The 57,154-nt window shown below is 69.6% G+C and carries 51 protein-coding genes and 3 pseudogenes (2 of these 54 running past the window's edge); 11 read left to right on the forward strand and 43 right to left on the reverse strand.

All coding sequences use genetic code 11. The annotated features are described in order from the left end of the window. From tuf to NJE57_RS14785, 13 genes are all read right to left on the reverse strand, one after another. Positions 1-908: the 5' portion of an elongation factor Tu gene (gene tuf, locus NJE57_RS14725; RefSeq protein ID WP_319029267.1), read on the reverse strand. 283 nt of this gene lie to the left of the window's left edge; 908 of the gene's 1,191 nt are visible here — the first part of the coding sequence; it begins with the start codon at positions 906-908; its stop codon lies off the left edge, out of view. Positions 909-1,085: 177 nt separating this feature from the next. Continuing rightward, complete coding sequence (fusA, locus tag NJE57_RS14730; protein ID WP_319029268.1) at positions 1,086-3,197, reverse strand: elongation factor G; 2,112 nt, start codon at positions 3,195-3,197, stop codon at positions 1,086-1,088. Positions 3,198-3,396: 199 nt separating this feature from the next. Then, entirely contained in the window at positions 3,397-3,867 is a 471-nt protein-coding gene (rpsG, locus tag NJE57_RS14735) for a 30S ribosomal protein S7 (RefSeq protein ID WP_179525929.1), read from the reverse strand. Further along, positions 3,867-4,238 (reverse strand): 30S ribosomal protein S12, encoded by a 372-nt coding sequence (gene rpsL / locus NJE57_RS14740; protein ID WP_319029269.1) that lies wholly within the window; start codon positions 4,236-4,238, stop codon positions 3,867-3,869. Before rpsL ends, rpsG begins: the two co-directional genes overlap by 1 nt. 199 nt (positions 4,239-4,437) lie before the next feature. Beyond that, on the reverse strand, positions 4,438-5,088 hold the full coding sequence (locus NJE57_RS14745; protein ID WP_319029270.1) for a TetR/AcrR family transcriptional regulator: 651 nt from the start codon (positions 5,086-5,088) through the stop codon (positions 4,438-4,440). A gap of 11 nt (positions 5,089-5,099) precedes the next feature. Continuing rightward, on the reverse strand, positions 5,100-6,233 hold the full coding sequence (locus NJE57_RS14750) for an NDMA-dependent alcohol dehydrogenase (protein ID WP_319029271.1): 1,134 nt from the start codon (positions 6,231-6,233) through the stop codon (positions 5,100-5,102). Positions 6,234-6,299: 66 nt separating this feature from the next. Next, positions 6,300-7,112: an enoyl-CoA hydratase family protein gene (locus tag NJE57_RS14755; protein ID WP_319029272.1), complete on the reverse strand. Its 813-nt coding sequence runs from the start codon at positions 7,110-7,112 to the stop codon at positions 6,300-6,302. Between the two features lie 25 nt (positions 7,113-7,137). Then, the gene (locus tag NJE57_RS14760) at positions 7,138-8,319 is read right to left on the reverse strand and encodes an acyl-CoA dehydrogenase family protein (protein WP_319029273.1); all 1,182 of its coding nucleotides are present in this window, start codon (positions 8,317-8,319) and stop codon (positions 7,138-7,140) included. Positions 8,320-8,324: 5 nt separating this feature from the next. Continuing rightward, the gene (locus tag NJE57_RS14765) at positions 8,325-10,406 is read right to left on the reverse strand and encodes a biotin carboxylase N-terminal domain-containing protein (RefSeq protein WP_319029274.1); all 2,082 of its coding nucleotides are present in this window, start codon (positions 10,404-10,406) and stop codon (positions 8,325-8,327) included. Between the two features lie 11 nt (positions 10,407-10,417). Then, on the reverse strand, positions 10,418-12,016 hold the full coding sequence (locus NJE57_RS14770; protein ID WP_319029275.1) for an acyl-CoA carboxylase subunit beta: 1,599 nt from the start codon (positions 12,014-12,016) through the stop codon (positions 10,418-10,420). Further along, complete coding sequence (locus NJE57_RS14775; RefSeq protein ID WP_319029276.1) at positions 12,013-13,239, reverse strand: acyl-CoA dehydrogenase family protein; 1,227 nt, start codon at positions 13,237-13,239, stop codon at positions 12,013-12,015. The genes NJE57_RS14770 and NJE57_RS14775 overlap by 4 nt, the downstream gene beginning before the upstream one ends. Beyond that, entirely contained in the window at positions 13,236-15,002 is a 1,767-nt protein-coding gene (locus NJE57_RS14780) for an acyclic terpene utilization AtuA family protein (protein ID WP_319029354.1), read from the reverse strand. The genes NJE57_RS14775 and NJE57_RS14780 overlap by 4 nt, the downstream gene beginning before the upstream one ends. A 101-nt stretch (positions 15,003-15,103) precedes the next feature. Continuing rightward, the gene (locus NJE57_RS14785; RefSeq protein ID WP_319029277.1) at positions 15,104-15,925 is read right to left on the reverse strand and encodes a TIGR03084 family metal-binding protein; all 822 of its coding nucleotides are present in this window, start codon (positions 15,923-15,925) and stop codon (positions 15,104-15,106) included. A gap of 140 nt (positions 15,926-16,065) precedes the next feature. On the opposite strand from NJE57_RS14785, the gene NJE57_RS14790 reads away from it, so the two are divergent. Further along, positions 16,066-17,673 (forward strand): class I adenylate-forming enzyme family protein, encoded by a 1,608-nt coding sequence (locus tag NJE57_RS14790; RefSeq protein WP_319029278.1) that lies wholly within the window; start codon positions 16,066-16,068, stop codon positions 17,671-17,673. 27 nt (positions 17,674-17,700) lie between these two features. On the opposite strand, the gene NJE57_RS14795 is transcribed toward NJE57_RS14790, so the two are convergent. Further along, the gene (locus NJE57_RS14795) at positions 17,701-19,101 is read right to left on the reverse strand and encodes an acyclic terpene utilization AtuA family protein (protein ID WP_319029279.1); all 1,401 of its coding nucleotides are present in this window, start codon (positions 19,099-19,101) and stop codon (positions 17,701-17,703) included. Continuing rightward, a complete protein-coding gene (locus NJE57_RS14800; RefSeq protein ID WP_319029280.1) occupies positions 19,098-19,292 on the reverse strand; it encodes a hypothetical protein in 195 nt (64 codons plus the stop codon). Before NJE57_RS14800 ends, NJE57_RS14795 begins: the two co-directional genes overlap by 4 nt. Positions 19,293-19,379: 87 nt before the next feature. Here NJE57_RS14800 and NJE57_RS14805 point away from each other — a divergent pair, with 87 nt between their 5' ends. Continuing rightward, positions 19,380-19,886 carry a MarR family transcriptional regulator gene (locus NJE57_RS14805; RefSeq protein ID WP_319029281.1) on the forward strand — a complete coding sequence of 169 codons (507 nt, stop codon included), beginning with the start codon at positions 19,380-19,382 and terminating at the stop codon, positions 19,884-19,886. 162 nt (positions 19,887-20,048) lie between these two features. Here NJE57_RS14805 and NJE57_RS14810 read toward each other — a convergent pair whose 3' ends face one another. Next, complete coding sequence (locus tag NJE57_RS14810; protein ID WP_319029282.1) at positions 20,049-21,518, reverse strand: MFS transporter; 1,470 nt, start codon at positions 21,516-21,518, stop codon at positions 20,049-20,051. A gap of 256 nt (positions 21,519-21,774) precedes the next feature. Here NJE57_RS14810 and NJE57_RS14815 point away from each other — a divergent pair, with 256 nt between their 5' ends. Beyond that, the gene (locus tag NJE57_RS14815) at positions 21,775-22,305 is read left to right on the forward strand and encodes a hypothetical protein (RefSeq protein WP_319029283.1); all 531 of its coding nucleotides are present in this window, start codon (positions 21,775-21,777) and stop codon (positions 22,303-22,305) included. On the opposite strand, the gene NJE57_RS14820 is transcribed toward NJE57_RS14815, so the two are convergent. The 4 genes from NJE57_RS14820 to NJE57_RS14835 are packed head-to-tail and all read right to left on the reverse strand — an operon-like array spanning position 22,238 to position 26,742. Continuing rightward, complete coding sequence (locus tag NJE57_RS14820; RefSeq protein WP_319029284.1) at positions 22,238-23,101, reverse strand: LuxR C-terminal-related transcriptional regulator; 864 nt, start codon at positions 23,099-23,101, stop codon at positions 22,238-22,240. The two genes, NJE57_RS14815 and NJE57_RS14820, sit on opposite strands and share 68 nt — an antisense overlap. Before the next feature lie 24 nt (positions 23,102-23,125). Further along, the gene (mmsB, locus tag NJE57_RS14825) at positions 23,126-24,010 is read right to left on the reverse strand and encodes a 3-hydroxyisobutyrate dehydrogenase (RefSeq protein WP_319029285.1); all 885 of its coding nucleotides are present in this window, start codon (positions 24,008-24,010) and stop codon (positions 23,126-23,128) included. Positions 24,011-24,012: 2 nt separating this feature from the next. Further along, a complete protein-coding gene (locus NJE57_RS14830) occupies positions 24,013-25,188 on the reverse strand; it encodes an acyl-CoA dehydrogenase family protein (RefSeq protein ID WP_319029286.1) in 1,176 nt (391 codons plus the stop codon). Between the two features lie 27 nt (positions 25,189-25,215). After that, entirely contained in the window at positions 25,216-26,742 is a 1,527-nt protein-coding gene (locus NJE57_RS14835) for a CoA-acylating methylmalonate-semialdehyde dehydrogenase (protein WP_319029287.1), read from the reverse strand. A 209-nt stretch (positions 26,743-26,951) separates the two neighbouring features. On the opposite strand from NJE57_RS14835, the gene NJE57_RS14840 reads away from it, so the two are divergent. Continuing rightward, positions 26,952-28,700, forward strand: coding sequence for an AMP-binding protein (locus tag NJE57_RS14840; RefSeq protein ID WP_319029288.1), 1,749 nt, complete (start codon positions 26,952-26,954; stop codon positions 28,698-28,700). Between the two features lie 162 nt (positions 28,701-28,862). On the opposite strand, the gene NJE57_RS14845 is transcribed toward NJE57_RS14840, so the two are convergent. From NJE57_RS14845 to NJE57_RS14885, 9 genes and pseudogenes are all read right to left on the reverse strand, one after another. Then, positions 28,863-29,738 (reverse strand): SDR family oxidoreductase, encoded by an 876-nt coding sequence (locus tag NJE57_RS14845; RefSeq protein WP_319029289.1) that lies wholly within the window; start codon positions 29,736-29,738, stop codon positions 28,863-28,865. Further along, positions 29,735-31,408 carry an AMP-binding protein gene (locus NJE57_RS14850; protein WP_319029290.1) on the reverse strand — a complete coding sequence of 558 codons (1,674 nt, stop codon included), beginning with the start codon at positions 31,406-31,408 and terminating at the stop codon, positions 29,735-29,737. The genes NJE57_RS14845 and NJE57_RS14850 overlap by 4 nt, the downstream gene beginning before the upstream one ends. Positions 31,409-31,456: 48 nt before the next feature. Continuing rightward, positions 31,457-32,748 (reverse strand): annotated as a pseudogene (locus tag NJE57_RS14855) (hypothetical protein). Further along, entirely contained in the window at positions 32,745-33,320 is a 576-nt protein-coding gene (locus tag NJE57_RS14860) for a nuclear transport factor 2 family protein (protein ID WP_319029291.1), read from the reverse strand. Before NJE57_RS14860 ends, NJE57_RS14855 begins: the two are co-directional and overlap by 4 nt. 21 nt (positions 33,321-33,341) lie before the next feature. Beyond that, positions 33,342-33,542 (reverse strand): ferredoxin, encoded by a 201-nt coding sequence (locus tag NJE57_RS14865; RefSeq protein ID WP_319029355.1) that lies wholly within the window; start codon positions 33,540-33,542, stop codon positions 33,342-33,344. Positions 33,543-33,559: 17 nt separating this feature from the next. Continuing rightward, positions 33,560-34,858, reverse strand: a complete 1,299-nt coding sequence (locus tag NJE57_RS14870) for a cytochrome P450 (protein WP_319029356.1) — start codon at positions 34,856-34,858, stop codon at positions 33,560-33,562. 104 nt (positions 34,859-34,962) lie between these two features. After that, entirely contained in the window at positions 34,963-35,757 is a 795-nt protein-coding gene (locus NJE57_RS14875) for an SDR family oxidoreductase (protein WP_319029292.1), read from the reverse strand. Continuing rightward, a complete protein-coding gene (locus NJE57_RS14880; protein WP_319029293.1) occupies positions 35,757-36,854 on the reverse strand; it encodes a cytochrome P450 in 1,098 nt (365 codons plus the stop codon). The genes NJE57_RS14875 and NJE57_RS14880 overlap by 1 nt, the downstream gene beginning before the upstream one ends. Then, positions 36,838-37,089 (reverse strand): annotated as a pseudogene (locus tag NJE57_RS14885) (IS30 family transposase); the annotation flags it as partial. The pseudogene NJE57_RS14885 and the gene NJE57_RS14880, both read right to left, overlap by 17 nt. Before the next feature lie 162 nt (positions 37,090-37,251). Between NJE57_RS14885 and NJE57_RS14890 the strand changes: the two are divergent. Beyond that, positions 37,252-38,448: an IS256 family transposase gene (locus NJE57_RS14890; protein ID WP_413464423.1), complete on the forward strand. Its 1,197-nt coding sequence runs from the start codon at positions 37,252-37,254 to the stop codon at positions 38,446-38,448. A 48-nt stretch (positions 38,449-38,496) separates the two neighbouring features. Here NJE57_RS14890 and NJE57_RS14895 read toward each other — a convergent pair. Next, a pseudogene (locus NJE57_RS14895) lies at positions 38,497-39,360 on the reverse strand (IS30 family transposase); the annotation flags it as partial. A gap of 15 nt (positions 39,361-39,375) precedes the next feature. Next, positions 39,376-39,576 carry a hypothetical protein gene (locus tag NJE57_RS14900; protein ID WP_319029295.1) on the reverse strand — a complete coding sequence of 67 codons (201 nt, stop codon included), beginning with the start codon at positions 39,574-39,576 and terminating at the stop codon, positions 39,376-39,378. A 54-nt stretch (positions 39,577-39,630) separates the two neighbouring features. On the opposite strand from NJE57_RS14900, the gene NJE57_RS14905 reads away from it, so the two are divergent. Next, on the forward strand, positions 39,631-40,476 hold the full coding sequence (locus tag NJE57_RS14905) for an IS5 family transposase (RefSeq protein WP_319029296.1): 846 nt from the start codon (positions 39,631-39,633) through the stop codon (positions 40,474-40,476). Positions 40,477-40,549: 73 nt separating this feature from the next. Here the strand turns inward: NJE57_RS14905 and NJE57_RS14910 are convergent, their stop codons facing one another. Then, positions 40,550-41,122, reverse strand: coding sequence for a helix-turn-helix domain-containing protein (locus NJE57_RS14910; RefSeq protein ID WP_319029297.1), 573 nt, complete (start codon positions 41,120-41,122; stop codon positions 40,550-40,552). A 59-nt stretch (positions 41,123-41,181) separates the two neighbouring features. On the opposite strand from NJE57_RS14910, the gene NJE57_RS14915 reads away from it, so the two are divergent. The 5 genes from NJE57_RS14915 to NJE57_RS14935 all read left to right on the forward strand — a co-directional run bounded on the left by NJE57_RS14915 (position 41,182) and on the right by NJE57_RS14935 (position 45,624). Next, the gene (locus NJE57_RS14915; protein WP_319029298.1) at positions 41,182-42,687 is read left to right on the forward strand and encodes an aldehyde dehydrogenase; all 1,506 of its coding nucleotides are present in this window, start codon (positions 41,182-41,184) and stop codon (positions 42,685-42,687) included. 81 nt (positions 42,688-42,768) lie between these two features. Continuing rightward, on the forward strand, positions 42,769-43,521 hold the full coding sequence (locus NJE57_RS14920) for an SDR family oxidoreductase (protein ID WP_319029299.1): 753 nt from the start codon (positions 42,769-42,771) through the stop codon (positions 43,519-43,521). An 83-nt stretch (positions 43,522-43,604) separates the two neighbouring features. Next, positions 43,605-44,549, forward strand: a complete 945-nt coding sequence (locus tag NJE57_RS14925) for an NAD(P)-dependent oxidoreductase (protein WP_319029357.1) — start codon at positions 43,605-43,607, stop codon at positions 44,547-44,549. Further along, positions 44,546-44,908, forward strand: a complete 363-nt coding sequence (locus tag NJE57_RS14930) for a carboxymuconolactone decarboxylase family protein (protein WP_413464419.1) — start codon at positions 44,546-44,548, stop codon at positions 44,906-44,908. Before NJE57_RS14925 ends, NJE57_RS14930 begins: the two co-directional genes overlap by 4 nt. A 56-nt stretch (positions 44,909-44,964) precedes the next feature. Beyond that, a complete protein-coding gene (locus NJE57_RS14935; protein ID WP_319029300.1) occupies positions 44,965-45,624 on the forward strand; it encodes a class I SAM-dependent methyltransferase in 660 nt (219 codons plus the stop codon). 48 nt (positions 45,625-45,672) lie between these two features. On the opposite strand, the gene NJE57_RS14940 is transcribed toward NJE57_RS14935, so the two are convergent. The 11 genes from NJE57_RS14940 to NJE57_RS14990 all read right to left on the reverse strand — a co-directional run. Next, complete coding sequence (locus NJE57_RS14940; RefSeq protein ID WP_319029301.1) at positions 45,673-47,694, reverse strand: VWA domain-containing protein; 2,022 nt, start codon at positions 47,692-47,694, stop codon at positions 45,673-45,675. 29 nt (positions 47,695-47,723) lie between these two features. Next, on the reverse strand, positions 47,724-49,130 hold the full coding sequence (locus tag NJE57_RS14945) for a sigma 54-interacting transcriptional regulator (protein ID WP_413464420.1): 1,407 nt from the start codon (positions 49,128-49,130) through the stop codon (positions 47,724-47,726). A gap of 44 nt (positions 49,131-49,174) precedes the next feature. Continuing rightward, positions 49,175-49,630 (reverse strand): carboxymuconolactone decarboxylase family protein, encoded by a 456-nt coding sequence (locus tag NJE57_RS14950; protein ID WP_319029303.1) that lies wholly within the window; start codon positions 49,628-49,630, stop codon positions 49,175-49,177. 1 nt (position 49,631) lies between these two features. Then, positions 49,632-49,988, reverse strand: coding sequence for a GNAT family N-acetyltransferase (locus NJE57_RS14955; protein WP_319029304.1), 357 nt, complete (start codon positions 49,986-49,988; stop codon positions 49,632-49,634). 77 nt (positions 49,989-50,065) lie between these two features. Then, positions 50,066-51,091: a pirin family protein gene (locus NJE57_RS14960; RefSeq protein ID WP_413464421.1), complete on the reverse strand. Its 1,026-nt coding sequence runs from the start codon at positions 51,089-51,091 to the stop codon at positions 50,066-50,068. After that, positions 51,088-52,002, reverse strand: a complete 915-nt coding sequence (locus NJE57_RS14965; protein WP_319029305.1) for an SDR family NAD(P)-dependent oxidoreductase — start codon at positions 52,000-52,002, stop codon at positions 51,088-51,090. Before NJE57_RS14965 ends, NJE57_RS14960 begins: the two co-directional genes overlap by 4 nt. Positions 52,003-52,049: 47 nt before the next feature. Beyond that, entirely contained in the window at positions 52,050-52,907 is an 858-nt protein-coding gene (locus NJE57_RS14970) for an LLM class F420-dependent oxidoreductase (RefSeq protein WP_319029306.1), read from the reverse strand. A 74-nt stretch (positions 52,908-52,981) separates the two neighbouring features. Continuing rightward, positions 52,982-54,112, reverse strand: coding sequence for a prenyltransferase (locus tag NJE57_RS14975; RefSeq protein ID WP_319029307.1), 1,131 nt, complete (start codon positions 54,110-54,112; stop codon positions 52,982-52,984). Positions 54,113-54,118: 6 nt separating this feature from the next. Beyond that, positions 54,119-54,838, reverse strand: coding sequence for a class I SAM-dependent methyltransferase (locus NJE57_RS14980; protein WP_319029308.1), 720 nt, complete (start codon positions 54,836-54,838; stop codon positions 54,119-54,121). Further along, positions 54,832-56,205 carry a glycosyltransferase family 4 protein gene (locus tag NJE57_RS14985; protein WP_319029309.1) on the reverse strand — a complete coding sequence of 458 codons (1,374 nt, stop codon included), beginning with the start codon at positions 56,203-56,205 and terminating at the stop codon, positions 54,832-54,834. The genes NJE57_RS14980 and NJE57_RS14985 overlap by 7 nt, the downstream gene beginning before the upstream one ends. Positions 56,206-56,405: 200 nt before the next feature. After that, positions 56,406-57,154, reverse strand: partial view of a DNA-directed RNA polymerase subunit beta' gene (locus NJE57_RS14990; RefSeq protein WP_319029310.1) — the end only. It continues 3,211 nt past the right edge of the window; 749 of the gene's 3,960 nt are visible here — the last part of the coding sequence; its start codon lies off the right edge, out of view; its stop codon occupies positions 56,406-56,408.

Below are 57,154 nucleotides of genomic sequence, written 5' to 3' on the forward strand. Positions count from 1 at the left end.
GGGGTGTAGGCGCCCGGCTTGATGACGACCTGACCACGCTCCACCTCCTCGCGCTTGAGACCGCGCACGAGCAGACCCACGTTGTCGCCGGCCTCGCCGTAGTCGAGGAGCTTACGGAACATCTCGATGCCCGTGATGGTGGTCTTGGTCGCCTTCTCCTTGATGCCGATGAGCTCGACATCCTCGTTGACGTTGACCTTGCCACGCTCGATACGGCCGGTGACGACGGTGCCACGACCGGTGATCGTGAAGACGTCCTCGACGGGCATGAGGAACGGCTTCTCCGTCTCACGCTCGGGGTCGGGGATGGAGTCGTCGCACGCCTTCATGAGGTCGACGATGGCCTGGACCCACTTCTCGTCACCCTCAAGCGCCTTGAGAGCAGAGATCTGGACGATGGGGGCGTCCTCGTCGAACTCCTGCGAGGCGAGGAGCTCACGCACCTCCATCTCGACGAGCTCGAGGATCTCCTCGTCGTCGACCATGTCGCACTTGTTGAGCGCGACGAGGATGTAGGGCACGCCGACCTGACGCGCGAGCAGCACATGCTCGCGGGTCTGCGGCATCGGACCGTCGGTGGCCGCCACGACCAGGATCGCGCCGTCCATCTGCGCGGCACCGGTGATCATGTTCTTGATGTAGTCGGCGTGACCGGGGGCGTCGACGTGCGCGTAGTGGCGCTTCTCGGTCTGGTACTCGACGTGGGAGATGTTGATCGTGATACCACGAGCCTTCTCCTCCGGCGCCTTGTCGATCTGGTCGAACGCGAACGCCTCGTTGAGATCGGGGAAAGTCTCCGCCAGAACCTTGGTGATGGCCGCGGTGGTGGTGGTCTTGCCGTGGTCGACGTGACCGATGGTGCCGATGTTTACGTGCGGTTTCGTCCGCTCGAACTTCGCCTTCGCCACTTGTTGTCCTCCTGGACTGGTCTGTCCGCACTGGATAGTGGGACCTGCGTTGTGTGGGATCTGATCTTACTCATCGTGCCGTGGTGGGCACGAACCGGCGGCCACCCGGAGGTTCGACCGTGCGCCGCCGATAATCGGTCCCACCCCCTCTCGTCGACGGGGCGGGACCGCTACCGGTTACTCGCCGGTCGCCTTGGCGATGATCTCCTTGGACACACTCGCCGGGACCTCGGCGTAGTGGGAGAAGACCATCGAGTAGTTGGCCCGGCCCTGCGTCTTCGACCGGAGGTCGCCGACGTAGCCGAACATCTCGGACAGCGGCACGTTGGCCTTGACGACGCGGGCGCCGGAGCGCTCCTCCATCGCCTGGATCATGCCGCGACGGGAGTTGATGTCGCCGATGACGTCACCCATGTAGTCCTCCGGCGTGACGACCTCGACGGCCATCAGCGGCTCGAGGATCACGGGCTGACACCGGCGGGAGGCCTCCTTGAAGGCCATCGAGCCCGCGACCTTGAACGCCATCTCCGAGGAGTCGACCTCGTGGTAGGCGCCGTCGATCAGCGTGGCCTTCACGTTGACCATCGGGTAGCCGGCGAGGACGCCGTACTGCATGGCGTCCTTGATGCCGTGGTCCACCGAGGGGATGTACTCCTTGGGGATACGGCCACCGGTGACCTTGTCGGAGAACTCGTACGTCTCCCCGGCCTCGATCTGCTCCTGCGGGAGGGGCTCGAGACGGATCTGCACCTTCGCGAACTGACCGGAACCACCGGTCTGCTTCTTGTGGGTGTAGTCGTACTTCTCGACCGTGCCCTTGATGGTCTCCCGGTAGGCGACCTGCGGCTTGCCGACGTTGGCCTCGACCTTGAACTCGCGCTTCATGCGGTCGACGAGGACGTCCAGGTGGAGCTCACCCATGCCGCCGATGACGGTCTGTCCGGTCTCGTCGTCCAGCCGGACGGAGAACGTCGGGTCCTCACGGGCCAGCTTCTGGATCGCCGTACCGAGCTTCTCCTGGTCCGCCTTGGTCTTGGGCTCGATCGAGACGTCGATGACCGGCGCCGGGAACGTCATCGACTCGAGGATGACCTGGTTCTGCAGGTCGCACAGGGTGTCGCCCGTGGTGGTGTCCTTGAGGCCGATGAACGCGTAGATGTGGCCGGCGACGGCCTCCTCGACGGGCATCTCCTTGTTGGCGTGCATCTGGAAGAGCTTGCCGACGCGCTCCTTCTTGCCCTTGGTCGCGTTCTGTACCTGCGTGCTCGGGTCGATACGTCCCGAGTACACGCGGACGAAGGTCAGCTCACCGAAGAACGGGTGCACGGCGATCTTGAACGCCAGCGCCGCGAACGGCTCGTCCTTGGACGGCTGACGACGGATCTCCTTCTCCTCGTCGCCCACGGCGTGGCCGTGGATCGAGCCGACGTCCAGCGGGTTCGGGAGGAAGTCGATGACGGCGTCGAGCAGGGGCTGCACGCCCTTGTTCTTGTACGCCGATCCGCACAGCACCGGGTAGATCTCGGCGTTCACGGTCATCTTGCGGATCGCGGCCTTGATGTCCCCGGTCGACAGCTCCTCGCCACCGAAGTACTTCTCCATGAGGGCCTCGTCGCTCTCGGCGACGGCCTCGAGGAGCTTCTCCCGGTACTCGTCGGCCTTCTCCTGCAGATCGGCCGGGATGTCCTGGACCTGCGCATCGGCGCCGATCTCGGTCTTACCGGGCCAGACGAGGGCCTTCATCTCGACGAGGTCGACGACACCGTCGAACTGGTCCTCGGCGCCGATCGGCAGCTGGAGGACCAGCGGCTTGGCGCCAAGCCGGTCGATGATGGTCTGGACCGTGTAGTAGAAGTCCGCGCCCATCTTGTCCATCTTGTTGACGAAGCAGATGCGCGGGACGTCGTACTTCTCGGCCTGGCGCCAGACCTGCTCGGACTGGGGCTCGACGCCCTCCTTGCCGTCGAACACCGCGACCGCGCCGTCGAGGACGCGGAGAGACCGCTCGACCTCGACGGTGAAGTCGACGTGACCCGGGGTATCGATGATGTTGATCTGGTTGTCGGACCAGAAACAGGTGACGGCGGCCGAGGTGATCGTGATGCCGCGCTCCTTCTCCTGTTCCATCCAGTCGGTGGTCGAGGCGCCGTCGTGCGTCTCGCCCGCCTTGCGGTTGACACCCGTGTAGAACAGGATGCGCTCGGTGACGGTTGTCTTACCGGCGTCGATGTGCGCCATGATGCCGATGTTGCGGACCTTGTTCAGGTCGGTCAGCACGTCCTGTGCCACGGATGGTCCCCGATCGTGAGTCTTAGGTGGCCCGGGCGGTCGTCATCGACCGTCCGAACCGGGTCTGTGGTGCCGGGCCGCGCCCCGCTTCGCCTCGCGCGGGGCCGACCCTCGTTCAATGATGCCACCCTCAGGGCGGCGGGGGGACCCCGGAGAGGTGACGCCCGGTGGGCGTCCCCCGCTCCGGGGCCCGGCTGGATCACCAGCGGTAGTGTGCGAACGCCCGGTTGGCCTCGGCCATCTTGTGGGTGTCCTCGCGGCGCTTGACCGCGGCACCCAGGCCGTTCGAGGCGTCGAGGATCTCGTTGGCGAGACGCTCGACCATGCTGTTCTCGCGACGCTGCCGGGAGAAGGTCACCAGCCAGCGCATGGCGAGGGTCGTGGAACGGCCGGGCCGGACCTCGACGGGCACCTGGTAGGTGGCGCCACCGACGCGGCGGGAGCGGACCTCGAGGGCCGGCTTGACGTTGTCGAGGGCCTTCTTGAGGGTGAGAACCGGGTCGGTACCGGTCTTCTCACGGCAGATCTCCAGCGCCGAGTAGACGATGCGCTCGGCGGTCGTCTTCTTGCCGTCGAGGAGGATCTTGTTGACGAGCTGCGTGACCAGCGGCGACCCGTAGACCGGGTCGTTGATGAGCTGGCGCTTCGGGGCGGGACCCTTACGAGGCATTACTTCTCCTTCTTGGCGCCGTAGCGGGAGCGGGCCTGCTTGCGGTCCTTGACACCCTGGGTGTCGAGCGAGCCGCGGATGATCTTGTACCGGACACCCGGGAGGTCCTTCACTCGACCGCCACGAACGAGCACCATCGAGTGCTCCTGCAGGTTGTGACCCTCACCGGGGATGTAGGCGGAGACCTCGATGCCGCTGGTCAGACGCACACGCGCCACCTTCCGCAGCGCGGAGTTCGGCTTCTTGGGGGTGGTGGTGTACACGCGGGTGCACACGCCGCGGCGCTGCGGCGAGCCCTTGAGGGCGGCCGTCGCCGACGACGTCTTCTTGTCCTGGCGGCCCTTGCGGACCAGCTGGTTGATGGTTGGCATGAACCGACTTTCTCTAGCTGGCGGCCTCCTCGGGGGCGACCACCGGTCACTGGGACGTTGCTCGTATCCGGACTCTCGCGCTCCCCGACGGGCGCACGGGCGACCACGTCAGCCGCTCTCGCTGGCCTACTGGGCACGATCCTCCAGCTCGCATACTGCGAGCACGATGGTCAAGCCTAACCGCCGCCTGGATGATCGGTCAAAACGGGGCCGGGGCGACACCGTCGCTCCGGGTCTCGCCGGTGTCGGCGAGCACCAGATCGAGCGTCTCGGCCCAGAAGCGGATCACCTTCTCACGCCTCGCCGAGTCGTCGGAGAGCACGTCCGCGAGACCGAGCCCGCGGGCGAGGTCGAGGGTGGCCTGGAGGGACCGGCGCACCCGGGCGTCGCCGGGGTCGCGGCCGAGGGCGGCCGCGGCGATCGCCAGGACCTCACGGGACATGTGGCTCTCGAGCGGCAGCACCCGATCGCTGAGCGCCGGATCGCTCGCCGCCGCGGTCCACACGTGTAGCGCGGCCTTGAACAGGTCCGAGGTGTAGTGCTGGACGATGAGACGCACGACGGCCACCGTCCGCTCCGGCCCGGGATCGGGGAGGTCCAGCCCCACACTGCGCACGTCCTCGATCCGCTGTTCGATCATGTGGCCGAGCGCGGCGGTGATGAGGTCCTCCCGGGTCGGGAAGTGGTGCTGCGCGGCACCCCGTGAGACGCCGGCGGCGGCGGCCACCGCACCCACGGTGGTCGCCGCCCAGCCCTGCGTCGCCAGGAGATCGATGGAGGCACCGAGCAGTCGTTCCCGCGTGAGGCGGCTACGGTCCTGCTTGGGGGTCCGTTGCTCGGTCTCCGTCATTCTTCCTCCTGTTACCAGTCCCGCTCGTCGTAGATGATCACACCGCGGATGTTCTTGCCGTCGCGCATGTCCTGGTACCCCTGGTTGATCTCGTCGAGCCGATAGGTCTTGGTGACCAACTCGTCGAGTTTGAGGTTGCCGGCCCGGTACTGGTGCAGCAGGTGCGGGATCTGCTTGCGCGGACCGGTACCCCCGAAGATGGCACCCTGCAGGGTCTTCTGCTGCATCGCGAGGTCGAGGATGGACACCTGGGCGTCGACGGCCATCATGTCGCCGAGCCCCACCACCACACACCTGCGACCCTTGCCCGTGAGCGTCAGCCCGGGCAGGAGGTCCTTGCCCTCGACGACGCCCATGGTGAGCAGGACCAGGTCGGCCATACGTCCCCAGCTGAGCTCCCCCACCAGCGCCATGGCGTCGTCCATGGAGGCGCACGTGTGGGTGGCCCCGAACTCCATGGCCTTCTCGCGCTTGAACTCGACCGGGTCGACGGCCACGATCACGCGCGCCCCGGCCGCCGCGGCGCCCTGGACCGAGTTGATCCCGATCCCCCCGACGCCCACCACGACGACGACGTCGCCCTCCTTGGCCTGTCCGATCTCGGTGGCCGAACCCCAGCCGGTGCACACGCCGCAGCCGAGCAGCGCTGCCTTGTCGAGGGGGATGTCCTTCTCGATCTTCACGACCGAGGACTGGTGGACGGTGACGTGGGGCGCGAAGGTCCCCAGGACGCACATGGTCGCCACGGGCTCGCCGTCGGCGGTGTGCACCCGGTAGCCGTCGTCGCTGATCGCCCGTCCGCTGAGCAGACCGGCGCCGTTGTCACAGAGGTTCTGCAGTCCCTCGGAGCAGGGCGGGCAGGTGCCGCAGGCGGGGATGAACGCCAGGACGACGTGGTCCCCCTCCTCTAGGCCGATCACACCCTCGCCGACCTTGGTGACGACCCCGGCGCCCTCGTGACCGCCCATGATCGGGTAGGACTCGAACTGCAGGTCGCCGGTGAGCAGGTGCTCGTCCGAATGGCAGAGCCCCGACGCGGCGAGCTTGATCTGGACCTCTCCCGCCGTGGGATCGTCGATGTCGACGTCGACGATCTCCCAACCGTCCTGCTTGGGCTCACGGATGATGGCGGCCTTGGTGCGCATACTCTTACTCCTCGAACGAGAGCTGATGATGTAGCACTGGTCATGTGACCAGGGCCACATCACACGCTACTCTGCGGTGCTCGCCCAGGAGGGCTGTCGGCGTTCCAGGAACGCGGTCATTCCCTCGGCAACCTCGGGCGTGGTGAACAACCGCGCGGTGACCCCGGCGAGGTCGTCTCCACGGGCGTCGAGCTCGGCCAGGATCGGCCCCGCCAGCAGCGCCTTGTTCTCCGCGAGGCCCTGCGGTGAGCAGGGCCGGAAGGAGTCGACGAGCTCGTCGACGGCGGCGTCGAGGTTATCGACCGCGTCCGACAGCAGGCCGATCCGCCGGGCGTGTGCGGAGTCGAACTTCTCCCCCGTCAGGAGTGCACGTGCGAGGTCCCGTGAGTTCACACGCGCTGCCAGCGGCACCGAGATCATGGCCGCCGCCAGACCCAGGCGGACCTCGGTGAGCGCGAACGTCGACGCCGGTCCGGCGAGCGCGAGGTCGCAGGCGGCGAGCAGGCCCATCCCGCCCGCGCGGACGTGGCCGTCGACGGCCGCGATCACCGGCTTGGGGTGCGAGATGATCGCCCGGAGCAGTCCCAGGAAGATCCGGGTCCGCTCGGCGGCCTGATCCTCCGGGCTGCTCCCGTCGGCTCCGGCCGCGGAGGCTTCGCTGAGGTCGGCACCGGCGCAGAAGGTCCCGCCGACGTGACCGAGGACCACCACGCGGGCGCCGTCGTCCGCGGCCGCCCGGTCGAGCGCCGCGTGCAGCTGCTCGACCAGCGCGGTCGAGATGGCGTTGCGGTTGTGCTGCGAGTCCAGAATCACGCGGGCGGCACCGCCGGTGACCTCGTACCGCACCACGGTCTGATCACCCGCCGTCTGTTCACTCACCGTCTGATCGTCCACCGCGGCCACCTCAGTAGCTCCTCGGCAACCCGAGCGAGTGCTGGGCCACGTAGTTGAGGATCATCTCCCGGCTCACCGGGGCGATGCGGGGCAGGCGCGACGCGGCGAGCATGCCGGCGAGGCCGTACTCCACCGACAACCCGTTGCCGCCGAGGGTCTGGATGGCCTGGTCGACGGTGCGGGCGGAGACCTCTCCGGAGGCGTACTTGGCCATGTTGGCGGCCTCGCCGGCGAGGTCGTCCAGGCCGGCGTCGACGAGCGCGGCGGCCTTGCGCATCATGAGCCGGGCCAGTTCGAGCTCGATCTTGCACTGGGCGAGGGGGTGGGCGATCCCCTGGTGGGCGCCGATCGGGGTCTTCCACACGGTGCGCTCGTTGGCGTACTTGGTGGCCTTGTCCATCGCGTAGCGCGCGGAACCGATCGCCATTCCGGAAGCCATGATGCGTTCGGGGTTGAGGCCCGCGAAGAGCATGAGCAGCGCGGTGTCGCCGTCTCCGATGAGCGCGTCGGCGGGCAGCCGCACGTCGTCGAAGTACAGCTGGAACTGCCGCTCGGGCGTGCGCACCTCGGTGGGGATGTGGGTGCGCTCGAGCCCCGGGGCGTCGGTGGGCACCATGAACAGTGCCGGCTGGAGCTTCCCGCTCGCGGCGCCCTCGAGTCGGGCCACCACGAGGATGGCGTCGGCCTGGTCGACGCCGGAGATGTAGGTCTTCTGCCCGGTGAGCAGGAAGTCCGAGCCGTCCCGGCGCGCGGTGGTGGTGATGGCGTGGGAGTTGGACCCGGCGTCCGGCTCGGTGATCGCGAAGGAGGTGATGATTTCGCCCGAGGCCAGGCCCGGAAGCCAGCGCTTCTTCTGCTCCTCGGTCCCGAAGCGGGAGATGATGGTGCCGTTGATGGCGGGCGAGACCACCATCATGAGCAGCCCGGCACCCGCGGCGGAGAGCTCCTCCTCGACCATCGCGAGCTCGGTCATGCCGGCCCCGCCGCCGCCGTACTCCTCGGGAAGGTTCACGCCCAGCAGTCCGAGCCTGCCCGCCTCGGTCCACAACTCGTCGGTGGTCTCACCGGCGTCGGACTTCTCGCGCATGTACTCCATGCCGTATCGCGAGCCCAGGTCGAAGGCGACCTTGCGGAGTTGCTTCTGCTCCTCGGTGTCGACGACGGGGTTGGGGATCTGTGAGATGTCGGTCATCGTGGTCACTCCTGGGGGGTGGTGGTGTCGGAGGTGTCGGTGCTGTCGGTGTCGGTGCCGGGTTCGGTGACGACGGCGAGGATGGTGCCGGACTCGACCTGGCTGCCCACCTCGACCGGGAGCTCGCTGACGATGCCGTCGACGGCGGCGGAGATGGTGTGTTCCATCTTCATGGCCTCCATCCACAGCAGCGGCTGGCCGGCGGTGACGGTGTCACCGACTGAGACCGCCACGCGGATGACCGCGCCCGGCATGGGCGCGAGCAGTGAACCGGCGGCGACCTCGGCGGCCGGGTCGGTGTAGCGGGGCGGTTCGACGAGCGAGACGGGGCCGAGCGGGGAGTCCACCTCGACGACGGTGTCCGCCCCGGCAACCTCGTAGCGGGCCACGGCGAAGGTGCGGCGCACTCCCCTGACCTCGAAGTCGACGGCGTCCGCGCGGACCTGGCCGACGCTGACGACCTCGGCGAGATCGCCGTCCGCGCGGGCGCCGGAGCGGTCGCGGATGTATGCCACCTCGAGCTCGTCCTCGCCGTGGCGGAAGGTCCGCTTCTGCAGCGTGCGACCGACGTTGCGGAATCCCGCCTGGGCCAGGGCGACGGGCCCGGCGGCGTGGTCGGCGGTCCCGGACACGACCGCGGCGGCCAGCGCCGAGATCTGCACGGCCTCGTCATCGGCCAGCGGGGCGACGAGCGCCTGCGCACCGTTGTGATCGACACCGTGGTCGTCGAGGAACGCGGTGGACAGGTTGCCGGCGATGAACTCCGGGTGACGCAGCACGCGGACGAGCTGGGCCCGGTTGGTGATCAGGCCGTGGACCTTCGCGCGGGCCAGGGCGCCGGCGAGGGAGGCGCAGGCCTCGGAGCGGGTACGGCCGTAGGAGATGACCTTGGCCAGCATCGGGTCGTAGTGCACGCCGATCAGCGCGCCGTCCGCCCCGGGTTCGACCCCACTGTCCAGGCGGATTCCGGGCCGGTGCGGTCCCTCGAAGGTCGTGGACACCCCGGGCACGTCGAGCGCCCACAGCGTCCCGGATCCCGGCGTGTAGTCGCCTGCCGGGTCCTCGGCGTAGAGGCGGGCCTCGAACGACCACCCGTGGGGGGCCGGGGGTTCGGCGGACGGCAGAGGCAGGCCCGCTGCCACGTCGAACTGGAGGGCGACCAGGTCCAGACCGGTGGTGGCCTCGGTGACCGGGTGCTCCACCTGGAGGCGGGTGTTCATCTCGAGGAAGAAGAACTCGCCGTCGTCGGTCGCCAGGAACTCGACCGTGCCCGCACCGGTGTACCCGATCGCGGCGGCGGCGTCGCGGGCCGCTGAGTGCAGCTTCTCCCGCATCCCCGGGGTCCGCTCGACGAGCGGACTCGGGGCCTCCTCGATGACCTTCTGGTGGCGGCGTTGGATCGAGCACTCGCGCTCGCCCACCGCCCAGACGGTGCCGTGGGCGTCAGCCATGATCTGGACCTCGATGTGGCGTCCACGCTCGAGGTACCGCTCGCAGAACACGGCGTCGTCGCCGAACGCGGACTTGGCCTCACGCTGGGCGCCCGCGATCTCGTCGTGCAGCGACTTCAGGGTGCGGACCACGCGCATGCCGCGGCCGCCGCCACCAGCGGAAGCTTTGACCAGCACCGGGAGGAGGTTCTCGGTGACGTCTGAGGGCTCGAGGTCGGTGAGCATGGGGACGCCCGCCTCGGCCATCGTCTTCTTGGCCTCGATCTTGGAGCCCATGGATTCGATGGACTCGGGCGGAGGGCCGACCCAGGTGAGACCGGCGTCGATCACGGCGCGGGCGAACCCGGCGTTCTCGGACAGGAAGCCGTACCCGGGGTGGATGGCATCGGCCCCGGCGGCTTTCGCGGCCTCGATGACGAGGTCGCCGCGCAGGTAGGTCTCCCCGGGGGTGTTGCCCGGGAGCCGGACGGCCGCGTCGGCCTCGCGGGTGTGCGGCGCGTCGGCGTCGGCGTCCGAGAATACGGCCACCGTGGTCATGCCGAGTGCGCGGGCGGTGCGGTGGACTCGCCGGGCGATCTCGCCTCGGTTGGCCACCAGCACCGAGGTGATCGGAGCTGGGGTGGGTGAATTCTGCATGGTTTCGTTCCTCACATCCGGAAGACGCCGAAGCGGTCGGTTCCGGCGACTTCTCCGGAGTGGATCGCGGACAGGCTGAGGCCCAGCACCGTCCGGGTGTCGCGGGGGTCGATGACGCCGTCGTCGTAGAGCATCCCGGACAGGAACGCCGGCAACGACTCCTTCTCGATCTGGTCGGAGATCATCGTCTTGAGACCGTCGATGGTCTCGGTGTCCATCTCCTCACCACGGGCGGCGGAGGCCGCCGCGGCCACGGAGGTCACGACGTCGGCGAGCTGCTGGGCCCCCATGACGGCGGACTTGGAGCTGGGCCAGGTGTAGAGGAACCGCGGGTCGAAGGCGCGGCCGCACATGCCGTAGTGGCCGGCACCGTAGGAGGCGGCGGTGATCAACGACAGGTGGGGGACCTCGGAGTTGGAGACAGCGTTGATCATCATCGCACCGTGCTTGATGATGCCGCCGCGCTCGTACTCGGACCCCACCATGTAACCGGTGGTGTTGTGCATGAACACCAGCGGGGTGTCGTAGCGGTTGGCCAACTCGATGAACTGGGTGGCCTTCTGCGCCTCCTCGCTGAACAGCACGCCGCGGGCGTTGGCGATGATGCCCACCGGGTAGCCGTGGATCTCGGCCCACCCGGTCACCAGACTCGCGCCGTAGAGCGGCTTGAACTCGTCGAAGTCGGAGCCGTCCACGACGCGGGCGATGATCTCGCGGGGGTCGAAGGGGATCTTGAGGTCCTCGGGGACGATGCCGAGCAGGTCCTCGTTGCCGTACAGGGGCTCGATGACCTCGGCTCGCGGGGTGCGTCCGGACTTCGACCAGTTCAGCCGGCGGACGATGCCGCGTGTGATGCGCGCGGCGTCGGCCTCGTCGCGGGCGAAGTGGTCCGCGAGGCCGGAGACCCGCGCGTGCATCTCGGCACCGCCGAGAGTCTCCTCGTCGGCGATCTCGCCGGTGGCGGCCTTGACCAGCGGCGGACCGGCGAGGAACACCTTCGAGCGCTCCTCGATCATCACGACGTGGTCACTCATGCCCGGCACGTACGCGCCGCCGGCGGTGGAGTTGCCGTAGACCACGGCGATGGTGGGGATGCCGGCCTTCGACAGGCGCGTGAGATCGCGGAAGAGCGCACCTCCGGGGATGAACACCTCCTTCTGCGTGGGCAGGTCGGCGCCACCGGATTCGACGAGGCTGATCACCGGGAGCCGGTTCTTCATGGCCACGTCGTTGAGGCGGAGGATCTTGCGCAGCGTCCACGGGTTGGACGTCCCGCCCTTGACCGTGGGGTCGTTGGCGATGACCAGGCACTCCACGCCCTCGACCACCCCGATCCCGGCGACCACGGAGGCGCCGGTCTGGAAGTCGGAGCCCCACGCGGCGAGCGCGCACAGCTCCAGGAACGGGGACTCCCGGTCGAGGATCATGTCGATCCGCTCCCGGGCGGTGAACTTGCCGCGGTCGCGGTGACGCGCGACCTTGCGCTCACCACCGCCGGCGAGGGCGGGTTCGAGGTCGGCGGTGAGCTGCTCGAGCTTGCTCTCCATCACCTCTCTGGCGGCGCCGAACTCGGCGCTGGTGGTGTCGAGCGTGGAACGCAGGATGGTCATGCGGTGTACCCCAAACGTCGTCCGGCGAGGGTGGTCAGGATCTCGGTGGTGCCTCCGCCGATTCCGAGGAGACGGACGTCGCGGAACTGGCGGCTCACCTCGGACTCGGCCATGTAGCCGAGCCCGCCGAAGAGTTGGACCGCCTGGTTGGCGACCCATTCGGCGCACTCCACGGCGGTGTTCTTGGCAAAGCAGACCTCGGCGATCGCGTCGTGTCCGGACACGGCCAGGTCCACGCAGTGGTGCGTGTAGGTGCGGGCGAGGTCGATGCGGCGGGCCATCTCGGTGACCGTGTTCTGCACGGCCTGCCGGGACAGCAGTGGCCGGCCGAAGGTCTCGCGCTCCCGGACCCATCCCAACGTCAGGTCCAGGCAGCGCTGGGCCTGGGAGTATCCCTGGCAGGCCAGCGCGGCACGCTCGCCGACGAATCCGATCGCGATCTGTGCGAAGCCGTCGTTCTCCGCACCGACGAGGTTCTCCGCCGGCACCCGGCAGTCGGTGAAGGTGAGCTCGGCGGTGTCGGAGGCACGCCACCCCAGCTTGTCGAGTGGCGCCGAGATGTGGAAGCCCGGGGTGTCCGTCGGGATCACCAGGAGGCTGACGCCGGCCGCTCCCTTGAGCTCCGCGCCGCCGGTGCGGACCGCGGTGACGACGTAGTCCGCGCGGGTCGCGGAGGTGATGTAGGTCTTGGCGCCGTTGACGACATAGTGGTCGCCGTCGCGCCGTGCGCTGGTGGTCAGGTGCCCGACGTCCGAACCGCCACCGGGTTCGGTGATGGCCAGGGAGCCGATCATCTCGCCGGCGAGTGTGGGCTTGACCCAGCGCTCGATCTGGTCCGGTCGCCCGGACTGGGCCAGGTGCGGGGTGGCGATGCCACAGGTGAACAGCGAGGCGAACACACCGCCGGACACACCGGCCTCGTGCAGTGCCTCGCACACGACCAGGGAGTCGCGCATGTCGCCGCCCCCGCCGCCGACCTCCTCGGGGAACGAGACCCCGAGCAGGCCCAGTTCGCCCGCCTTGCGGTGCAGTTCGCGGGGAATCGACCCCGCCGCCTCCCATTCGTGCAGGTGGGGCAGTATCTCGCGCTCGGCGAACCGGGTCGTGGTCTCGCGCAGGGCGAGACTCTCGTCGGAGTACCAGGGATCCCCCGGTACATGGGGCGGGACGGCGGGGGCCGTACTGCGTGGGACGGCGGGGGCCGTACTGCGTGCGTTGGTCACGCGTTCTCCTCGGCATGGGTCCCGGCGGCGCTGGCCGGGGCGGGTACGGGTGCGGTGATGTGGTCGGGGACGTCGACGACGCGGGAGCGCAGCCACTCGGCCAGGCCCTTGGCCTGGGGATCCCAGCGGTAGCCGTGGGCGACGCCCTTGCCGAGCAGCCCGTCGACGACGAAGTTCACCGCGTGCAGGCGGGGCAGCTCGTAGCGCTCGATCGGCAGGTCGGCGGTCTCCGGCAGCAGTCGACGGAGTTCGTCGACGGTCAGGGTGTCGAGCATCCAGCGATAGGCCTCGTCGTCACCGGCCCACAGTCCGATGTTCGCGGTGCCGCCCTTGTCGCCGGAGCGCGCGCCGAGGACGTCGCCCAGGGGGCGAGGGGTGGAGGAGCCGGTGGCGGGGGTGGACGCCGGCAGCGGGGCGCCGTCCGCGTCGAGTCCGTCGGAAGCGTGGCCGTCGCCCATCTCCGCCCTGGACTCCGGGGGCGCGATGTCCACCCGGTTCCCGTCGGGGAGCACCGCGACGTGCGGCACCTTTTCCTGCTCGAGGTACGCGGGGATGTACACGCCATACGGGCCGCCGCGACCGGGGGGCGCGCTGGGGGTTGCACCTGGGTAGCTGGCCAGGATCATGGCCACCGCGGCGTCGGAGAACGCCCGGCCCACCACGTCGGAGTCCGGATCCCAGGCGACGACGGTCAGCAGGGCGGTCGCCGCGGCCTGGGTGTCGGCGTCCGCGTGGTCCGTGCGGCTCAGGCGGAAGTCGATCTCCGCCGGGCGGGTGGCGAGGCCGGCCAGGAACTGGCGCTCGACCAGTGCGGCCTTGTCCTCGATGTCCAGCCCGGTGAGCAGGAACGTGACCTCGTTGCGGAAGCCACCGAGGCACGTCACCGACACCTTGGTGGTGGTGGGGGCGGTCTCGCCCCGCACACCGGAGATGCGGACGCGGTCGGGGCCCTCCTGCTCGAGGCGGGCGGTGTCGAGACGGGTGACGACGTCGGGCCCGCCGTAGCGCGCGCCGGTGACCTCGTAGAGGAGCTGCGAGGTGACCGTGCCGACCGTGACCGCTCCCCCGGTCCCGGCGTGCTTGGTGATGACCGAACTGCCGTCGGCGGAGATCTCGGCGATCGGGAATCCGGGAGTGACGGGATCGGCGATCTCTCCGCGGTTGAAGAACGAGTAGTTGCCGCCGGTGGCCTGCGTGCCGCACTCGATGACGTGCCCGGCGGCGGTGGCGCCGGCCAACGCGTCGAGGTCGGAGCGGGTCCAGCCGAAGTGGCTGATCGCGGGTCCGACTATCACAGAGGCGTCGGTGACCCGGCCGGTGACCACGACGTCGGCCCCGGCGTCGAGGCAGCGGGCGATCCCGAACGCACCCAGGTAGGCGTTGGCGGTGACCGGGAAGCCTGCGTCGTCCGGGACGTCGAGCTCGCCGATCCGGGCGATGAGGTCGTCGCCCTCGACATGCGCGACCCTCGGCGACAGGCCGAGACGCGAGCCCAGGTCACGCACCGCGTCGGCCAGGCTCGCGGGGTTGACCCCGCCCGCGTTGGCCACGATCGTGACGTTCTTCTCCAGCGCGAGTCCGAGGCAGTCCTCGAGCTGACGCAGGAAGGTCTTGGCGTACCCGAGATCGGCGCTCTTCATCCGGTCGCGGCCGAGGATGAGCATGGTCAGCTCGGCCAGGTAGTCACCGGTGAGGACGTCGAGCTCGCCACCCTCGAGCATCTCGCGCATCGCGGAGATGCGGTCGCCGTAGAAACCGGACATGTTGCCGACGCGGAGCGGAGGCACCGTCGACTCCGAGCCGACGGACTCAGCGCCGACTCGCAGCGGCGCGGGGTCGGTGGACGACGCGGGGGTGGACGCGGTCATGCCCGTGCTCCCTTCTCACGGCCGCCGCCGGGGAGTCCGGCGAAGGCCTGGGCGATGCGCAGCCAGCCCAGCGCGTCCTCGCCGACCGCCTCGAGGGCGGTGTCATCGAGGTGGACGCGCTGCGTGACCAGCAGACAGAAGTCGAGGATCGGGCCCGTGACACGCTGCTCGGCGTCGGCGGGGCCGAACTCGAGGATCGTGCCGTCGGCCAGGGTGAGAGCGACGTGGACCTCGGAGGCGGGGGCCTCGAGCCCGTTCATCAGGTAGGCGAAGCCGCGGGTCTTGACGCCCAGGCGGGCCACGTGCGGCAGCGCCGAGACGAAGGCCGGATCGACGTCCACGGAGGTACCGACGGCGTCGGCGACGTCGATGCCGTGTGCCCAGGTCTCCATGATCCGCGCGGTGGTCATGGACTTGGACCGCATCGGCGGGCCGAACCACGGGATCTGGTCGCCCGGATCCGCGGCCTTGAGAGCGTCCGCGAGTGCTCCCCTGGCCAGGCGCCAGCGGGCCAGGACCTCGTCGCGGCCGGTGGCGGCGATCTCGGCGGCTCCGGCGTCGACGAATCCGGTCGGGTCCGCCATGGCCTTCTCGACGACCGCCTGGAAGGCGTCCGGGTCCGTGACGGCGGTGACGGAGACCTCGTCGGTCCAGGCCAGATGGGCGATCTGCATACCGACATCCCAGCCCGCGGCCGGGGTGTCCAGGTTCCAGGCGTCGGGACCGGCGGTCTCGACGAGGTCGTCTACTCGGGCACTGAGCGCGGCCAGGACCGCGTGCGGGTCCTCCGTCGCCGAGGGCTGGTTGCTCGTCTGCATGGCACCAGACTCCCACCCGGCCATAAATAAAGCAAGCATGCTTGCTTGCTTGCTTTATCTCGACCGATTTGCGAGTGTGATCGAGCGGTGATCCCGGTCACATCAGGACGCGGGACGCCCCGACCCCTCTTGGAGACATCGTGCGCCTGGACCTCACCGGAATGGACCCCGTCGACCACGCCCTGGCCCGCCGCTGCTCGGTGGGCGACGTGCCCACCCGAGCGGCGGCCACCTTCTCGCGCCGGACGGCGGTCACGGACGACGCGGGCTCGTGGACGTACGCAGAACTCGAGTCCGTCGCCAACCGGATGGCGCACGGGCTCGTGGAGCTGGGGATCGAGGAGGAGGAACCGGTGTCGATCCTGTCGACCAACTGTCGCGAGTTCGTGGCGGCGTACTTCGGCACCGCCAAGGCCGGGATGGTCTCGCTGCCCATCAACCTCCTGTCCGGGCTGGACAACATCGCGCACGCCCTGACCGACTCCGGTACGCGCGTCCTGCTGGTCCACCGCTCACTCGCGGAATTGGTGATGGGGGCGGTCGCGGCCATCCCTGCGATCCGCACCGTCGTCGTCATCGGGGGTGTCCCGGACGGACTGGAGGCCGGGAACGACGGTCCCGCACTGATCGGGTGGGACGATCTGCTCTCGGCGGACGACTCCGACCCGGACACCGTGATCGCCGACCGCCAGGTGGTGCAGTGCCTCTACTCCTCCGGCACCACCTCGCGCCCGAAGGGTGTGCTGACCTCCCATCTCGCGGTGACCATGGCGGGGTTGGGCAACGCCGCGGTCTTCGGTCTGGCCTGGGGCGCGCAGGGTTCGGTGACCGTCTGCCCACTCCCCCTGTTCCACACCGCCGCCCTCAACGGTGTCCTGGTCCCCTCCATCACCATGGGCGCGACGGTCCACCTCCTTCCCGGGTTCGACCCCGCGCAGTACGCCGACACCGTCGCCAGGGTCCGGGCCACCCACCTCGTCGGCCTCCCACTCATGCTGGAGGCGCTCGCCGACGGCACGGACCGCGGTCTCGACTACTCGTCGATCGAGGTCCTGCTGTACGCCATGGCACCGATGTCCGACGCGATGCGCAGACGGCTCGAGGCCGCGTTGCCGCACGCCAGGATCGTCCTGGGCTCCGGCATGAGTGAGTGCACACCGGCCACCGTGATGCAGTGGCCCGAGCTCAACCCCGACAAATCGGACTCGTGGGGATACCCCACGCCGATCGCCCAGAACCGGATCTGCGAGCCGGGCGGCGACCAACTCCTGGACGCCGACACCGACGGCGAGATCGCCTACCGCGGCCCCACGGTGATGGAGGGGTACTGGAACAACCCGGAGGCCAACGCCGAGGCGTTCGTGGGCGGCCACCTGCACTCCGGCGACCTGGGGCGGATCGATTCCGAGGGCGTGGTGTGGTTCACCGACCGGGTCAAGGACATCGTCAAGTCCGGCGGGGAGAACGTGAGCTCGCTCCACGTCGAGCGGGTCCTCCTCGACCACCCGCACGTCGCCGAGGTCGCGTGCGTGGGCCGGCCGGACCCGACGTGGGGCGAACTCGTGACCGCCGTGGTGGTTCCCGCCGGGGGTGCACCTTCCGACGCCGAGCTGATCGACTCCGTCAAGGAGTTCGGCGCCGACCGGCTCCCCTCCTCGCACCGCCCGCGCTACGTCGTGATCACCGACTCCATCCCGCGCACCGCCACGGGCAAGATCCGGAAGGTGGAGCTGCGCGGGAGGACGTGACCGGAGCTCAGCGGTCGAGTCGAACGCTCAGGGACCGACCTCGAGCAACTCACCCGGGATCCCCAGGCGGGCCGAGGCGAGGTCCGACCCCAGTCCGGCGACGACCTCGGAGCCGCGCGGGGGGCGGGCCACGAGGTTGACGGCCCGGAGGTTGGGCAGCAGATAGAGGTGGGTCTCCATGCCCTCGAGGTCCGGCAGGAGTTCGCGGAAGCGGTCCACGGTGAGCTCGCCGGCCAGCCAGGCGAACGCGGAATCGTCCCAGGTCCACACCGCGATATTGACCCCGCGACCGACGACTCCCCGATGCACGCTGGCGACCGAGCCCAGCACGGACGTGACCGGGACCCCGCCGGGAACCGCGCCCGGCGTCCACGGGGTGGGGAGCTCACCGGGGCCGACGTCGGCGGTCTCCACCGGGACCGGCACGGTGACCCGCTCGCCGCCGGGGAGGACCACGGCGTGCCCGGCCTCCTCCTGCGCCAGGGCGCGGGCGATACGCCGGGGACGCCCGGGGCCCCTGGCCATGCCCACCACCGCCACGACCGGTGGCGCCGGTTCGCCCCGGGCACCGCTCATGCGGACCCGGTCGGTGCCCTCCTGGGCCAGCCGGACGGAGTCGAGACGCAGGACCACGTCGGGAGCCGCGTACCGGGCTCCCGCGACCCCGTCGAGGAGCTGGTCGGTGACGGTCCCCACGGTGACGGACCCGAACGCCGAGGGATGGCGCGTGACGACCGCCGAGCCGTCTGCCGCGATCTCGGCGATCGGATAGCCACCGGTCACCGGGTCGGTCGTGCGGGTGACGTCGGTGGAGGAGTCGACCACGCCCGTCGCACCCGGGCCGCCGGAGAGCACGTGACCCACCGCCACGGAACCGGCGAGTGCGTCCAGGGCCGAGGCGGTCCACCCGTGATGAGCCGCCGCGGCGCCCGTGACCAGCGCCTCGCGGCTGACGCGACCGGTGACGACGACGTTCGCGCCCGCAGCGAGCGTACGTGCGATCCCGAACGCCCCGTGACGAACGGTCGCGACGTCGACCTCACCGAGGCCGAGCGCGGCGGCACGATCGGTGACGACACCCGAGTCGACCGATGCCACCGACAGCTCGACACCGGCCTCGGCGGCCATGGAGCGCAGGGACGCGGCCAATCCGCCCGGATCGAGGGCGCCGGCGTTGGTGACGATCCGCACGCCCGCATCGCCGATCAGATCGAGGCATTCCCCCAACTGGACGAGCAACGCGCGTTCGTGGCCCGGCCCTCCCGCCGAACTCTGTTCGGCGAGCTCGAGCACGGCCTCGTCCGAGAGCATGTCCACCGCGAGGACGTCCAAGGACGCGGCCGCGAGGAACTCCGCGGTCGCGGTGGCACGGTCGGTCCGCGAGGCGGAGACGTTGCCGATACGCAGCGGGCTCTGGGTGCTCGTCATCGATCCTGCGGCTCCTTCTCGATCGGGGCGTCCACCGTCCCCAGCATGCTCCCCGTGTCGACCGGGCGGGCGTGGAACGCGAACGCTTCCCCGAGCATATGCGCAGTGTCGCCCGCGGCCGATCGGCCCTCGACGCGGTGGAGGATCCGGGGGCCACCCTCGTGGGCGGGGTCGATCCCTCTCACCGACATCGGTCTCGCTCGTCGTCCCGGACACGCGGGGTCGGTACCGATAGACTCACCTGACCCATCGCCCGCCGTGTCCTCCAGGAGTGAGCCGTGCCCCCCAGGACCGCCCCGATCCCCGACCGCATCGACCAGGCCCGCGCCAACTGGGAGCGCGAGGGATGGACCGACGCGGCACAGGGGATGACCGTCGTGACCTCGGTGATGCGTGCGCACCAGATCCTGTTGGCGCGGGTGGAGGAGACACTGCGGCCGTGGAACCTGTCGTTCCCCCGCTACGAGCTCCTCCGGTTGCTGGCCTTCTCGCGGTCCGGCGCACTTCCCATCACCAAGGCCTCCGAGCGGCTGCAGGTGCACGTCACCAGCGTCACCAGCGCCATGAAGCGTCTCCTGGACGCCGGACTCGTGGAGCGTCGTCCCCACCCCACCGACGGCCGTACGACCCTGGTGGAGATCACCGCCGAGGGCAGGCGGGTGGTCTCCGAGGCCACCGCCGCGCTCAACGCCGGCGTGTTCTCCGATCCGGGGATGGACCAGTCCGACCAGCTGGCGTTGATCGAGGCCATCTCCTCACTACGCCAGACCGCCGGCGACTTCTGACGACCGCGCTCCACCGGCCGGGCGCCGCCCACCGTTCCCGGGTCGCTCCGGGCCCCTACGGACACAGCACCGCGCCCGGCCCCCTCTCGGGTGGGGCCGGGCGCGGCTGTTCGTGGGATGGAACCGTGTGACGGTGGGTGACGCGAGAGCGTCAGGACCGGGTCACGGCACCTCGGAGGCGAAGGCGTCGGACTTCGCGACGTCCTCGGTATCGGCATGCATCACGTTCTTGCTCGATTCCTTCATGAGCAGGATGCAGATGAACGACATCACGGACAGCGCACAGAGCATGATCCCGACACCGAGCGTGTTCCCGTCGCCGATCATCTTGGCGGCGGCCAGCGGCGGCAGTGCGCCACCGAGGATGCCGGCGAGGTTGTAGCCGAGTCCGGCACCGGTGTAGCGGTAGCGGGACTGGAACAACTCGGGCAGCAGCGCGCCGGCCGGACCGTAGGCGATACCGAAGATGATCAGCGTGACGAACAGGACCAACCCGAACGCGAAGGTCGAACCGGTGTCCAGGATCGGGAAGATGAACATCGTCCACAGAACCGCCAGCCCGACCGAGGTGCCGATGACCTTCCGGCGACCGATGCGATCCGAGAACAGCGCCGACAGCGCGATGGCGGCACCGAAGACGAGTGCGGCGATCATGCCCATGCCGAGGACGAACGGGCGCGAGTGTCCGAGGGTCCCGGTGGCGTAGCTCGTCAGGAACGAGGTGCCCATGTAGAAGAGGGAGAACAGCGAGGTGAGCGCGCCACCGGCGATGAGGATCTCCTTCCACTGATAACGGAGAGCGTCCGCGAACGGGAGCGTCTTGGGGGCCGGGGCCCTGTTCGCGGCCTTGTCCGCGGCCAGCGTCGCGGCGGCCTCCCTGGCGTCGCGCTCCTGGTTCTGGCGGAAGACCGGGGTCTCCTCGACAGTGAGACGGATCCACAGGCCGACCAGGACGAGGACGGCGGAGAGCAGGAACGGGATGCGCCAGCCGTACTGAATGAACGGGCTGTTGACGTCCGCACCGGAACCCGCGATGAGGGAGAACAGCAGGAACGTGCCCGAGGACAGGAAGAACGCGAAGGCTACGCCCAGCTGTGGCCACATGCCCATCATCCCGCGCTTGCCCTGCGGCGCGTACTCGGCCGTGAGGAGGGTCGCACCAGCCCACTCCCCACCGACGGCAAAGCCCTGGAAGAAGCGGCACATGACGAGCAGGATCGGCGCCCAGATCCCGATACCGCCCTCGAAGACACCGAACGCCCCGGTCTCATAACCGGGTAGCAGGCCGATGAACACGGTCGCCACGCCCATGATGATGAGCGTCCACACGAGCGTGTTCTTGCGGCCGATCCGGTCACCGAAGTGACCGAAGATCGCCGCGCCGACGGGACGAGCGAAGAAGGCGACGGCGAACGTCGCGAACGAGGACAGCGTCGCTGCCGCGGGTTCCTGGCCCGGGAAGAACAGGGTCGGGAAGACCAGTGCGGCAGCGGTGCCGTAGATGAAGAAGTCGTACCACTCGATCGTGGTGCCGATCGAGGACGCCGCGGCGACCTTCTTCAGCGAGGTCTTGGGCTTGACCGGTGCAACTGTTGAGGACCGCGGTGCCGCGTCCCCCGGTGGGGTGTTCATGGACTGCGTCAAGACAAACTCCAGTCTTGTCAGGTTCGCCGGGTATCGGACCTCCGGCGAGGCGGGTGATCGCCGACGCATCAACGTCGATTGGAGCAAACAGTATGTGATGGCCACCACACTCGGTACACCCGAAAGTAGAGGGGTCGTGATCCGGGCCACACCCGCGGAGGCCGCGGAGGACCGGATGCCCGGAACCCCCGTCACTCCTAGGGTGTCGGTCGAGAACGCACCCCCGAGCCAGTGGGAGACACAGATGACGTCCAGCAACGGCCAGATGCTCCGCGACCAGTCCCTCGAGTTCCTGCGATCCGGTTACCTGTTCGCCTCCCGCATCCGGCAGCGCGCCGGGGTTCCCTCCGTCTCGCAGGTCCCCGTCCGACTGCGGCTCATGGGCCGGCCCGCGCTGCTCATCCGCGGCACCGAGGCGGTGCGCGATTTCTACGACTCCGAGAAGTTCTCTCGTGAGGGGGCGATGCCGGCGTTCATCCGACTGCCCCTGTTCGGCGGCGGCGCAGTCCACGGACTCGACGGACACGCGCACGCCGTGCGCAAGAACGCACTCGCCGACATGGCATACGACGACGACCGGGTCGCGGGGTTCGCGGAGATCGTCGCGGAGGAACTCGAGACCATGTCGGCCGGCTGGGAGCGCCGCGGGACGGGGACCGAACTGCACCGAACCCGCCTGCGGGGCACCAGGGCCCCGGTCGGATCGATCAGAGCAGGACGCCGAGCAGGCGGGCGCGCGCCACGGACTCCATCCGCGACCGCGTGCCCAGCTTGATACCGATGTTCCGCAGGTACGCCTTGATCGTCTCGGGGGACAGGGACAGGCGGGCACCCACCTCGGCGTTGGAACAGCCGAGGGCCACCTGGGCGAGGACATCGATCTCCCGCGGGGACAGGACCGACTGCGCCGGGACCGCGTCCCCTCCCGCCTCGGGAGTCCGGCCCACCCCCGCCAGCGCCGAGCCGGCGGCCAGGAGCCTGTCACGCAGGGCGGGGTCACCGAGTTCTGCGGCGATGGCCCGCAGCTCCCCGTGGAGGGCGCGCAGCTGTTCGCGGTCCGTCGTCTCGAGGCCCACGCTGTGCTCGGCCGCGGCGAGGTCCGACATCCGCAGCCGACGGTCCACCTCGTCACGGACCTCGAACTCCGCGGCCAGATCGGTCGCGGCGGAGACGAACGACTTGGACACCTGGTCCCCGAGTTGGGTGGCCATTCGCACCGAGCCGTACAGGATCGTCCGTGCCACCCCCGAGACCATGACCGGCACCGAGATGATCGCCCTCAGACCCTCGCGCTCGACCGCGTGGGCGTAGTCGCGGGTGATGTTGGAGCAGTCCTCGTAGTCGCGGACCATCGCCGGACGACCCGAGGCCATGACGTGACCGCCGAGCCCCCGACCCTTGGCCACGGCGAGCCCCTGCATCGAGTCGGTGCGGGCACCGATGAAGCGGGTCAACCTGGCCGTCTCGCCGTCGGCCTCACCGGCGAAGGCGATCGGGATTCCGGTCTCGCTCCGAACCTTGCGAAGCGCACTGAGGACTGCGTCTGAATCCTTGGGTCGAAGGGTGGACATGGCGATCTCCCGAGAGTGGAGGGGTCAGCCCCGCGAGGAGTCGCGGATACTGGTGATGATAGCGCTGAAGTCCTGGCCACCGTGGTCCTGGGCGAACTCGTCGTACAGGGCAGCGGCGGCCGCGCCGAGCGGTGCGACCGTACCCGTGCTCTCCAGCGCCGCGACCGCGAGCCCCAGGTCCTTGTTCATCAGGGCCGTGGCGAATCCGGGCGTGAAGTCGTTGTTGGCGGGCGAGGTGGGGACCGGTCCGGGGACGGGGCAGTTGGTGTGCAGCGCCCAACTGTTACCGGTGGCGCCGGTGACCACGTCGAACAGGGCCTGGTGCTCCAGCCCCAGCCGCTCCGCGAGCACGAACGCCTCGCCGATCGCGATCTGGTGCACCGCGAGCACCATGTTGTTGCAGACCTTGGCGGCCTGGCCGGCACCCGTGCCACCACAGTGGATGACCTTGCCCGCCATCGGCTCGAGCACGGGCTCCGCGGCGGCGAACGCCTCGTCCTCCCCGCCGACCATGAACGCCAGCGTGCCGGCGGTCGCACCCTTGACCCCGCCGGACACGGGGGCGTCGACCTGCAGCATCCCCGCGTCGACGGCACTCGCGTGGACCGCTCGGGCGTCGTCGACCGAGATGGTGGACGAGTCGATGAAGAGCGTGCCCTTCTCCGCCTCGCCCAGCACCTCGGCGTAGGTCGACGTCACGAGCGCGCCGTTGGGCAGCATGGTGATGACCACCGACGAGCCGCGGACCGCCTCGGCCGGCGAGTCGCACACGGTCACCCCAGCGGTGCGCGCGGCCTCCTGAGCGGCCCCGACAGGGTCGAATCCGCGGACCTCGTGCCCGGCACCCACCAGGTTCGCGGCCATGGGCCCGCCCATGTTGCCGAGCCCCAGAAAAGCAATGGTGGTCATTACTACGCTCCCAGTCCGCGCGCGGCGACGGCCCGGCCGACGACGACACGCATGATCTCGTTGGTCCCCTCCAGGATGCGGTGCACCCGGAGATCTCGCACGATCTTCTCGATTCCGTACTCGGCCAGGTACCCGTACCCGCCGAACAGTTGCAACGCCCGGTCCGCGATGTCGAAGCAGTGGTCGGTGACGAAGAGCTTCGCCATGGCGCACTGCTCGACGTGGTCCGGCTCCTTGGCGTCGAGCGATGCGGCGGCCCGCCACAGCATGAGCCGACTCGCCTCCAACTCGGTGGCCATCTCGGCGAGCGTGAAGCGGATCGTCGGCTCGTCGATCAACGCGCCGCCGAAGGCTTCCCGGTCGCGCACATGGGCGACGGCCCGCGAGTACGCGTCCTGCGCGCCGCCCAGCGAGCAGGCGGCGATGTTGATGCGCCCGCCGTTGAGCCCCCGCATGGCGATGGTGAACCCGAGTCCCTCCCCGCCGGAGTCGGCGCCACCGATGAGGTTGGCGGCCGGGACGCGCACGCCCTCCATGATCACCTGCGCGGTGGGCTGGGCGTTCCAGCCCATCTTCTGCTCGTCGGGTCCGAAGCTCAGTCCGTCGGAGTCCGCCGGGACGAGGAACGCCGAGATGCCCTTGGCCCCGGCCTCGCCGGTGCGCGCCATCACCACGTAGACGTCGGACTGTCCGCCACCGGAGATGAACTGCTTGGTGCCGGTGAGGACGTACTCGGCGCTCTCGCCCTCGCCCTCCTTCACGGCCCTGGTCCGCAGCGCGGCCGCGTCCGAACCGGCGCCCGGTTCGGTGAGGCAGTAGCTCGCGAACAGCTCCAGGGACGCCATGCGCGGGATCCACTCGTGGCGCTGTTCCTCGGTGCCGAACTCGTCGACCATCCACACACACATGTTGTGGATGGACAGGTACGCGGCCACTGACGGGCATCCCCGGGCGAGCTGCTCGAAGATCCGGACACCGTCCAGGCGACGCATCCCGCTGCCCCCGACGTCCTCCGAGATATAGATGGCGCCCATCCCCATCTCGGCCGCCTCGCGGAGGACGTCCTTGGGGAAGTGGTGGGTCGCGTCCCACTCCTGCGCCTTGGGCGCGATCCGCTTGACCGAGAAGTCGTAGGCGGTGTCGACGATGACCTTGTCGTCGTCATCAAGGGTGAACATGGGTGTTCCTCTCGTGGCGATGCCCGATCAGTCCATCGTGGGGATGACGAACTCGGCGCCGTCCTTGATGCCGGAGGGCCAGCGCTGGGTGACCGTCTTGACCTTGGAGTAGAACTTGATCGACTCCGGGCCGTGCTGGTTGAGGTCGCCGAAGCCGGACTTCTTCCAGCCACCGAAGGTGTGGTACGCGATCGGCACCGGGATCGGCACGTTGACTCCGACCATGCCCACCTGGACGTTGGACACGAACTCGCGGGCCGCGTCGCCGTCGCGGGTGAAGATGGCCACGCCGTTGCCGTACTCGTGCTCGTTGGGCAGGCGCAGGGCCTCGTCGTAGTCCTTGGCGCGGACCACCACGAGGACGGGGCCGAAGATCTCGTCGGTGTAGACACTCATGTCCGGGGTGACCTTGTCCATGAGCGTGGGGCCGACGTAGTAGCCGCCGGAGATGTCCTCGCCGTTGAACTCATTCGTGTAGCCCCCGACGCCCCGGCCGTCGACGAGGAGCTCCGCGCCGGCCTTCTCGCCCTGGTCGATGTAGTCCAGCACGCGGGCCTTGGACTCGGGGGTCACCAGCGGGCCGTAGTCGGACTGCGGGTCGTGGCTGTGGCCCACCTTGAGCGCCTTGACCTTGGGCAGCAGCTTCTCCAGCAGCGCCTCGGCCGTGCCCTCCCCCACCGGGACGGCGACCGAGATGGCCATGCAGCGCTCGCCGGCCGAGCCGAAACCGGCTCCGACCAGGGCGTCGGCCACCTGCTCCATGTCCGCGTCCGGCATGATGACCGCGTGGTTCTTGGCGCCACCGAAGCACTGCGCCCGCTTACCGGTGCGGGCCGCGTTCTCGTAGATGTACTGCGCGATGGGCGTGGATCCGACGAACCCTACGGCCTGGATCGTGTCGCTGTTCAGGATCGCGTCCACGGCCTCCTTGTCGCCGTGGACGACCTGGAAGATGCCGTCGGGCAGGCCCGCCTCGGTGAAGAGCTCGGCCAGCCGGACCGGGACGGAGGGATCGCGCTCGGAGGGCTTGAGGACGAACGCGTTGCCGCAGGCGATCGCCGGGCCGGCCTTCCACAGCGGGATCATGGCCGGGAAGTTGAACGGCGTGATGCCGGCGACCACACCGAGAGGCTGACGCATGGAGTACACGTCCACTCCCGTGCCGGCGTTCTCGGTGAACTCACCCTTGAGCAGGTGCGGGATACCGATCGCGAACTCGACGACCTCGAGGCCGCGCTGGATGTCGCCCTTCGCGTCCGGGGTGGTCTTTCCGTGCTCGATCGCCAGCAGTTCGGCCAGCTCGTCCATGTTCTCGTTGACGAGGGCGACGAAACGCATGAGCACGCGGGCGCGCTTCTGCGGGTTCTGTGCGGCCCACGCCTTCTGCGCCTCGGCGGCCTTGGCGATCACGTCGTCGACCTCGGCGGTCGATGCCAACGGCACCACGGCCTGCGCCTTGCCGGTGCTCGGGTTGAGCACCTCGTGGCTCCGCCCGCCCGTCGCGGTGACCCTCTCGCCGTTGATGTAGTGCTCGATCTGCCTGAGATCCGACATGGACATCCCTTCGTCGTGGGGCCGCGGTGCCCGAATGCCCGCGCGCCACTTCTCCCGTGATGCCCATCACCCTATACTTGCATCTCCTAGTAATCCAGGGGCGGCGCCCTGCGGTGCCCCCACCCCTCCCCTTTCGGGTGTACCGCCACCTCCCCGCGCGCCCATACTGTGAGCTGACTCACTCCCCATGTCCGCTATCAGGAGATTTCATGGCCCCGATCGCCACCGACGCCACCACCAGATTCCGCACCGCCCGCGACTTCCTGCAGGCCAACGCGAACGACTACGACGCGGCGCGGGCCGGCTTCAGCTGGCCCGAGCTCGACGAGTGGAACTGGGCGCTCAACTGGTTCGACGTCCAGGCCGAGGGCAACACCGACCCCGCGCTGTGGATCGTCGAGGAACACGACGGTGGCGGGGCCCCCAGCGAGGCGAAGTACTCCTTCGACGAGATGCGGATCCGCTCGGACCGCACCGCCAACTGGCTGCGGGCCCGCGGCGTGGAGCCCGGCGACCGGATCCTGCTGATGCTGGCCAACCAGGTCGAACTGTGGGACGTCATGCTGGCCGTCATCAAGCTCGGCGCCGTGGTCATCCCCGCCACCACGCTGCTCGCCGAGGGCGACCTGCGCGACCGGATCGCCCGCGGCGGGATCAAGCACGTGATCGCCCGCTCTGAGCTCGCCGACCGCTTCGCCGACATCTCCGGCGACTACCAGCGGTTCTCGGTCGGCCGCGCCGACGCCGGCGACGCCACCGGGAGCGCTCCCGACGGCTGGACCGACCTCGCCGCGGCGATGGACGCCTCCCCGGACTTCGAGCCCAGCCACATCACCCGCGCCGACGACACCCTGCTGCTCTACTTCACGTCGGGGACCACCAGCAAGCCCAAGCTCGTCGAGCACACCCACGCCTCGTACCCGGCCGGCCACCTGTCCACCATGTACTGGATCGGCCTCCAGCCCGGGGACGTCCACCTCAACGTGTCCTCGCCCGGCTGGGCCAAGCACGCCTGGTCCAACGTGTTCACCCCGTGGATCGCCGGGTCGTGCGTGTTCATCTACAACTACTCACGCTTCGACGCCACGGCGATGATGCGCGAGATGGACCGGTGCGGGGTGACCAGTCTGTGCTGCCCGCCCACGGTGTGGCGCCTGCTCATCCAGGCGGACCTCAGCCAGCTCATGACGCCGCCGCGACTGGCCGTGGGCGCCGGGGAGCCGCTGAACCCCGAGGTGATCGGCCGGGTCCGCGACGCGTGGGGGGTGACGATCCGCGACGGCTTCGGCCAGACCGAGACCACCGTGCAGATCGCCAACACCCCGGGCCAGCCCATCAAGGACGGGTCCATGGGCCGCCCGTGCCCCGGCTTCGACGTGGCGTTGGTGGACCCGGCCACGGGACAGGAGGTCACGGGCACCGGGGCGGAGGGCGAGATCTGCCTGCGCCTGGACCCCCGACCGCTCGGCCTGATGGTCGGATACCACGGTGATGCCGAGCGCACCGACGCCGCGTACGCGGACGGTTTCTACCACACCGGCGACGTCGGTTCACGGGACTCCGAGGGCTACATCACCTACGTCGGCCGCACCGACGACGTGTTCAAGTCCTCCGACTACCGGATCTCCCCGTTCGAACTGGAGTCGGTCCTGCTGGAGCATCCGGCCGTCGCCGAGGCGGCGGTCGTGCCCTCCCCGGATCCGGTGCGGCTGAGTGTGCCCAAGGCGTTCGTCGTCCTGGCCGGCGGCTGGGAGCCGACCGAGGACACCGCGCGCCAGATCTTCGAGTACTCGCGCACGCACCTCGCCGGCTACAAGCGGGTCCGCCGCCTCCAGTTCACCGACCTGCCCAAGACCATCTCCGGCAAGATCCGACGGGTCGAGCTGCGCAGGGGCGAGAGCGAGAACGGCCCGTCGGTGGACTTCCCCGGGGAGTTCCGGGAGGACGCGCTGCGCTGACGACTCGCCGGGTCCCGGCCGTCTCCGCGAGTGGTCACATATGCACCTCACCTGCCCCCGGTGTCCTGAGACGACGCGAACGGGATCGACCACTAGACGGGGCGAGCCGGTGTCGGCCACGCAGTCCGTCCCGAACGCGTCTCGAGCAGCTCCCGATAGCGCTCAGGCCCGGACGAACCCGTCGATCTCCTCGGGGGTCCACGGCGGGCTGTCGTGGAAGTCGCGGTAGGCCAGGATCCGGGCCTCGGGGGTCGGGAACCGTCCGATGAACCCGCCCGCACCGGCGAACACCCCGCCCGTCACGCCGGCGGACAGCTCCGACACCAGATAGGTGTAGAGCTGCGCCACGTACTCGGGGCCGCCCGGGTCGAGCGCTCCGGCCACGCTGAGCTCGTCGAGCATGCCCCTGCGACCCAGTTCGCGGATCTGCTCCTCGTAGGCCTCGCCGGTCGACAGGCGGGTCCGGGCGCCCGGGCACACCACGTTCGCACGCACCCCGTACTCGGCGAGCTCGGCCGCGATCGCCATGGTCAGTGAGGTGACAGCGCCTTTGCCGGCCGGGTATCCGGTGCCGCCGTAGTCGCCCTTCCACGCGAACGACGAGGTGGTGACGATCGCACCCGATCCGGCCGAGGCGAAGTGTGGCGCGAATACACGGCACGGGGCGAACACCGTCCCGAGGTGTGCGTCCATGAGACCGCCGAACTCCTCGTGCGAGACGGTGAGGATCGACGACCCCGCCGGTTCCGGCGCGCCCGCGCACGTGATGAGCCCGGACACGACCGAGCCCTCGTCCGCAGCCGCCGCGAGTAGCGCATCCGCCACCGCGGGCTCATGAGCAGAACCCGCGACCCCGACTATCCGCCCATCGGACCGCGCGGCGAGTTCGGCGACCCTTTGCGTCAGCGCCGCCTCGTCGCGCCCGTTGAGCACCACGTCGGCGCCGCGGGCGGCGAGGTCGTCCGCCACCGCCGCACCGATCCCGCGGGAGGACCCGGTGACGGCGAAGGCCCGCCCGTCGAGCCTCAGTCCGGTCACGCCGTTCCGGCGGGTTCCGTCCGCCGGTCGTGGTCGGGGGCGCGCTCCGCAACCAGGCGGCGCGCCCATCCGTAGTCGGTCTTGCTGCTGGGATGCCGCTCGACCTGCTCGACGGCCCAATACGCCACAGGGATTTTGAAGCCCGCAAGGTGCTCGCGCAGAGCGAGGCCGACGGCTGTGAAGTCACCCGCGTTCCCGTCAGCGGAGTCCCCGTCCGCCCACTGGACGACCGCACCGACACGGTGTCCGAAACGCTCGTCCGGTACGCCGAAGACCACGGCGTCCTCGATTCCTGCCACCGCCTTAAGCGCGGCCTCGACCTCCTCGGCGAAGATCTTCTCGCCGCCCGAGTTGATCACCTGGCTGGCCCGGCCGAGCATGATGATTGTCTCCGGGCCGTCATAGCGTCCGCGGTCTCCGGTGAATACCCGCCTGCTGCCGGCCACCTCCCGGAAGGTCTCGGCGGACTTGGCCTCGTCCTTGTAGTAGCCGCTCGGCTGGTACCCGGACTTGACGATCCATCCGATTTCCACGGAGTCGTCGGGCAGGGGTTCGTCGAGGTCGTCCACGAGTTGCAGCGTCGTACCGCGCGGGATCCGCGGGCCGTGGTCTGTGAACAACGACCCGTCGTCGAGATTCGCCTTGGTGACCACGCCCAGGCCGCCGAAGCCGCTCTCCGATGAGCCGAAGGCGTCCATGATCATCAGGTCGGGCCGGAGTCCCAACAGCTCCGCCTTGACCGAGGGGGAGAACTGGGCCGCGCCGGAGGAGATCATGAACATGCTCGAGGTGTCGGCGCCGGTCTCCCGCAGCTGTTCCACGATCGGCCGGACCATCGCGTCGCCGGCGACCACCGCCACCTGGATCTTCTCGCTCTCGACCTCCTCCAGGACATCTGTCGCCCGGAAGTGCGGGAGGTAGTGCATGGTTCCGCCGGCGAAGAGTCCGGTGAAACTGGGCATGATGCCCGAGGTGTGTATGAGCGGGAGCAGGATGAGGTAGCGCATGGGGTCACCGCCCAGGCCCGCCCTGGACTGGTGGTACTCGTCCGGGACGGGCTCACCGGTGTGGTAATCGGCCCCGCCACCGAGGCTGCGCCACAGATCCTCCCGGCGCCACATCACGCCCTTGGGTTTCCCGGTGGTGCCGCCGGTGAACACCAGGTAGAGGTCGTCGCCGCTCCGCTCCAGCCGGGGACGCTCCGGCGAGGCCGCGTCGAGGATCTCGCGGGAGGGCAGAGCACCGTCCGGGAGGGTCTCGACGCCCGATCCGTCCTCCACCATGATCGTGTGACGGACGGCGTCGAGCCCGCTGACCGCCTCGGCCACAGCGGCACCGAACTCCCGGTGGAACACCAACACGCTGGTGTCCGAGTAGTCGTAGAGGTAGCGCAGTTCCGGACCCGAGTAGCGGTAGTTGATGCTGATGGTCACCGCGCGCAGTTTGAGGACGCCGAGGATCAGTGCCAGGCAGTCCACCCCGTTGCGCAGGTGCACCCCGACGTGGTCACCGGCCCCCACCCCGAGCGAGGACAGCGCCGAGGCCCACCGGTTGGCCTCGGCCTCGAGGCCCGAGTAGGTCAGCCGGCGGTCGTCCTCCACCACCGCCAGGCGATCGTCGCCGTAGGCGTCCACGGCGTGTTCGAAGAGGTCTGCCAGGTTGTGTGCCATGCGGTGTCCTCGGTGCTCTCGGGTGTGTCCGGCGGGGAAAGGGTGAACTCAGACAGGGGTGATGGGCAGCGGTGTGCGGGCGGGCCCGAAGTCGAACGCGGCTCCGGTGCTGATCCTGGTGACGGCCACCTCGTCGGACTCCTTCGCGGGCTCGTCGCCGAGACGCAGGACCGCCTCCACCCGGGATCCGTCGGAGGGGATGCGCTCGACCGTCCAGTACGGGTTCACGGCCTGGGCGGCCGCGGCGAGCGGGCGGAGACCGTCCCGGGCGAGCAGTGGCTCCAGGTGTCGTCGACGAACGCCTCCGCCGAGGTGTCCCAGGCGACGGTGACGCTCGCGCCGTCCTCGGAAACCGACGAGGAGTACCCCGTGTAGGCGGTCGGGCCGGCCAGCGGGTGCAGGTCCAGCACAGCGATCAGCCCGTGCGCGTCCCCGTCGACACCGAGGACGTCGCGGATGCGGCCCGCCGCCACGCCCGCGATCCCGGTCGCCTGGTAGGCGAGCAACCGGTCGGCGGTCTCGGAGTCCGACCGCCGGCGCACCGACTGGTGGAACCCCACCGCCAGAAGGTGCATCTGGAGGTACACCTCGCGGATGACGCGGATGAGTGCGGCAGAGGTGAATTCGGTGAAGATCAGATCAGACAGCAGCGGCCCGGCGTAGTCGTCACGCTCTCCCTGGCCGGCGGTGTCCCGGGGTGAGGGCGGGTCGAAACGGAACTCGATGAGCCGGCTCGAGGCCGTCTCGATCGCGGGCGCCGGGACCGGGAAGGGGTCGCCCTCGGGGTCGATCCGCACCGTCCAGTGGCAGTGCGGGGTCCGGCCCTCGGGGCTGCGGGGAGGCCGGTGGATGGGCTCGACGACCGCACGCGGGTTGGTGGCCAGCGCGGTGGCGGGGAACGTCGGGTCCTCGATCTCGTGGCACATGGTGCGGGTCAGCCGATCCCCCATGGGCTCGACGTCCATCAGGGCGCCGCAGTGATCCAGCCAGAACTCGCCGTTGTCGTGGTCGGTGACCCCGTACCGGAAATCCATGAACTGCGGTGGCGCCCCCACGTCCAGCTGGAAGCCCTTGAAGATCTCGGCGACACCGTCGCCGGTGATCCCCAGTGCCTTCTTCATCCGGCGGGTGTAGTGCGGGCTCGCGGCCTGCCACTCCTCTATCGCCACGTCCCTCATGCCCTCCACGCCGAACTCACCGAGCAGCGCCGGCATACCGGCCCTGTCGATGAGTTGGCCGATCAGCAGGAGGTCGGGGAGCAGCCGTGCGAGCCGCGCGTGTTCCAGGGACTCCAGGGGATCGCGGGGTGCGGTCCGGTCGGCCGGGCCCACCGGACTCAGACCTCGTCCGGGGTGGACACGGGCCACATCGGGGCCGGACTGTCCTCGATGCGGTACCAGCCGGCCGGCTTCCCGCCGGCCGCCTCGAACCGCTCCTTCATGGAGGGGGTGAGCGCATCGGCCTCGTACATCCGCATGAACAGGTCCGCCACATTGCCGAAGTCGAAGAAGTCCCGTTGCCACGCCCACTGCTGGTTGCCGTTGTAGAGGAACCACGAACCGCCGAGCCCGTGGACCTCGTAGGGTTTGCCGGTCTTCGGGTCCACGGTGTCGCGCGCGATCTGCTTCCACAGGCACAGGACGTCACCCGTCTCGGGGTCGATGATCGTCCGGATGTACGGGTACTCCCAGCCGTCGAGCCCGGCCATCTCCTGGCCTAGCGCGACGTCGCGGATCTCGTCGCGGCCGACTGCCATGAAGTCGTCCTTGGTGCCGTAGTTCCAGCCGTAGGTGGCGTCCTCGGCGTAGAAATCCGCCAGTGGAGTCCAGTCCTTGTCCTGCTCGCACTTCGCGTTGGCGTCGATCCAGCGCTGCACGAACTCGGCGATCTCGGCTCGGTCGTATCGGGTCACGTCATTCACTCCTGGGCTCTGCTAGTTGCCGACGAGGCGGAGTGCCTGCGTCGGGCAGTACTTGACGGCGGCCTTGACGGCCTCGAGTTGGTCATCGGGGACCGTGCCCCGCTTGGCACGCACCTTGGCCTCGGAGCCCTTGCCCACCGTGAACCAGTCGGGGGCCTCGGCCTGGCATTCCGCGTGCCCCTGGCACAGGTCGAAGTCAACCTCCACGTGCATCGGCTCCGCCTCGCTCATCAGCTCTTCCTCCTCCGGTAGCGGACCGTGCACGGCTGGGCCAGCTGGACCACCATCTTGGAGTGGTCGTTGTGGTAGCTCTCCGGCGGCTGCGCGAGCTCGAACTCGAACTCCCGCAGCAGGATCGAGAAGATGGCCTTGATCTGGAGCTGGGCGAACGCGGCGCCCACGCAGCGGTGCGGACCGGCGCCGAAGGGGATCCAGGTCCACCGGTTGACGATGTCCTCCTGGCGCGGCTCGGCGTAGCGGTCCGGATCGAACGCCTCGGCGTCGGGGAAGTCCTCCGGAAGTCGGTTGGACACCGCCGGGGACGCGGCGACGGTCTGCCCGGCCCGCACCACGTAGTCGCCGATCTGCACGTCCTCCTGCGCCACCCGCATGAGGATGATGAGCGGCGGGTGCATGCGCAGCGTCTCCTTGAGGGCGTTCTCCACCTTCGGCATCTGCCGCAGCGCGCCGAAGCTGTACTCCTCCCCGCCCGCGTATACCTCGTCCAGTTCTGCGACGACCTGCGCGAGGTAGTCCGGATGCTTGAGCAGCTCGATGAGCATCCACGCGCTGGTGCCGGAGGTGGTGTGGTGCCCGGCGAACATCATCGAGATGAAGATGCCGGTGACCTCGTCCGCGGTGAACCGGTACGTGCCGTCCTCGTTCTTGACCGAGACGAGCACGTCGAGGAGGTCGCGGTCCTCCTTGTCCGCCGGCGGCTCGGCGATCCGCTTGTCCATGATCCCCGAGACCAGCTCGACCAGACCCGCACGCGCGGCATCACGCTTGCGGAAGGCCGGGATGTCGGCGTAGGCGTCGATGTACGCGTGGGGGTCGGTGCCCTGCTCGAGGTCGTGGTACAGGTGGGCGAACCGGGCGTCCAGCTGCTCGCGGAACTTCGGCCCGATCAGGCAGGCCGAGGAGGTGTAGATGGTCAGCTCGGAGAACCACTCGAGCAGGTCGATCTCGCCCTCGTCGCCCCACTCGGCCACCATGCGCTGGACCTCATGGGGGATGGTGACGGCGTGCTGACGCATGTGCTCGCCCCGCAGCGCGGTGTTGTGCAGCATCTCCGAGCGCCGCTCCGGGCTGGCGTCGAACACGACGCCCTCGCCGAAGACGGGTGTCATGAACGGATAGGCGGCGGCCTGGTCCAGGGACTCGTCCGGGGCACGGAAGAAGGCCTCGTTGGCGGCCGCTCCGGAGGCCAGGCAGATGTCGCGGTCTGCGATCCGGAACACGCCCAGGTCGCCGCACTCCTGACGGACCCGCCAGAATAGGCTGATCGGGTCGGTGCTGAGTTCGTCCATGTGACCGAGTTCGCCCTCGCCTCCGGAGACCCGCTGGGGTTCGGCGAGTGTGGAGAAGTCGGTGGGCTTGTCGGTGGAGTTGTCGGTGTGGCTGTCGGTACTGGTCACGAGTAGTCCTCCTCGATGGGGGCCTCCGGCTGGATCTCCAGCTCGGTGATCTGGGCGCCTCGGGGCATCGACACCATGGCGGCGACCCCCCGGGCGAGGTCGGCCGGTTTGCACATTCGCGGATGACGACCGAAGCCGTGTCTGACCCAGTCGTTGATGACGGACTCGGCTGTCTCCGGGTCGAACTCGGTGCCCATCTCGGTCATCACGGGGCCGGGGCGGACGACGCCGAGCCGGATCCCCGTGCCCTCGAGTTCTTTGCGCGCCTGGTGGGCCATGGTCTCCAGGCCGGCCTTGGCCGCCACGTACGCACCGGAACGGGGTCGCGCGGTGTACGCGACGTCGGAGCCGATCAGCACCACGTCACCCCGGCGGCGGGAGACCATCCCGGGCACCACGGCGTGGAGCAACCGCTGTACGGAGATCAGATGGATGTCCATCTGCGAGGCGAAGTCGTCCGGGTCCATCTCCCACACGCGGGCCATCTTCAACGTGCCCGCACTGGAGACCAGGATCTCGGGCGGGCCGTAGGCCTCACCGGCTGCCGCGACGTACTCCGCGACCGACTCCGCACTGGTGACGTCCACGGGTCGCGCGGTGGCCCGTCCCCCGGCCTCACGGATGCGCCCCACGAGGTCGTCGAGGCGGTCGGCCCGACGGGCGCCCACGACGACGGGGTGGCCGAGTGCGGCCAGCGCCTCCGCGGAGGCGCGGCCGATACCGGAGGAGGCGCCCGTGACGAGGGCCGGACGTTCGGTCACGTCCAGCTGCGGCGGGAATCTCAGACTCATCAGCGTCTGACCTCGACCCGCATGGGCAGATGGGCGAAGCCACGGACGTTGGAGGAGTGCACGCGCTGGGCGCCGGGCAGTATCTCGTAGCCCGTGATGGACCGCGAGATCTGATCGAGGGCGATGCGACCCTCGAGTCGCGCGAGGTGCGCGCCGAGGCAGAAGTGCGGCCCCTGACCGAAGCTCAGGCTCGCGGAGGTGTCGCGACCCAGGCGGAAGGTGCCGGCGTCCTCGAACACCTCCTCGTCGCGGTTGGCCGCGCCGATGAGCAGGAGGACCTTCTGGTCGGCCGGTATGGTGACGTCGCGGACCGTGACCTCCTGCATCGTCGTGCGCAGGACCAACTGGCTGGAGGTGTCGTAGCGCAGGGTCTCCTCGACCCAGTCGGGCACGCGCTCCGGGTCGGCGATGACCAGCTGCGACTGGTCGGGGTACTCGTTGCCCCAGAACATCGCGTTGGCGAGCAGCTTGGTGGTGGTCTCGTTGCCCGCCACCACCATGAGGAAGAGGAAGGACAGGATCTCGTCCTCGTCCAGTTTCTCCCCGTCGATCTCGGCGTCGATGAGCGCCGAGGTGAGGTCCTCGGTCCGCTTCCGGCGCCGCTCGGCGACCATGCCCTGGTAGTAGGCGATGAGGTCGAAGGCGGCGACCATCGAGTCCTCGGGCACGTCCTGACCGCCCTCCTCGCGGTGCATGACGAGGTCCGCGAGCCGGCGGAGCTCGTCGCGATCCGACTCCGGCACCCCCATGAGGTCGGAGATGACATCCATCGGCAGCTTGCCTGCGTAGTCCTGGACGAAGTCGAACTCGCCGCCGTCACGAGACCTGTCGAGGCACTCGTCCCAGTACTGCCGGGAGATCCGCTCGATACCCTCGGAGAGCGCGTCGACGCGCCGGGAGGTGAACCCCTTGCTCACGAGCTTGCGCAGGCGGGCGTGCCGCGGGTCGTCCATCGCGAGGAAGGACATCGTCTTGTAGGCGTGGGGACCGTAGGCGGCCGGGTCCAGGGAGACGCCCATCGAGTTGGAGAACACGTCGGGAGCGCGGAAGGCCTCACGGACGTCGGCGTGCTTCTTGAAGTCAAGTGGTTGTTGCAACCAGGAAGTCGTTGAGGGTTTGTGCTGGGGTTCTCCAGTCGAGGGTTTGCCGTGGTCGTCCGTTGAGCTCGGCGGCCACGGCGTCCAGGTCGGCTTGGGTGTAGGTGCGGAAGTCGGTTGAGGACCGTGGGAAGTACTGCCGGAGCAGCCCGTTGGTGTTCTCGTTGGAGCCGCGCTGCCAGGGCGAGTGAGGGTCGCAGAAGTACACCTGGCAGTTGGTGCTCAGCGTGAATTTGGCGGTTGCGCCGAGGGTGTTTCATTGAGTGTGTAAGGGTCCGGTCTCGAACCGAGGTGTGACCTACGGGTTTCGCCTCTTGGAAGGACCGACCGAATGACCGAAATTGCTGGTGCGCAGAACCCCGTGGCTGGGGTGCTGAACGCCGATCAGATCGACGCCATGGTGACCGCCGCCCAGGAGCTCGGTGAGGGCCGCCACGGGGTCGAAGAGCTGCTGACGCAGATGACCAAGGCGGTGCTGGAGCGGGCCATGGAAGCCGAGCTCAGTGACCACCTGGGCTACGAGGCCGGAGACCCCGCCGGCCATGGGACCGGCAACTCCCGCAATGGCAAGACCACCAAGAATGTCCAGACCCTGCAGGGCCCCGTGGAGCTCACCGTGCCGCGGGACCGCAATAGCTCCTTCGAGCCGGTAATCGTTCCCAAGCGGGCCCGTCGGCTGGGCAAGGTCGAAGACATGATCCTGTCCCTCTACGCCCGTGGAATGACGACACGGGATATCGGCTCACACCTCGAGGAGATCTACGGCTCCAAGGTCTCCGCCGCGACCATTTCCAGGGTCACCGACGTGGTGACCGACGAGATCGCCCTCTGGCAGTCCCGGCCGCTGGAGACGGTGTATCCGATCGTCTACATCGACGCGATCTGGCTGAAGATCCGCGACGGCGGGGTCGTGGCCAATAAAGCCTGCCACGTGGCCGTAGGCGTCGATCTGGAGGGCCGCAAGCAGGTCCTGGGCCTGTGGCTAGGCGCCACCGAGGGAGCCAAGTTCTGGGCCAACGTGCTGACGGAAATCCGCAATCGCGGAGCCAAGGACATCTTGATCCTGTGCTGCGACGGGCTGACCGGACTACCGGCCGCGGTCAACAGCGTCTACCCCGAGACCGTGGTGCAGACCTGCGTGGTGCACCTACTGCGATCGGCCATGAAGTACGCCTCCTACACCGACCGCAAGACCATGGCCAAGGACATGAAGCCGATCTACACCGCGGCCACCGTGCAGGCCGCCGAACTGGCGATGGAGACCTTCGCCGAAACCTGGAAGACCAAGGCCCCAGGGGCGGTACTGGCGTGGCGCAATGCGTGGGAGGACTTCACTCCGTTCCTGGCGTTCACCCCCGAGATCCGCAAGGTCATCTACACCACGAATCAGATCGAATCGATCAACTACCAGCTACGCAAGATCACCAAGACCCGGGGCTCATTCCCCTCAGCCGAGGCGGCGATCAAGCTGGTCTATCTGGGCATCCGAAACATCGAGACCACCCGCGGTGGCGAACTCGGCACCGGCACCCAGGGATGGCACCGAGCGCTGAATGCTTTCGCCGTGCAGTTCCCCAACCGACTCCCACTCTGACCACCGGACAGAGGGGCTAACTGACCGGCCCCTTACACAGAAAACTTGACACGCCCTCTGCGCCATCTCCGAACCTTGGTCCCAGGTCAGCGACCTGAGCAGGTGATCGGGCAATTGGCTCATACGCTCGATCAGAACCCGGATGACCTCCTCGCTGACCCGTGACCGCGGTAGCGAACCGAGCATCACGTACCGCGAATGCCGCTCGACCAGGGTCACAATCGCCGAACCGCTGCGGGCGCCCAGGACCAGGTCGCCCTCCCAGTGCCCCGGGACTGCTCGATCCTCGGCCTCGGCAGGCCGGGTCGAGACGTTGAACCCCTTGACCCAGGCCTTGCCGGTGCGGTCGGCCGACGCCTTGCGCGACTGCGGTTTGCGCTGTCGACGGCCGGATCTGAGAGCGACCTGCCTGCCGATCTCCATCCGGAATCCACCCCGTGCCTGGAAATAGATGGCCTGATAGATCGTCTCGTGGGACACATGCATCTCCGGCTGATCGGGGTAGGTCAGCGTGAGCCACCGCGAGATCTGCATCGGTGACCACCGCAGCTCGAGCTTGGCCTTGACCGTAGACCACAGCGGCGGATAGGCACGGCCGTGACCAGGCCTGAGCTTGCCCGCACGCTTGCGTCTGGCACGCTCATCGGCTTTGCGCTGAGCCTGCTCGCAGGAGTACAGCCAGCGATACGACCCGGACAGGCCCGGGGTGTGGCCCCGCTTTCGATGCGGGTGCCGAGCCCCCTGCCCCTTCGCGCACCGCGCACCCCGGGCCGAGTTGTTGCGCTCGACTTCCCGCCAGACCGTGGTGCGACTACGCCCGATCCGCTCGGCGATCTCCGGGTACTTCAACCCCTGCCCAAACAAGGTCTCGATCTTGGCCCGCTCGACAACCGACAACCGCGCACCAGGCACCGCGATCTCCTACAGTCAAACCGCCCCCGCCTCTCGGGAGCGACGTTGCAACAACCGTATGAAACCGCCCTTGCTCAGCGCCCAGAAGTCCAGTTCCGGATTGTGGTAGACCGGCGCCTCGGCGCGCAGCCGGGCGTAGAACGGGTACGGGTCCTCGTGCACGGCGTAGAGGTTCCGCCAGTAGGTCAGGGTGTGTCGGTCTGACAGGGCAGGCACGAGTCCCGGTAACAGAAGAGGTGTTCACAGCCATCTTCTCGTGCCGAGGTGCTCGTGCCTGCTCTGCCATCATTCATCATCGACCCCCTGTGGGACCAGTTCGAGTCCCTGCTTCCCGAGCCCATCGACGATCACCCGCTGGGGTGCCACCGACCACGAATCCCGGACCGGGTGGTGTTCGACAAACTCATCCAAGTCCTGGTCCTCGGGGCGGCGTACGAGCGCATCGCCGACACCGGTTGCTCGGCGACCACGATCCGCCGGCGCCGCGACGAGTGGATCACCGCCGGAGTCTTCGCCGAGCTCGAGCAGATCTGCCTGGACGCCTACGACCGCATGATCGGCCTCAAGTTGGACGACGTCACGGTCGACGGCTGCATCGTCAAAGCACCCTGCGGCGGCGATGCGGCTGGCAAGTCTCCAGTCGACCGGGGAAAACAAGGGACGAAACGCTCACTGCTGACCGACGCTGGCGGGATCCCACTGGGGTGCGTCAGTGCTCCGGCCAACCGTCACGACAGCGTGTTCCTGCGGCCCACATTGGAGCGTCTGGGCCGGTTCGAGGCCCGGTTCGGGGTCGGCCTGCCCGAGACGATTACCGTGCATCTGGACGCCGGATATGACTCCAGGCGAACCCGTGAGTTGCTGGCCGAACTCGGCTGTCGGTCGCGGATGAGCCAGAAGGGATTCCCGCTTCAAGCCGGTGCCCGTTGGGTCGTCGAGCGCACCAACTCCTGGCATAACCGCGGCTTCAAGAAACTCCACATCTGCACCGAACGACGCATCCGCGTCATCGACGCCTTCATCGCCCTGGCCAACGCCGCGATCATCATCCGACGACTCGTCCGCAGCGCCTGGACCACCCACCGCTGGGACACACGACCGGCCCAGCGACCATGACCTACTGGCGGAACCTCGTAGTCGTACGGGCTGAACACGAGCGGGGCGGGCGTCGCGGTGGTCATGTCTCAGGTCACCTCAGGATCAGTCGGGCGGCGGATTCGATGGCATCCGCCATGTCGGAGTAGGAGCCGTAGCCCATGCCTGCTCGAACGAGTGCGCCGGCATAGACCATCTCCAGTGCGCCGATCACCTCGTCGTCGCCCTCGCCCCCCAGCGCGGCCGTCAGTCGGCGACGGATGTCGGCACCGATCCGGATGCGCAGGTGGGAGACCTCGGGGTCGTCGCCCAGCAGGGCGGCGGTGACCGCAGAGGAGAGCTCGGGTTCGTCCGCGAGCAACAGCGCGACGTCGCGCAGGACCGCCACCACCCTGTCCACCGTGGTGCCGGCCTCGGCGCCCTCGGAGACGTGGTCGCGCAGTCGGCGCCAGAACACCTCGGCGATGAGGTGCCCCTTGGAGGAGAAGTAGGTGTAGGCGGTGGCCGGCGCGACACCGGCCCTCGAGGCCACCGCCCGGACCGCGAGTCCGCCGGGACCCTTCTCGCGCAGCACCTCGACGGCAGCGCTGGTGAGGCGGTCGACGGTCTCTGCCTGTTGGCCGTTGAGGCGTCGCCGGGTCGATTCGAATCGAACGTCACTGGACATGTGTCTGGACAGTACACCACTCGCGGGACTATCGTCTAGACAGTTGTCCACCCACCCCGATGTCCATCGGTCCCGACGGAAGGCTCCCCGTGACGACGAGCACCATCTACGACGCGCCGCTCCTCATCGACGGCGAGTTGCGCCCCGCATCCGGCGCGGCCACGTTCGACGTCCTCAACCCCGCCACCGAGGAACTCATCGGCCGTGCCGCCGACGCGGGCCCCGAGGACATGGACGCCGCCATAGCGGCCGCCCGCACCGCGTTCGACACCACCACGTGGTCCACGGACCACGGCTTCCGCGCCTCGTGCCTGCGACAGCTCCGGGACGCCCTGCAGTCCCACATCGAGGAGTTGCGCACGCTGACCATCGCCGAGGTGGGTGCACCCCACATGTTCACCACCGGCCCCCAGCTCGAGGGGCCCGTGGCCGACCTCGGTTGGCTGGCCGACCTGGTCGACGCCTACGAGTGGGTCGAGGAGCTGGGCGAGTCCGAGGTCATGGGGATCCGCTCCCGGCGTTCGGCCCGCCGCGAGGCGATCGGCGTGGTCGGGGCCATCACCCCGTGGAACTTCCCCAACCAGATCAACCTGGCCAAGATCGGCCCCGCCCTGGCCGCCGGGTGCACCGTCGTGCTCAAACCCGCGCCGGACACCCCGCTCATCGCCGCGGCAGTGGCCCGGATCGCCGCCGAGGAGACCGACATCCCCGCGGGCGTGCTCAACGTGGTCTCGTCCTCGGACCACGGTGTGGGCGCACAGCTGACCACCGACCCGCGCGTGGACCTCGTCTCGTTCACCGGCTCCACCGCCACCGGCAAGAAGATCATGGTGGCCGCGGCGGAGACCCTCAAGAAGGTGTTCCTCGAGCTGGGTGGCAAGTCCGCCGCCGTGGTGCTCGACGACGCCGACCTGAACGCCGCGTGCTTCATGACCGCGCTCAACGCCTGCACGCACGCCGGGCAGGGCTGTGCCCTGACCACCCGCCTGGTGGTCCCGCGCGAGAACTACGACAAGGCCGTCGAGGCCGCCAAGGGCGCCATGGCCGCGTTCGCGCCGGGCGATCCCACCGACCCGGGCACCCTGTGCGGCCCGCTGATCTCCGGGCTCCAGCGCGAGCGGGTCGAGGGATACATCGCCCTGGCCGTGGAGGAGGGCGGCACCATCGAGATCGGTGGCGGGCGCCCCTCCGGCGCGGACAAGGCCGCGGGGTACTGGGTCGAGCCCACCCTGATCTCCGGTCTCGACAACTCAGCGCGGGTGGCCCAGGAGGAGATCTTCGGGCCCGTCCTCGTCGTCATCCCCCACGACGGCGACGACGACGCCGTGCGGATCGCCAACGACTCCCCCTACGGCCTCTCCGGCGCCGTCTGGGGCAGTGACCTCGACCGCGTCGAGAAGGTCGTCGCCGGCATCCGCACCGGCACACTCGGGGTCAACGGCGGCGTCTGGTACGGCGCCGACGTGCCCTTCGGCGGCTACAAGCAGTCCGGAATCGGCCGAGAGATGGGCCGCCAGGGCTTCGAGGAGTACCTCGAGACCAAATCCGTGGCCTCCCCGGCCTGACCCCCGGCTCACCAACCCGGCTCACCAACCCGCACCACCAACCCGCACCACCAACCCCACCAGGAAAGCAGAGACCACCACATGGGACGTTTTGACGGCAAATCCGTGATCGTGACCGGCGCGGCCGGCGGCATCGGCGAGGAGTACGCCAAGGCCCTCGCCTCGGAGGGAGCGAAGGTCGTCGTGGCCGACGTGTCGGACACCGAGGGCGAGCGCGTGGCCGCGGACATCGTCGCCGCCGGCGGCGAGGCCTTCTTCCAGCACACCGACGTCTCCGACCCTGAGTCGGCGAACGCCTGCGCCGAGGCCACCGTGGAGAAGTACGCATCGCTGGACATGCTGGTCAACAACGCCGCGATCTTCGGCGGCATGAAACTCGACTTCCTCATCACCGTGCCGTGGGACTACTACCAGAAGTTCATGCAGGTCAACATGAACGGCCAGCTGCTGATGGTGCGCGCGTGCTGGGAGAAGATGGCGGCGGCCGGCGGGGGCGCGATCGTCAACCAGTCCTCCACCGCGGCGTGGCTGTACTCGGGCTTCTACGGTCTGGCCAAGGTGGGCGTCAACGGCCTCACCCAGCAGCTCGCCACCGAGCTGGGCGGGTCGAACATCCGGATCAACGCCATCGCCCCGGGCCCGATCGACACCGAGGCCAACCGCACCACCACCCCGCAGGCCATGGTCAAGGAGATGGTCGACAAGCTGCCGCTCAAGCGAATGGGTCAGCCGCAGGACCTGGTGGGCATGCTGCTGTTCCTGCTCTCCGACGAGGCCTCCTGGGTCACCGGCCAGATCTTCAACGTCGACGGCGGACAGGTCATCAGATCGTGAACGAGCATCCGGTCACGGGCGCCGCACAGGACGCCGGAGCCGCACCCGTCGGACCCGGGACACCGGAGGACTCCCCCGCACCGGTGGGGTTCATCGGCCTGGGGAACATGGGCGCGCCGATCGCCCGCCGCCTGTTGTCCTGGCCCGGCGGTCTCGTGGTGTGTGACGTGCGCGCCCAGGCGACCGATCCGTTCGTCGCCGAGGGTGCGACCGCGGCCGCCACGGGCGCGGAGGTGGCGCGGACGGCGCGCCTGGTGTCGGTGACGGTGCTCGACGACGCCCAGGTGCGGGACGTCGTCGACGGCCCCGACGGCATCCTGCGCACCGCCGCGCCGGGGACCGTGATCGCGGTCCACTCCACCATCGCGGACACAACGGCCGCAGAGCTGGCCGAGGTGTGTTCGGCCGCCGGTGTGCACCTGGTCGACGCCCCGGTCTCGGGTGGCGCGCCGGGCGCCGAGAAGGGCGAGCTGGCCGTGATGGTCGGCGGTCCCCGCGAGGTCTACGAGGCCTGCAAGCCGGTGTTCGCCCTGTGGGCCGCCATGCCGGTCCACGCCGGGGAGGTGGGGGCCGGTACGCGGATGAAGCTGGCCCGCAACCTGCTGCACTTCATCTCCTTCACCGCGTCCGCCGAGGCCTCGCGACTCGCCGAAGCGGCGGGGATCGACATCGCCAAGCTCGGACGGGTGGTCCGGCACACCGACGCCATCACCGGCGGCGCCGGGGCCGTGATGCTCCGCGAGACCACCGCACCCATCGCCGAGGACGACTTCTGGCACGGCGTGTTCACCCACGTCCGTGGTCTCGGCGAGAAGGACCTGTCCCTGGCGCTGGCCCTGGGTGAACGGCTGGAGGTGGACCTTCCGCTGGGCGCTCTCGCACTGCGGGACCTCGGCGCCGGGTTCGGCGTGGGACCGGGCGAGATCGCGCGCGCCGTGGGCGGCCCGGTCACCGCCGCGAGTACGGATGGGCACGCCGGTGGGGACACCGGTGGGGACGACCACGACGACGACGAGGGAGCACGATGAGCGACACCGCGGAGACCGGCATGACCCCGGAGCGCGAGCGGGGCCTGGCCATGATGGGCGAGGTCTACGGCTTCGACATGTCCGATGGCCCGGGCGACTACTTCGCCGAGACCGCGGACCATCTGTTCGGACGGATCTGGTCTCGGCCGGGCCTGAGCCACCGGGACCGCCGCCTGCTGCTGCTGGGCGCGCTCACCGCGCAGGGCAACGGCGAGCTCACCCCGGAGGAGTTGGAGGAGATCGTGGTGTTCCTCTGCTACTACGCGGGGTGGCCGAACGGGACCAAGCTGGGCAACGTCGTGGGCCCGCACGTGGCGCGCGCCCGCAAGGCCGCCCGGCGAGCTGAGGCCGAGGGCTGAGGGCGAGGGCTGAGGGCGAGGGCTGAGGGCACAGACGCGGGCGATAGGTTGATCCCATGACCGCACCCGAGATCGACCAGGCGCTGCTCGACGTGGCGCTCGCCGCCCCCGGTTTCATGCCGCTGGACGAGGGCCGCACCCTCTACGAGATCGCCTGTGAGTTCCTGGGCGACGGCGTGGGGGTCGAGATCGGCACCTACTGCGGCCGGTCCACCGTGTTCCTCGGTGCGGCCGCACGGGTGACCGGCGGCAGCATCGTCACCGTCGACCACCACCGCGGCTCCGAGGAGCACCAGCCCGGGTGGGAGTACCACGACACCGCACTGGTGGACCCGCACACCGGCCGCCTGGAGACGCTGGTCGCGTTCCGGCACACCATGTGGGATGCGGGACTGGACGACGTGGTGACGGCCGCCGTGGGCAGCTCGCGCCAGGTCGCGCGGGTGTGGGGCAGGCCCGCCTCATTCGTGTTCATCGACGGCGGCCACTCCTCGGAGGCCGCGCAGGCCGACTACGCCGGCTGGGCCCCGTGGGTCGAGGTGGGCGGGGCGCTGCTCATCCACGACGTGTTCCCGGATCCCGCGGACGGCGGCCGCCCGCCGTACGAGATCTACTGCCGGGCCCTGGAGTCGGGGCAGTTCACCGAGGTCCGCGCGGTGGACTCGCTGCGGGTACTGCGACGGGACTCCGGCGAGGTCGGCGCGCCCATGCCGTGAGCCCCGTGCCGTGAGCGCCGCGCCGTGAGGCCCCTGCTCGCGGCCCGCTCACCCGGCCCAGCGGCCGCCCGCGCTCCACGCGTCACCGGAACCCGGGCGGCCGCGGCGCGAGTGCAGGAACCTGCCGACCACGGCCGCCCCCAGGTCGTCCACGTCCGGGGCGACCACCGTCCCCCCGACGCGCCGGGCCAGCGCGTCGAGGAACCGGCCGAGCCCCGGGTCGTCGCCGAGCCTGAAGAACGTGGTCTTCGCGCCGAACCGGGCCACCCGGTCCAGCTCGTCCACGGTGGTGCGGATGGTCTCGGGCGCGGGCGGATACCCGAACCACGGGTCCCCACTGCCGAGCAGGTGGGCCGTGGGTTCGCCGTCGGTCACGATGAGCAACACCGGTTGCATCGACGGGTGCCTCCGGAAGAAGCGCCCTGCCAGCAGCAGCGCGTGGTGCAGGTTCGTCCCCATCTCGTATTCGGCGTCGAGGGAGAGCAACTCCTCCACGGTCCGGGTACGGGCGAACCGCCCGAACGAGATCAGCTGCAGCGCGTCCTGCCGGAAGCGGGTGCTGACCAGGTGGTGCAGGGCCAGCGCGGTCCGCTTCATCGGAACCCAGCGACCCTCCATCGCCATGGAGAACGACGTGTCGACCAGCAGTGCGACCGCGGCCTGGGTACGCGCCTCGGTCTCGCGGACCTCGATGTCGTCGGGCAGCAACCGGATCCCCTCTCCCGGGTCCCCGCCCTCGGCCGCGACCCGGGAGATCGCGTTGGTGACGGTCCGCGGCACGTCCCACGACTCCACGTCACCGAACTCCCACGCCCGGCTCGACCCCGTCTGCTCACCGGCCGCCCCGGACTGGCGGGTGTCGCGGGCGCCGGCGCGGCCGGAGAGTCGGCGCGCGGCGTCGCGCAGGAGTGATCCGCCGAGCTTGCGCAGCGCGACCGGGGACAGCCGGAGGTCGCCGTCGGGTCGTCGGCTCAGGTACCCGGACTCGCGCATCGACTCCTCGAGCCGCGCCAGGGTCCGCAGGGACACCGCCGCCTCCCCGCCCAGATGACGGGCCACGGCCTCGAGGTCCAGCTCGGACAGTGGTGATCCCTCGCTGCCCCGCGCGAGCTGCTCGGCCAGCCGGTCGAGATCGCCCAGCTCGGCCATCGCCGCCGCCCCCTCCGAGAACCCGAGCCCCTGATCACCCTCGAACTCGGCGGAACCGTCCCAGTCCTCCCCGGGTCGCAGCGACTGCAGCAGCCCGTCGAGCCGCCCGAGCTGCTCCATGAGCTCGGGGGAACCGAACGCCTGCTGCGAGAGCGCCATGAGCTCCTCCCGCTGCTCCGGGGTCATCGACCGCATCATGCGTTGCGCGGCGGCGGCCCTCCCGGCCAACGCGTCGATGAGCTCGTCGATGTTCTGCGGTTGTTCGGGGAAGGAGTCGGAGTGCTTGTCCATGAAGCGCTCGAAATCCTCCGGGGTGTCCTCGCCGCGGGCGTGCTTGTCGAGGAGCTCGGTCAGGTCGGCGACCATCTCCGACACCGCGGCGCGGTCGGCGTCGCTCGCGTTCTCCAGTGCCTGCTTCATCCCCTCGAACCGCGCCTCGAGGGCCTCGGCGCCCAGCAGGTCCTGGATCCGGCGGTAGGCCTCCCGCGCGTCAGTGGACGCCCAGTCGTAGTCGGCGAGCTCCCCCACGGCGGCGGCCGGGGAGTCGGGCAGGTTCTCGATGGTCATCTCCCGCAGGGTGCGGTCCATCGGATCCATCCGGGTGTCCCGTGCCAGCTGCCCGCGTTCGGCCAGCAGTGCCTGCTCGAGGAGCTCGGCGACCTCGCCGAGCGTGCCCCCGAGGTGGTGGCGTTCGAGTAGTTCCCGCCGGCGGCGCTGCACCTTACCGGCGAGGTCGTCCAGGCCGGTCTGGTCCCGTCCGCCGCGGCGCAGGAACTCGCGCATCGACTGTTCGGGCGAGTACCCGGACATCACCCCGTCGGATACCGCGTCCAGTGCCTCGGACAGGTCGAGAGGGGGCGCGAGCGGGTCAGGCCCGCCGCTGTAGCGCCCGTACCGGGCACGGGGTTCTTCTCTCGACATCGCTGGCCCTCCTCATCTGGCGGTGCGTGTCAGCCGTAGACCGCGGCGCCGTCCCCGGTCTCCTTGGACAGCCGCCGCGAGAGGAACAACCCCTCCAGCGCGAACTCGATCGCCCCGGCCCGTTGACCCACGGTGGTGGCACCCTGTCGCTCGGCGATCTCGTCGTACAGCCCCGGCCGGGAGAGCTCGGGCAACGCCTCGAGGAACTCCGCCGCAGTCACGCTGGCGCCGGTCGTCAGGGTCACGGAACCGTCGAACGCCTCGACCAGCGGAGCCAGATCGAGTCCGCGGAACAGATCGCGGACCACGTCGACGGTGGCGCTGCGCAGGAGGTATCGCAGGATCTCCGGCTCGCGGCCCTCCTCGCCCGGCTCGAACTCGATCTTGCCGCGCAGGACGTCCACGGCGGCGTCGACGTCCACCAACCGTGCCACCGCCTCGCCCGGGTCGTCGGTCCCCCGGACGGCCGCGCGCCGCCTGGCCGCCGCGGCGACGGTCTCGGCTCCGGCGATCGCGAAGCGCGCCGAGACGCCAGACGCCTGGTTGATCGAGTCCGAGGTCCGGAGCTCGCGCGTGAACCTGGCCAGCAGCTCCATCAGGGCGTCGGGCACCTCCGCGGTGAGGTCGGCCTCCTGCCGCACCACCTCGATCTCGTCGGCCAGGTCCAGGGGGTAGTGCGTGCGGATCTCGGCGCCGAACCGGTCCTTGAGCGGGGTGATGATGCGCCCGCGGTTGGTGTAGTCCTCCGGGTTGGCCGAGGCCACCACCAGCACGTCGAGGGGCAGGCGCAGGACATAGCCCCTGATCTGCACGTCCCGCTCCTCCATGACGTTGAGCAACGCCACCTGGATCCGCTCCGCCAGGTCGGGCAGCTCGTTGAGCGCCACGATGCCGCGGTTCGCTCGCGGTACCAGGCCGTAGTGGATGGTCTCCGGGTCGCCGAGTCGGCGTCCCTCCGCGACCCGCATCGGGTCGACGTCGCCGATCATGTCCGCCACGGAGGTGTCCGGGGTGGACAGCTTCTCGACGTAGCGCTCCGACCGGTGCCGCCACTCGATGGGAAGTGCGTCCCCCTCCAGGGCGATCCGCTCCCGCGTCGGCGTGGTGATCGGTGCGAGCGGGTCCTCCCCCAGTTCGGACCCCGCCACCACGGGTGACCACTCGTCGAGCAGTCCGACCAACGTCCGCAGCAGGCGGGTCTTGCCCTGTCCGCGCTCGCCGAGCAGCACGATGTCGTGACCGGCGATGATCGCCCGCTCGAGCTGCGGGATGACGGTCGTGTCGAACCCGTGCATCCCGGGCCAGGGATCGCGGCCCGAGGCCAACTCGGCGAGGAGGTTCTCGCGCATCTCCTCTCGCAGGGTTCGGGTGGTGTACCCCGCGGCGCGCAGCTGGCCGAGGGTCTGGACGTCCGGCTTGTCGCTCACAGCGCCCACGGTAGTCCTCCGGGCGGCGACCGCGCTTCCGGTCCGGGCGGTGGTCAGTCCCCGAGCCGCACCTGGTGCCCGCTGGCGATCGAGACGCGGTTGAACGCGTTGATCAACACGATCGTCCACTCCAGAGCGGAGAGCTGCTCGTCGTCGAAGTGCTCGGTGGCGGCGGCGGTGGCCGCCTCGCGTTCCTCGACGTCGTCCAGGCGCGTGAGGGTCTCGGCCAGCCTCAGAGCCGCGCGCACGGCATCACCGAACGCGTCGATGTCCCGCCACGACGGCAGCATGTCGAGACGCTCCTGGGACACCCCGGCCTCCCGCGCGGCCGGCACGTGGGTGGCCAGGCAGGCCGCACACCCGTTGATCTGGGAGACCCGGACGTTGACCTGTTCGAGCAGCGCCTCGTCCAGCCCGGCCTCGGTGGAGGCCTCCCGCGAGGCGACCGCGGTGCGCACGAGCTGCTTGTAGACCTCTCGCTGGGTACGGTCCAGGGGTGGCACACCCATCTCAGGCGCCCTCCTCGCGCAACCACGCCCGGTCGTCGGCGGTCGGCGAGCGGTAGGCGCCCTCGAACTCCCCGCCGGATTTGTCGAGGAAGGCCTCGACCATGGGGCACACGGGCACGATCGGCACGCCCTCGGCGCGGGTGGCCTCCACCGCGCCCCGGACGAGGGCGGTCCCCATGCCCCGTCCGCCGAACTCCTCGTCCACCTCGGTGTGGTGGAATATCCGCTCCCCGTCGCGGTCCCGGAAATCTGCGTGGCCGGCCACCTCCCCGGCGGCGTCACGGATCTCGAAGGCGGCGCGGTCCGGTGCCCGCGTGACGGTGACGGTGGAGCCGTTCTTGTCGGTGTATTCGGTCATCAGCGTGCGTCCTCTCGGTGGGGTGCGCGTCGGTCGGGACGCGCGAGCTCAGTCGGTCCGGGCTCAGTCGTCCGGTCTCAGTCGGTCCGCGCCCGCGGGTGCGGGTTGGAGCGCGGCTTGAGCGTGGTCGTGGGCAGGGTGGGGGCCGGGAGCCGGGTGAGCCCGTCCGGGTCGTGGCCGATGTACCCGTCCACCCGGCCGAAGCGGTCCGCCCCGGCCTCCCACTCCTGCCGGTAGCGGGCGATCTCGTCGTGGGTGCGTCCGATGAAGTTCCACCACATGACGATCTCCTCGTCGAACGGGGTTCCGCCGATCAGGATCATCCGCGCCGGGGTGGGGCCGGTGTTGCGGATCGTCAGGCGGGACTCGCCGACCCCCGTGTAGCCCAGTTGCGCGGGCTCCACGGTCACCCCCTCGAGCGTGACGTCGCCGGCGTCCACCAGGAGTCCGTGCTCGAAGTCCGGGTCCACGTCGAGGCACACCAGGGCGCCGGGGTCCAGGCGGATCTCCGCACCGAGGAGGGGCGAGAAGGTGGGGATCGACGACGACGAGCCCAGCAGTGACCCCATGAAGACGAGTGCCGAGCCGCCCTCCAGGACCACGGGGTCGGGCACGTGGTGATCGAACCTCCGCCCGGCGGATTCACGGTGGCCCTCCGGCAGCACGGTCCACAGCTGCACGCCGTGCAGGATCGTGGTGTCCTGCGTCGAGACCTCGGTGTGGCAGATCCCGGCGCCGGAGGTCATGAGGTTGACCTCGCCGGGCCGCACGACGGCGTGGTTGTCCCCGGAGTCGTGGTGGGTCACGGCGCCCTCGAAGAGCCAGCTGACGGTCTGCAGGCCGGTGTGCGGATGCGAGGGCACGTCCATCCCGCCGGTGGCCGAGACGTCGTCGGGACCGTAGTGGTCGACGAAGCACCAGGCACCGATGAGCGAACGCTGCCGCTGTGGGAGCGTCCGCCTGACCGTCATCGCACGAGGACCGCCGAGCGGGACGTCACGGGCGGTGATGATCTCGACCACGGCGCCCCCCGGTTCGGGGCCGCCGGGCGCGCCGCCCGCCTCGCACCCGATCTCCTCGGGTCGGGGGTCGAGATTGCTCACGGTCGCCCCCGGGCATCGGCGGCGTCGAGGATGTCGGCGGACTCCCGCCGCAACGCGAGCTCCGTGGCGTTGATCCTGCCTCTCAGTGCCAGCGTGAGCACCTTGTCCACCATCGGCACCGGGAGGTGGTCGAGGAGCCTGCGGCCGAGGTCCCACCTGACGGCGTAGCGGTGGCGGGGTCGGGCGGTCGTACCGGCGGTCCACACGGCCTCGGCCAACACCGAGGGGGCGGCGGCCTTGTCGTCCTCTCCCGCCGCCATCTCCCCCATCACGGCGGCCATGGCCGCGAACGGCGAGCCCGGGAGAGTGGACTCCTGGAAGCGCCGGCGGATCGAGGCCGTCATCCCCGTGCGGAAGGGGCCCGGCTGGATCAGCACCACCTCGAGCCCGAGGAACATCAACTCGCGACGCAGTGCGTCACCGTAGGCCTCGATCGCGTGCTTGCTCATGGCGTACGCGCCGTTCATCGGCATCCCGTGCTGGGGGCCGGTCTCGGAACTGATGAGGACCACGCGCCCGCCGCTCGCGCGGAGCAGGTCGAACATCGCGTGGACGGTGCGGACCGTGCCCATGATGTTCACGTCCAGGACCTGCTGGACCCGATCGGGGTCGGTCTCGGCGAGCGGCCCGATCCCCAGGACCCCGGCGAAGGTGACCACCACGTCCAGTCGGCCGTGCTCGGAGCGGACCCGATCGGCGAGCGATCGCAGCGATGCGGAGTCGGTGACGTCGGCCGCCACCGACGTGATCCCCGGCCCCCCGGGGGGCGCGGTGAGGTCGACGGCCACGACGTGCCACCCGCGGTCCGAGTAGAGCGCGGCGGTCGCCGCCCCGAGGCCACCCCCGGCTCCGGTGATGACGACGACGGGGGTGGCAGAGCCGGTGGTGGCAGAGCCGGTGGTGGAGGTCATACAGCCGACGGTACCGGCGTGGACGGCCCGCCGGGAGCGACATCGGCTCAGGCCATGGCGGACAGCCCGAGTTTGCCGGCCAGCCTGTCGATGTAGGCCAGCACCTCCTCCTCCGGCTTGTCCGGGGTCCCGTAGACGAGCTCGTGCACTCCCAGCTCGCGGTACATCTCGATCTTCTCGGGAACCGGCTTCCCGTCGAGCACGACGATGTACGGCTCGCCCTCGCGACCGGCCTCGGCCCACAGCTCCCGCAGCTGCCGGACGCTGCCGGCGATGTCCTGGGAGATCGGCGTGGTCATCCAGCCGTCGGCGCTGCGGCAGATCCACTTGAAGTTCTTCTCGGTGCCGGCCGCCCCCACGAGCGGGCGGGGTCCGGGCTTCTGGACGGTCTTGGGCCAGGCCCAGCTGGGGCCGAAGTCCACGAAGCGCCCGTGATACTCGGCCTCGTCCTCGGTCCACAACGCCCGCATGGCCTCCAGGTACTCGCGCAGCATGGTGCGGCGCAGTTTCGGCGGTACGTCGTGGTCGGCCATCTCGTCGAGGTTCCACCCGTAGCCCACCCCGAGCACCGCGCGGCCGTCCGAGAGGTGGTCGACGGAGGCGATGGTCTTGGCGAGCGTGATCGGATCGCTCTCGACCGGGATCGCGACGGCGGTGCCCAGTCGGATCGTCGTGGTGACCGAGGACGCCGCCGCGAGCGCGACCCACGGGTCCAACGTGCGGCTGTACCGCTCGTCCGGCAGCTCGGCGCCACCGGTGCCCGGGTGCGCGGCCTCCCTACGGATCGGGATGTGGGTGTGCTCGGGCACGTAGAACGCCGAGAACCCGGCGTTCTCCGCCGCCACGGCAGCCGTGGGCGGCTGGATACCCCGATCGCTGGTGAACAGGGTGAGTCCGAATTCCATTGGTGCTCCTCGTGCGCTCGGGGCCACCGGCCGACACCTGACCAGACAGGTGTCCAGCGACGGTTCCCGACAGACTAGCGCACGGAGACGACGGGTGGGCAGGCCTCACCCGGGGCGCACTCGTTCGGATCACCCGGGTGCGAACCGAGCCGCTGCATGGTGTGGTCCGAGACGTACCGGAAGATCTCGTTGCCGGGCGTGGTCCGCGACAGCGCATCGGCCGCGAGCAGCATGACCGCCCCGGTCCACGTGCTCAGCTCGACGGGCCAGCGCTTGCCGTCCGCGTAGACCAGGCCGGTCCAGTAGGACCCGTCGGTGTCCCGTAGGTGCTGCATGTGGGTGAACTGCGCGAGCGCCTGCTCATGGCGCCCCGCCGCCTCCAGCGCGATCACCAACTCACACGTCTCGGCGCCGGTGACCCACGGACGGTGATCGACGCACCGGATGCCCAGATCGTCGACCACGAAGTCGTCCCAGCGGGAGTCCAGCCGCTGCTGCGCCTGCTCCCCCACCATCACGCCCCCGAGGACCGGGTAGTACCAGTCCATGGAGAACTCGTCCTTGGGCGTGAACAACTCGGGGTGCGCACGGAGGGCGTGTCCCAGCGAGTCCGCCGCCGCGTCCCAGTCGGGTGCCGTGGTCCCCAACTCCTCGGCGATCGCGACGCCGCAGCGCAGCGAGTGGTGGACACTAGACGAGCCGGTGACCAGAGCCTCCTCACAGAAGCCCTCGGGCCCGGCGCCCCACCACATCTGCCCCTCCGGGCCCCGGAACGTCAGCACCAGGTCCAGCGCCCGGCGCACCATCGGCCACATGGACTCGAGGAACCCCGACTGCCCGGTGACCAGGTGGTGGTGCCATACCCCGACCGCGACGTAGGCGCAGAAGTTCGAGTCGGTGTCGGCGTCGACGATCGCCCCGTCCTGCCACCTGACCGGCCATGACCCGTCTCCCCGCTGGGTGTCCCGCAGGAAGCCGTAGGCCTTCTCCGCAGCCTCCCACTGACCGGCGACCGACAGTCCCATGGCCGACTCCACGTGGTCCCACGGGTCGGTGTGGCCACCCGTGAACCACGGGATCTCACCGTTCGGTCGCTGCACGGAGGCGATCCACTCGCCGGTCGCCCGCGCCGCGTCGGCGTCCAGGACACCCGGGACACTGGGGACCGGACGACGCCGCTCTGCTCCGTTGTTCGTGGTGGACACGATCTATCAGGCCTCCGCGGGCTTGCGTAGGTAGAAGACGATGGACTTGCCCATCACCGGGTTGAGCAGCTTCTCGGCCGTGCGGGTGACCCAGGGGCCCTTCATCAGGTCCCACACCAGGAGCTTGTGGTAGGTCTTGGGCAGCGGGTGGTCGTCGTTCTCGGTCCCCACCGCGCACTTGAGCCACCAGTAGGGCGCGTGCAGCGCGTGGGCGAATCCGGTGCCGGTGACCTCCAGACCGGCGGCGCGGAGCTTGAAACCCAGCTCCTCGGCGGTGTAGATGCGGCAGTGGCCGCCGGGGTTGGAGTGGTAGGCGTCCGAGAGCTTCCAGCACAGCTTCTCGGGCCATTCGCGCGGCACGGTCACCGCGGCGACCCCGCCCGGCTTGAGGATCCGCACGAGCTCGGAGATCGCGGCGGTGTCTGCCGGCACGTGCTCGAGCACCTCGGAGATCAGCACCAGGTCGAACTCGCCGTCCTCGTACGGCATCGCGAGCGCGTCGCCCGTCACCGCCTCGCCCTTCGACTCCGGCAGGCCTTCGCCCTCGGCCTCCATCGCGCCGAGCATCTCGGACACCTGCCGCATCTCGTCGACGTTCTGATCGAACGCGGTGACGTCGGCACCACGGCGGAAGAGCTCGAAGGTGTGCCGGCCCATGCCGGCACCCACGTCGATGGCACGCATACCGGGCGTGACCCCCAGACGGTCGAAGTCAACGGTCAGCATGCGGCGTCCTCCTGCTCGCGGATGTCGTACTCACCGGAATCCGGGAGCACCTCGGGCACGTCGTCGGCGACGTGCTCGTCGATCTCTGTCTGGTCCGGACCGAAGACGGGTCCGGCGGTCAGGTCCGGCAGCGCGTCGCCACGGACCCGGGCGATGGCCGTCCGGTAGACCTCGACGGTCCTCCGGGCGACGGCCGCCCAACTGTAACGCTCCATGACGCGGGCCCTGCCGCCCGCTGCCAGACGGCGGCGCTCGTCCGGGTCCGACAGCAGGGCGCTGATCGCGCGGGCGAGTTCGTCGACGTCCCCGGGGGTGACCAGACGGGCGGCCGAGTCGTCGGTGCCCACGACCTCCGGAAGGGCACCCGCACGGGTGGCGACCAGCGCGCAACCGCTGGACATCGCCTCGACCGCCGGGAGCGAGAAGCCCTCGTACATGCTCGGCACCACGGCGATCTCGGCGGAGCCCACGAGACCCGCCAGTTCCTCGTCGTCGACCCCGGACACGAGGTCGACCGCGTCGCGCAGCCCCAGGGAGTCCAGCAGCTTGGCGGCCTCTCCCTTGCGCTTGAGTTTCGAGATGAGCGTGAGCCGGACCCCCGGGTGTTCCCGGCGGACCTGCGCCAGCGCACGCAACAGGATCGGGACTCCCTTGAGCGGCTGGTCCGCACTGGCCACGCACACCAACCGTCCGGGCTCGCGCTCACGCCGGTCGTGGAAGCGGTCGGTGTCCACCCCCAGCGGGATCGTGACGATCCGGTCCGGGTCCACCCCGAAGTCCGAGGCGATGTCCTCGGCGGAGTTGCTGGAGACCGTGATGATCTCCTCGAGCTTGCGGGAGACGCGGATCTGCATGCCGAGGAAGCCGAACCAGCGCCAGGTGGTGATCTTCTTGCGTAGCGGAGCCTCCCTCATGGCGAGGTCGCGGTCCCGGGTGATCGGGTGGTGCACCGTGGCGACCACCGGGAACCCGGCCTCCTCCAGCCTGAGCAGACCGCTGCCGAGACACTGGTTGTCGTGCACCACGTCGAAGTCCTCGAGCCGGGTCCCGAGCTCGCGCGCCGCCCGGAGGCTGAACGTTCGGGGTTCCGGGAAGCCGGCGGTCCACATGGTGACCACCTCGAGCAGGTCGATCCGGTCGCGGATCTCACGCGGGTGCGGCGTGCGGAACGGATTCGCGTCGTTGTACAGATCCAGGCTCGGGACCTCGGTGAGCGTGGGACCCGGGTCCAGCTCCGGGTAAGGCTGACCCGAGAACACCTCGACGGTGTGTCCCAGCGCGGCCAGCTCACGGCTCAGGTGCCGGACGTAGACACCCTGCCCGCCCCCGTGCGGCTTACTCCTGTACGAGAGCAGTGCGATCCGCACCGTCGATCGCCCCCTTCCGGTAATCCGGCCCCGGACCGCCACGACGACCGCGGCGGCTCAGGGCCCATCGAGCAAGTCTAGAACACGTTCGGGCCCGGCGATGACGCGGCCGGGGATACGCACCGGACCCCCGGGCGCACGAGGCGCACGGGGGTCCGGTGTCCGGTGGGGGCGGCCGGTGGCCGTCTCCCCGGGTGGGCTCAGTAACCCAGGTCGTCCAGGCGGACAGACGCGCCGGTGGCGTCGCCGAAGCCGTCCTCCGGACCGTAGAACCCGTCGCCGTAGTCCGGGATGGAGTACGCGGCCGCACGGGCCTCCTCGGTGGGCTCGACCGTCGAGTTGCGGTAGCGGTTGATACCGGTGCCCGCCGGGATGAGCTTGCCGATGATGACGTTCTCCTTGAGGCCCACGAGCTTGTCCGAGCGCCGGTTGATGGCGGCGTCGGTGAGCACGCGGGTGGTCTCCTGGAAGGACGCCGCCGAGAGCCACGAGTCCGTGGCCAGCGAGGCCTTGGTGATGCCCATCAGGACCGGACGTGCGGAGGCCGGCGAACCGCCCTCGGTGAGCACGCGACGGTTCTCCGTCGTGAGCTCCGCACGCTCGACGAGTGCACCGGGCAGGAACTCGGTGCTGTTCGAGTCGTTGATCGCGACGCGACGCATCATCTGGCGGACGATGACCTCGAGGTGCTTGTCGTGGATCGACACACCCTGCGCCCGGTAGACCTTCTGCACCTCGTCGACGAGGAACTTCTGCACACCGTTCGGGCCGAGGATCGCCAGCACCTCGTGCGGGTCCGCAGGACCCTCGAGCAGGGCCTGACCCCGCTCCAGGTGGTCGCCGTCCACGATCGGTCGGGACGAGCCGTCCTCGAGGACGATGTGCGCGAGACCCTGACGCTTGGACAGCTTCTCGTACACGATCTCTTCCGCACCGTTGTCCGGCACGA

The organism is Dietzia sp. PP-33 (genome assembly GCF_033790845.1).
Classification (GTDB): domain Bacteria; phylum Actinomycetota; class Actinomycetes; order Mycobacteriales; family Mycobacteriaceae; genus Dietzia.

Bases quoted from the DNA above. Each gene is read 5' to 3' on its own strand.
- NJE57_RS14820 (WP_319029284.1), bottom strand. From the start codon at position 23,101: ATGTCCACCCTTCGACCCAAGGATTCAGACGCAGTCCTCAGTGCGCTT.
- NJE57_RS14870 (WP_319029356.1), bottom strand. From the start codon at position 34,858: ATGGACGAACTCAGCACCGACCCGATCAGCCTATTCTGGCGGGTCCGT.
- NJE57_RS14815 (WP_319029283.1), top strand. From the start codon at position 21,775: ATGACGTCCAGCAACGGCCAGATGCTCCGCGACCAGTCCCTCGAGTTC.
- NJE57_RS14970 (WP_319029306.1), bottom strand. From the start codon at position 52,907: ATGGAATTCGGACTCACCCTGTTCACCAGCGATCGGGGTATCCAGCCG.
- NJE57_RS14965 (WP_319029305.1), bottom strand. From the start codon at position 52,002: ATGACCTCCACCACCGGCTCTGCCACCACCGGCTCTGCCACCCCCGTC.
- NJE57_RS14810 (WP_319029282.1), bottom strand. From the start codon at position 21,518: ATGAACACCCCACCGGGGGACGCGGCACCGCGGTCCTCAACAGTTGCA.
- rpsL (WP_319029269.1), bottom strand. From the start codon at position 4,238: ATGCCAACCATCAACCAGCTGGTCCGCAAGGGCCGCCAGGACAAGAAG.
- NJE57_RS14770 (WP_319029275.1), bottom strand. From the start codon at position 12,016: ATGACCATCCTGCGTTCCACGCTCGACACCACCAGCGCCGAGTTCGGC.
- NJE57_RS14920 (WP_319029299.1), top strand. From the start codon at position 42,769: ATGGGACGTTTTGACGGCAAATCCGTGATCGTGACCGGCGCGGCCGGC.
- NJE57_RS14750 (WP_319029271.1), bottom strand. From the start codon at position 6,233: ATGCGCACCAAGGCCGCCATCATCCGTGAGCCCAAGCAGGACGGTTGG.
- NJE57_RS14875 (WP_319029292.1), bottom strand. From the start codon at position 35,757: ATGAGTCTGAGATTCCCGCCGCAGCTGGACGTGACCGAACGTCCGGCC.
- NJE57_RS14940 (WP_319029301.1), bottom strand. From the start codon at position 47,694: ATGTCGAGAGAAGAACCCCGTGCCCGGTACGGGCGCTACAGCGGCGGG.
- NJE57_RS14930 (WP_413464419.1), top strand. From the start codon at position 44,546: ATGAGCGACACCGCGGAGACCGGCATGACCCCGGAGCGCGAGCGGGGC.
- NJE57_RS14890 (WP_413464423.1), top strand. From the start codon at position 37,252: ATGGTGACCGCCGCCCAGGAGCTCGGTGAGGGCCGCCACGGGGTCGAA.
- NJE57_RS14935 (WP_319029300.1), top strand. From the start codon at position 44,965: ATGACCGCACCCGAGATCGACCAGGCGCTGCTCGACGTGGCGCTCGCC.
- NJE57_RS14950 (WP_319029303.1), bottom strand. From the start codon at position 49,630: ATGGGTGTGCCACCCCTGGACCGTACCCAGCGAGAGGTCTACAAGCAG.
- NJE57_RS14910 (WP_319029297.1), bottom strand. From the start codon at position 41,122: ATGTCCAGTGACGTTCGATTCGAATCGACCCGGCGACGCCTCAACGGC.
- NJE57_RS14795 (WP_319029279.1), bottom strand. From the start codon at position 19,101: ATGACGAGCACCCAGAGCCCGCTGCGTATCGGCAACGTCTCCGCCTCG.
- NJE57_RS14830 (WP_319029286.1), bottom strand. From the start codon at position 25,188: ATGTTCACCCTTGATGACGACGACAAGGTCATCGTCGACACCGCCTAC.
- NJE57_RS14915 (WP_319029298.1), top strand. From the start codon at position 41,182: ATGTCCATCGGTCCCGACGGAAGGCTCCCCGTGACGACGAGCACCATC.
- NJE57_RS14850 (WP_319029290.1), bottom strand. From the start codon at position 31,408: ATGGCACACAACCTGGCAGACCTCTTCGAACACGCCGTGGACGCCTAC.
- rpsG (WP_179525929.1), bottom strand. From the start codon at position 3,867: ATGCCTCGTAAGGGTCCCGCCCCGAAGCGCCAGCTCATCAACGACCCG.
- NJE57_RS14780 (WP_319029354.1), bottom strand. From the start codon at position 15,002: ATGTCCGGTTTCTACGGCGACCGCATCTCCGCGATGCGCGAGATGCTC.
- mmsB (WP_319029285.1), bottom strand. From the start codon at position 24,010: ATGACCACCATTGCTTTTCTGGGGCTCGGCAACATGGGCGGGCCCATG.
- NJE57_RS14785 (WP_319029277.1), bottom strand. From the start codon at position 15,925: ATGCAGACGAGCAACCAGCCCTCGGCGACGGAGGACCCGCACGCGGTC.
- NJE57_RS14980 (WP_319029308.1), bottom strand. From the start codon at position 54,838: ATGCTGACCGTTGACTTCGACCGTCTGGGGGTCACGCCCGGTATGCGT.
- NJE57_RS14865 (WP_319029355.1), bottom strand. From the start codon at position 33,542: ATGCACGTGGAGGTTGACTTCGACCTGTGCCAGGGGCACGCGGAATGC.
- NJE57_RS14800 (WP_319029280.1), bottom strand. From the start codon at position 19,292: ATGTCGGTGAGAGGGATCGACCCCGCCCACGAGGGTGGCCCCCGGATC.
- NJE57_RS14955 (WP_319029304.1), bottom strand. From the start codon at position 49,988: ATGACCGAATACACCGACAAGAACGGCTCCACCGTCACCGTCACGCGG.
- NJE57_RS14765 (WP_319029274.1), bottom strand. From the start codon at position 10,406: ATGCAGAATTCACCCACCCCAGCTCCGATCACCTCGGTGCTGGTGGCC.
- NJE57_RS14745 (WP_319029270.1), bottom strand. From the start codon at position 5,088: ATGACGGAGACCGAGCAACGGACCCCCAAGCAGGACCGTAGCCGCCTC.
- NJE57_RS14835 (WP_319029287.1), bottom strand. From the start codon at position 26,742: ATGTCGGATCTCAGGCAGATCGAGCACTACATCAACGGCGAGAGGGTC.
- NJE57_RS14840 (WP_319029288.1), top strand. From the start codon at position 26,952: ATGGCCCCGATCGCCACCGACGCCACCACCAGATTCCGCACCGCCCGC.
- NJE57_RS14760 (WP_319029273.1), bottom strand. From the start codon at position 8,319: ATGACCGACATCTCACAGATCCCCAACCCCGTCGTCGACACCGAGGAG.